The 57,671-nt window shown below is 41.9% G+C and carries 48 protein-coding genes, 1 tRNA gene and 2 rRNA genes (1 of these 51 running past the window's edge); 27 read left to right on the top strand and 24 right to left on the bottom strand.

Going from position 1 to position 57,671, the window contains the following annotated elements; all coding sequences use genetic code 11:
• The 7 genes from B9Y69_RS14805 to B9Y69_RS14775 form a co-directional block, all read left to right on the top strand.
• Nucleotides 1–723, top strand: partial view of an acyl-CoA dehydrogenase family protein gene (locus B9Y69_RS14805; protein WP_085473761.1) — the 3' portion only. The gene continues 972 nt to the left of window position 1, outside the view; only the last 723 of its 1,695 coding nucleotides appear in the window; the start codon falls outside the window, past its left edge; the stop codon is at nucleotides 721–723.
• A gap of 21 nt (nucleotides 724–744) precedes the next feature.
• The gene (locus B9Y69_RS14800; protein ID WP_085473760.1) at nucleotides 745–2,313 is read left to right on the top strand and encodes a class I adenylate-forming enzyme family protein; all 1,569 of its coding nucleotides are present in this window, start codon (nucleotides 745–747) and stop codon (nucleotides 2,311–2,313) included.
• A gap of 26 nt (nucleotides 2,314–2,339) precedes the next feature.
• Nucleotides 2,340–3,548: an acetyl-CoA C-acetyltransferase gene (locus tag B9Y69_RS14795; RefSeq protein ID WP_144036597.1), complete on the top strand. Its 1,209-nt coding sequence runs from the start codon at nucleotides 2,340–2,342 to the stop codon at nucleotides 3,546–3,548.
• Between the two features lie 11 nt (nucleotides 3,549–3,559).
• Nucleotides 3,560–5,710, top strand: coding sequence for a 3-hydroxyacyl-CoA dehydrogenase NAD-binding domain-containing protein (locus B9Y69_RS14790; protein ID WP_159451857.1), 2,151 nt, complete (start codon nucleotides 3,560–3,562; stop codon nucleotides 5,708–5,710).
• 27 nt (nucleotides 5,711–5,737) lie between these two features.
• Nucleotides 5,738–6,892, top strand: a complete 1,155-nt coding sequence (locus B9Y69_RS14785) for an acyl-CoA dehydrogenase family protein (protein WP_085473758.1) — start codon at nucleotides 5,738–5,740, stop codon at nucleotides 6,890–6,892.
• A 112-nt stretch (nucleotides 6,893–7,004) separates the two neighbouring features.
• Nucleotides 7,005–8,558 (top strand): fatty acid--CoA ligase, encoded by a 1,554-nt coding sequence (locus B9Y69_RS14780; RefSeq protein WP_200811820.1) that lies wholly within the window; start codon nucleotides 7,005–7,007, stop codon nucleotides 8,556–8,558.
• A gap of 18 nt (nucleotides 8,559–8,576) precedes the next feature.
• Nucleotides 8,577–9,620, top strand: coding sequence for a CaiB/BaiF CoA transferase family protein (locus tag B9Y69_RS14775; protein WP_085473757.1), 1,044 nt, complete (start codon nucleotides 8,577–8,579; stop codon nucleotides 9,618–9,620).
• Nucleotides 9,621–9,687: 67 nt separating this feature from the next.
• Here B9Y69_RS14775 and B9Y69_RS14770 read toward each other — a convergent pair whose 3' ends face one another.
• The 3 genes from B9Y69_RS14770 to B9Y69_RS14760 form a co-directional block, all read right to left on the bottom strand.
• Nucleotides 9,688–10,626 carry an aspartate carbamoyltransferase catalytic subunit gene (locus B9Y69_RS14770; protein ID WP_085473756.1) on the bottom strand — a complete coding sequence of 313 codons (939 nt, stop codon included), beginning with the start codon at nucleotides 10,624–10,626 and terminating at the stop codon, nucleotides 9,688–9,690.
• A gap of 24 nt (nucleotides 10,627–10,650) precedes the next feature.
• Nucleotides 10,651–11,196: a bifunctional pyr operon transcriptional regulator/uracil phosphoribosyltransferase PyrR gene (gene pyrR, locus B9Y69_RS14765; protein WP_085473755.1), complete on the bottom strand. Its 546-nt coding sequence runs from the start codon at nucleotides 11,194–11,196 to the stop codon at nucleotides 10,651–10,653.
• Nucleotides 11,197–11,307: 111 nt separating this feature from the next.
• The gene (locus B9Y69_RS14760; RefSeq protein ID WP_085473754.1) at nucleotides 11,308–14,337 is read right to left on the bottom strand and encodes a DUF2723 domain-containing protein; all 3,030 of its coding nucleotides are present in this window, start codon (nucleotides 14,335–14,337) and stop codon (nucleotides 11,308–11,310) included.
• Nucleotides 14,338–14,969: 632 nt separating this feature from the next.
• On the opposite strand from B9Y69_RS14760, the gene B9Y69_RS14745 reads away from it, so the two are divergent.
• The 3 genes from B9Y69_RS14745 to pth all read left to right on the top strand — a co-directional run bounded on the left by B9Y69_RS14745 (nucleotide 14,970) and on the right by pth (nucleotide 17,299).
• Nucleotides 14,970–15,926 (top strand): ribose-phosphate pyrophosphokinase, encoded by a 957-nt coding sequence (locus B9Y69_RS14745; protein WP_085473753.1) that lies wholly within the window; start codon nucleotides 14,970–14,972, stop codon nucleotides 15,924–15,926.
• A 122-nt stretch (nucleotides 15,927–16,048) separates the two neighbouring features.
• Entirely contained in the window at nucleotides 16,049–16,645 is a 597-nt protein-coding gene (locus tag B9Y69_RS14740) for a 50S ribosomal protein L25/general stress protein Ctc (protein WP_085473752.1), read from the top strand.
• 90 nt (nucleotides 16,646–16,735) lie between these two features.
• Nucleotides 16,736–17,299 carry an aminoacyl-tRNA hydrolase gene (gene pth, locus B9Y69_RS14735; RefSeq protein ID WP_085473751.1) on the top strand — a complete coding sequence of 188 codons (564 nt, stop codon included), beginning with the start codon at nucleotides 16,736–16,738 and terminating at the stop codon, nucleotides 17,297–17,299.
• A 33-nt stretch (nucleotides 17,300–17,332) separates the two neighbouring features.
• Here the strand turns inward: pth and B9Y69_RS14730 are convergent, their stop codons facing one another.
• From B9Y69_RS14730 to B9Y69_RS14690, 9 genes are all read right to left on the bottom strand, one after another.
• Nucleotides 17,333–18,454, bottom strand: a complete 1,122-nt coding sequence (locus tag B9Y69_RS14730; RefSeq protein ID WP_085473750.1) for a TlpA family protein disulfide reductase — start codon at nucleotides 18,452–18,454, stop codon at nucleotides 17,333–17,335.
• Nucleotides 18,455–18,486: 32 nt separating this feature from the next.
• A complete protein-coding gene (locus B9Y69_RS14725) occupies nucleotides 18,487–19,926 on the bottom strand; it encodes a RagB/SusD family nutrient uptake outer membrane protein (protein WP_085473749.1) in 1,440 nt (479 codons plus the stop codon).
• A 10-nt stretch (nucleotides 19,927–19,936) separates the two neighbouring features.
• Nucleotides 19,937–23,566: a SusC/RagA family TonB-linked outer membrane protein gene (locus tag B9Y69_RS14720; RefSeq protein ID WP_085473748.1), complete on the bottom strand. Its 3,630-nt coding sequence runs from the start codon at nucleotides 23,564–23,566 to the stop codon at nucleotides 19,937–19,939.
• Between the two features lie 20 nt (nucleotides 23,567–23,586).
• Nucleotides 23,587–24,795 carry a FecR family protein gene (locus B9Y69_RS14715; protein WP_085473747.1) on the bottom strand — a complete coding sequence of 403 codons (1,209 nt, stop codon included), beginning with the start codon at nucleotides 24,793–24,795 and terminating at the stop codon, nucleotides 23,587–23,589.
• 97 nt (nucleotides 24,796–24,892) lie between these two features.
• Nucleotides 24,893–25,504 (bottom strand): RNA polymerase sigma factor, encoded by a 612-nt coding sequence (locus B9Y69_RS14710; RefSeq protein ID WP_085473746.1) that lies wholly within the window; start codon nucleotides 25,502–25,504, stop codon nucleotides 24,893–24,895.
• A 179-nt stretch (nucleotides 25,505–25,683) separates the two neighbouring features.
• Nucleotides 25,684–27,780: a S9 family peptidase gene (locus B9Y69_RS14705; RefSeq protein WP_085473745.1), complete on the bottom strand. Its 2,097-nt coding sequence runs from the start codon at nucleotides 27,778–27,780 to the stop codon at nucleotides 25,684–25,686.
• A gap of 153 nt (nucleotides 27,781–27,933) precedes the next feature.
• Nucleotides 27,934–29,415 (bottom strand): cell envelope integrity protein CreD, encoded by a 1,482-nt coding sequence (gene creD, locus B9Y69_RS14700; RefSeq protein WP_085473744.1) that lies wholly within the window; start codon nucleotides 29,413–29,415, stop codon nucleotides 27,934–27,936.
• 62 nt (nucleotides 29,416–29,477) lie between these two features.
• Complete coding sequence (locus B9Y69_RS14695) at nucleotides 29,478–29,774, bottom strand: winged helix-turn-helix domain-containing protein (RefSeq protein ID WP_394346506.1); 297 nt, start codon at nucleotides 29,772–29,774, stop codon at nucleotides 29,478–29,480.
• A 9-nt stretch (nucleotides 29,775–29,783) separates the two neighbouring features.
• Nucleotides 29,784–30,401, bottom strand: a complete 618-nt coding sequence (locus B9Y69_RS14690) for a hypothetical protein (RefSeq protein ID WP_085473742.1) — start codon at nucleotides 30,399–30,401, stop codon at nucleotides 29,784–29,786.
• A gap of 183 nt (nucleotides 30,402–30,584) precedes the next feature.
• Here B9Y69_RS14690 and B9Y69_RS14685 point away from each other — a divergent pair.
• The 3 genes from B9Y69_RS14685 (at nucleotide 30,585) to B9Y69_RS14675 (ending at nucleotide 32,744) form a co-directional block, all read left to right on the top strand.
• Nucleotides 30,585–30,666: transfer RNA gene (locus B9Y69_RS14685), tRNA-Leu, on the top strand.
• Nucleotides 30,667–30,736: 70 nt separating this feature from the next.
• Nucleotides 30,737–32,071 (top strand): trigger factor, encoded by a 1,335-nt coding sequence (locus tag B9Y69_RS14680; RefSeq protein WP_085473741.1) that lies wholly within the window; start codon nucleotides 30,737–30,739, stop codon nucleotides 32,069–32,071.
• Between the two features lie 112 nt (nucleotides 32,072–32,183).
• The gene (locus tag B9Y69_RS14675) at nucleotides 32,184–32,744 is read left to right on the top strand and encodes a GNAT family N-acetyltransferase (RefSeq protein ID WP_085473740.1); all 561 of its coding nucleotides are present in this window, start codon (nucleotides 32,184–32,186) and stop codon (nucleotides 32,742–32,744) included.
• Nucleotides 32,745–32,769: 25 nt separating this feature from the next.
• Here B9Y69_RS14675 and B9Y69_RS14670 read toward each other — a convergent pair whose 3' ends face one another.
• Nucleotides 32,770–34,257: a DUF3943 domain-containing protein gene (locus B9Y69_RS14670; protein WP_085473938.1), complete on the bottom strand. Its 1,488-nt coding sequence runs from the start codon at nucleotides 34,255–34,257 to the stop codon at nucleotides 32,770–32,772.
• A gap of 159 nt (nucleotides 34,258–34,416) precedes the next feature.
• On the opposite strand from B9Y69_RS14670, the gene B9Y69_RS14665 reads away from it, so the two are divergent.
• Nucleotides 34,417–35,109: a hypothetical protein gene (locus B9Y69_RS14665; protein WP_085473739.1), complete on the top strand. Its 693-nt coding sequence runs from the start codon at nucleotides 34,417–34,419 to the stop codon at nucleotides 35,107–35,109.
• Nucleotides 35,110–35,187: 78 nt separating this feature from the next.
• A complete protein-coding gene (locus B9Y69_RS14660; RefSeq protein ID WP_085473738.1) occupies nucleotides 35,188–35,664 on the top strand; it encodes a DinB family protein in 477 nt (158 codons plus the stop codon).
• A 148-nt stretch (nucleotides 35,665–35,812) separates the two neighbouring features.
• Here B9Y69_RS14660 and B9Y69_RS14655 read toward each other — a convergent pair whose 3' ends face one another.
• Genes B9Y69_RS14655 through B9Y69_RS14635 form a run of 5 tightly spaced genes read right to left on the bottom strand, consistent with a single transcriptional unit; the run spans nucleotide 35,813 to nucleotide 39,634 of the window.
• Nucleotides 35,813–36,772, bottom strand: coding sequence for a helix-turn-helix transcriptional regulator (locus B9Y69_RS14655; protein WP_085473737.1), 960 nt, complete (start codon nucleotides 36,770–36,772; stop codon nucleotides 35,813–35,815).
• Between the two features lie 2 nt (nucleotides 36,773–36,774).
• The gene (gene cysM / locus B9Y69_RS14650; RefSeq protein ID WP_085473736.1) at nucleotides 36,775–37,647 is read right to left on the bottom strand and encodes a cysteine synthase CysM; all 873 of its coding nucleotides are present in this window, start codon (nucleotides 37,645–37,647) and stop codon (nucleotides 36,775–36,777) included.
• Entirely contained in the window at nucleotides 37,647–38,456 is an 810-nt protein-coding gene (locus B9Y69_RS14645) for a serine O-acetyltransferase (RefSeq protein ID WP_085473735.1), read from the bottom strand. Before B9Y69_RS14645 ends, cysM begins: the two co-directional genes overlap by 1 nt.
• Before the next feature lie 19 nt (nucleotides 38,457–38,475).
• Entirely contained in the window at nucleotides 38,476–38,859 is a 384-nt protein-coding gene (locus B9Y69_RS14640) for a DUF3037 domain-containing protein (RefSeq protein WP_085473734.1), read from the bottom strand.
• Nucleotides 38,837–39,634: a HipA family kinase gene (locus tag B9Y69_RS14635; protein ID WP_085473733.1), complete on the bottom strand. Its 798-nt coding sequence runs from the start codon at nucleotides 39,632–39,634 to the stop codon at nucleotides 38,837–38,839. The genes B9Y69_RS14640 and B9Y69_RS14635 overlap by 23 nt, the downstream gene beginning before the upstream one ends.
• A 403-nt stretch (nucleotides 39,635–40,037) precedes the next feature.
• Between B9Y69_RS14635 and B9Y69_RS14630 the strand changes: the two genes are divergently transcribed.
• The 7 genes from B9Y69_RS14630 (at nucleotide 40,038) to gldG (ending at nucleotide 47,127) form a co-directional block, all read left to right on the top strand.
• Nucleotides 40,038–40,577, top strand: a complete 540-nt coding sequence (locus B9Y69_RS14630; protein WP_085473732.1) for a DUF1599 domain-containing protein — start codon at nucleotides 40,038–40,040, stop codon at nucleotides 40,575–40,577.
• Between the two features lie 11 nt (nucleotides 40,578–40,588).
• Nucleotides 40,589–41,788: a BT_3928 family protein gene (locus B9Y69_RS14625; protein ID WP_085473731.1), complete on the top strand. Its 1,200-nt coding sequence runs from the start codon at nucleotides 40,589–40,591 to the stop codon at nucleotides 41,786–41,788.
• Nucleotides 41,788–42,303, top strand: a complete 516-nt coding sequence (locus tag B9Y69_RS14620) for a shikimate kinase (protein ID WP_085473730.1) — start codon at nucleotides 41,788–41,790, stop codon at nucleotides 42,301–42,303. Before B9Y69_RS14625 ends, B9Y69_RS14620 begins: the two co-directional genes overlap by 1 nt.
• A gap of 85 nt (nucleotides 42,304–42,388) precedes the next feature.
• Complete coding sequence (locus tag B9Y69_RS14615; RefSeq protein ID WP_200811816.1) at nucleotides 42,389–43,252, top strand: glycerophosphodiester phosphodiesterase family protein; 864 nt, start codon at nucleotides 42,389–42,391, stop codon at nucleotides 43,250–43,252.
• Between the two features lies 1 nt (nucleotide 43,253).
• Nucleotides 43,254–43,961 carry an ABC transporter ATP-binding protein gene (locus B9Y69_RS14610; protein ID WP_085473728.1) on the top strand — a complete coding sequence of 236 codons (708 nt, stop codon included), beginning with the start codon at nucleotides 43,254–43,256 and terminating at the stop codon, nucleotides 43,959–43,961.
• 56 nt (nucleotides 43,962–44,017) lie between these two features.
• Complete coding sequence (locus tag B9Y69_RS14605; RefSeq protein WP_085473937.1) at nucleotides 44,018–44,596, top strand: hypothetical protein; 579 nt, start codon at nucleotides 44,018–44,020, stop codon at nucleotides 44,594–44,596.
• Nucleotides 44,597–44,709: 113 nt separating this feature from the next.
• On the top strand, nucleotides 44,710–47,127 hold the full coding sequence (gene gldG / locus B9Y69_RS14600; RefSeq protein ID WP_085473727.1) for a gliding motility-associated ABC transporter substrate-binding protein GldG: 2,418 nt from the start codon (nucleotides 44,710–44,712) through the stop codon (nucleotides 47,125–47,127).
• A 32-nt stretch (nucleotides 47,128–47,159) separates the two neighbouring features.
• On the opposite strand, the gene B9Y69_RS14595 is transcribed toward gldG, so the two are convergent.
• Nucleotides 47,160–48,650, bottom strand: a complete 1,491-nt coding sequence (locus B9Y69_RS14595) for an acetyl-CoA hydrolase/transferase family protein (RefSeq protein ID WP_085473726.1) — start codon at nucleotides 48,648–48,650, stop codon at nucleotides 47,160–47,162.
• Between the two features lie 332 nt (nucleotides 48,651–48,982).
• Between B9Y69_RS14595 and B9Y69_RS14590 the strand changes: the two genes are divergently transcribed.
• Together B9Y69_RS14590 and B9Y69_RS14585 are read left to right on the top strand one after the other, a co-directional pair.
• Complete coding sequence (locus tag B9Y69_RS14590; RefSeq protein ID WP_085473725.1) at nucleotides 48,983–49,798, top strand: helix-turn-helix transcriptional regulator; 816 nt, start codon at nucleotides 48,983–48,985, stop codon at nucleotides 49,796–49,798.
• 21 nt (nucleotides 49,799–49,819) lie between these two features.
• The gene (locus B9Y69_RS14585; RefSeq protein ID WP_085473724.1) at nucleotides 49,820–50,668 is read left to right on the top strand and encodes a 3-keto-disaccharide hydrolase; all 849 of its coding nucleotides are present in this window, start codon (nucleotides 49,820–49,822) and stop codon (nucleotides 50,666–50,668) included.
• Nucleotides 50,669–50,722: 54 nt separating this feature from the next.
• Here B9Y69_RS14585 and rpsT read toward each other — a convergent pair whose 3' ends face one another.
• Nucleotides 50,723–50,977, bottom strand: coding sequence for a 30S ribosomal protein S20 (rpsT, locus tag B9Y69_RS14580; protein ID WP_085473723.1), 255 nt, complete (start codon nucleotides 50,975–50,977; stop codon nucleotides 50,723–50,725).
• Nucleotides 50,978–51,191: 214 nt separating this feature from the next.
• Here rpsT and B9Y69_RS14575 point away from each other — a divergent pair, with 214 nt between their 5' ends.
• Together B9Y69_RS14575 and sucD are read left to right on the top strand one after the other, a co-directional pair.
• The gene (locus tag B9Y69_RS14575; protein ID WP_085473722.1) at nucleotides 51,192–51,725 is read left to right on the top strand and encodes an RNA methyltransferase; all 534 of its coding nucleotides are present in this window, start codon (nucleotides 51,192–51,194) and stop codon (nucleotides 51,723–51,725) included.
• Nucleotides 51,726–51,843: 118 nt separating this feature from the next.
• Nucleotides 51,844–52,716 (top strand): succinate--CoA ligase subunit alpha, encoded by an 873-nt coding sequence (gene sucD, locus B9Y69_RS14570; RefSeq protein WP_085473721.1) that lies wholly within the window; start codon nucleotides 51,844–51,846, stop codon nucleotides 52,714–52,716.
• Between the two features lie 69 nt (nucleotides 52,717–52,785).
• On the opposite strand, the gene B9Y69_RS14565 is transcribed toward sucD, so the two are convergent.
• The gene (locus tag B9Y69_RS14565; RefSeq protein WP_085473720.1) at nucleotides 52,786–53,286 is read right to left on the bottom strand and encodes a DinB family protein; all 501 of its coding nucleotides are present in this window, start codon (nucleotides 53,284–53,286) and stop codon (nucleotides 52,786–52,788) included.
• 195 nt (nucleotides 53,287–53,481) lie between these two features.
• Here B9Y69_RS14565 and B9Y69_RS14560 point away from each other — a divergent pair, with 195 nt between their 5' ends.
• Nucleotides 53,482–55,347, top strand: coding sequence for a CocE/NonD family hydrolase (locus B9Y69_RS14560; protein WP_085473719.1), 1,866 nt, complete (start codon nucleotides 53,482–53,484; stop codon nucleotides 55,345–55,347).
• 52 nt (nucleotides 55,348–55,399) lie between these two features.
• Here the strand turns inward: B9Y69_RS14560 and B9Y69_RS14555 are convergent, their stop codons facing one another.
• The 3 genes from B9Y69_RS14555 to B9Y69_RS14545 form a co-directional block, all read right to left on the bottom strand.
• Complete coding sequence (locus B9Y69_RS14555) at nucleotides 55,400–56,878, bottom strand: S10 family peptidase (protein WP_085473718.1); 1,479 nt, start codon at nucleotides 56,876–56,878, stop codon at nucleotides 55,400–55,402.
• Between the two features lie 325 nt (nucleotides 56,879–57,203).
• Nucleotides 57,204–57,315, bottom strand: a 5S ribosomal RNA gene (gene rrf / locus B9Y69_RS14550).
• 167 nt (nucleotides 57,316–57,482) lie between these two features.
• A 23S ribosomal RNA gene (locus B9Y69_RS14545) occupies nucleotides 57,483–57,671 on the bottom strand; the annotation flags it as partial.

The raw sequence follows: 57,671 nt of genomic DNA, 5'->3' as shown, positions 1-57,671 counted from the left end.
GCATATACCCGAAAACGACGCGCCTTTGGTAAAAAACTATATGAACAACCGCTTATGCGTAATGTCTTGGTGGACTTTGCTCTCGAGACAGAGGCCGCACAGCATCTAGCCTTAAAGCTAGCGGAGGCCTATGAAGCCGCTGAAACGGATGAATCCGCTAGAGCGTGGAAAAGAATCGTTACGCCTGCCGCTAAATATTGGTGTTGCAAACGATCGGAAAGCCTATCGGCTGAAGCGATGGAAGTCTTCGGTGGAAATGGCTATGTCGAAGATGGTATTATGGCGCGACTCTTCCGGGAAGCTCCGGTCAACTCCATCTGGGAAGGTTCAGGTAACGTCATGTGCTTAGACGTATTACGTGCCATGGATCGGGAGCCCGCACTGGTGCAAACATTATTGACAGAGCTGCAAAAAATGGCTGCCGGAAATGCCGCAATCCAACAGCTTTTGCTGGAAGTGATTGGCATTATGAAAGACAAAGAAAACATAGAGGCCCATGCCCGTTTACTTACCGAAAAGCTGATGTTGGTTATCCAAGCGAGCATAATGAAGGATGTGGCTCCCGACTATATGAGCCATGCTTTTATCACACTCCGTATTGAACAAGCACCGGCCGTCAACTATGGTGCTTTTACCACAACTGCACTGGACCACCACAAGATATTGGAACGTACCTTCACGTCGGAGGCTGTTCATCTTGACGGAAAAATAATCAATAAATAACCCTTTTAAAAACCGACAATAATGAACTTACTTGACATTTTTGATTCCAACGTCCGCAAATATGGAAACAAAGACTTCCTCCGTTACAACAACCAAAGTGAGTCGTATACTGAAGTGTATGAAAAATCACTCCAAGTAGCCTCCTTTTTGCACAAAAATGGAATTAAACCCGATGATAAAGTCGCCTTATTCTGTTATAACACCCCGTCTTTCATCTGGTTTTTATTTGGTGCCTGGCGCTTGGGGGCCACCGTTGTTCCCATAAACCACAAGTTAAAATCTGCAGAACTAGATTATATTCTTCGCGATTCAGACACCAAGCTCCTACTCTTTGATGCAGCTTTAGTCGATATCGTTCAAGAAGTGACCTTTTCTATTCCCATGGTATCCACCCAAGGAAAAGTGAGCGACTTCTTTGAAATCGACACCACGCTAAAGGATTATATGCCCCTACCCCTCTCCGACAGTTTTCCACTGACGCACGACTCCCCGGCACAGATACTCTATACGTCAGGAACGACAGGAGCTCCCAAAGGTTGCGTCATGCCGCATTTCAGTGTATATATGGCTGCTCAGGTTGCCGCCACAACACTGGGATTGTCTCGGGATGAACGCCTCTTACTAGCGATGCCTATCTGGCATTCTTCCCCACTAAACAATTGGTTTGGCGCGACCTTATACCTGGGAGGAACAGTTGTTTTGCTGCGGGAATACAGTCCATTACAGATGTTAGAAACCATTGAACGAGAAAAAATAACACTTTATTTTGGAGCTCCTATTTCATATATCCTTCCCTTACGGACGGTACCCAATTTCGGGAACTACGATTTGAGCAGTGTACGACGCTGGGCTTACGGTGGTGGCCCAATCAGTGAGGATATAAGTCGAAAAATAAGCTTAGCCTACCGCAGCAACAATTTTTATCAGGTATTTGGAATGACGGAAACCGGCCCCACGGGAATTGTCCTTTACCCGGAAGAGCAGCTTCACAAAGCCGGTTCCATTGGTAAATATGCACTTCCATCTGTAAGTATAAAAGTGGTCGACGAACAAGGAAATGAAGTTCCTAACGGAAGTATCGGTGAAATATGGATCAAAGCCTTCAGTTGCATGGCTGGTTATTATAAGAATCCACAAGCTTCTCAAGATGCTTTCACCGACGATGGTTGGTATATTACAGGTGATATCGCCCGCAAAGACAAAGACGGCTACCTCTATATAGTGGATCGAAAAAAAGATATTATCAATACCGGTGGTGAAAATGTCTATTCCAAACAAGTCGAAGATGCGTTATTGCTTCATCCCGATATCGTCGATGCTGCCGTCATTGGCACACCCCATCACGAATGGGGTGAAACGGTAACTGCAATACTGGTAACCAATAAAATAGACCCGATATCCCCCGACAAAATAGCAACGTTTTTAGGGAAACATCTTCCTACTTATCGGATACCGAAGATCTACCACTTTACCGATGCCCTCCCACGTACACCTTCGGGAAAGGTTCAAAAATTCGTAATTAAAGAGCAGTTCATTGCAAAGATGTTTACCAATGGAAGTATGCCAAAAACAGATGTCGGTACACGCTAATTTTTCAATCATTAATGCAAACAATAATGGAAGCATATATATTCGACGCAGTACGCACGGTACGCGGAAAAGGAAATCGCAAAGGTGCATTGATAAGCGTACCTCCCGTACAATTGGGGGCACAGCTCATGAAGCACCTAAGAGATAAACATCAACTCGACACGGAGCAGGTCGAAGAACTTATTATGGGTTGCGTCACTCAGGTGGCTGATCAGGGCGCAAATATCGCCAAAAGCATAGCGCAGGTTTCTACATATGGCGACCACTTAAGCGCCTATACAGTAAATAGATTTTGTGGATCCGGATTGGAGGCCATCAACCAAGCTGCGGCCTACGTTAAGGCGGGGTTTAAGGAGCTGGTATTTGCTGGTGGTGTGGAAAGCATGTCACGCGTTCCTATCGGAAGCGACGGAGGCGCCATGTCCGCTGACCCACGCGTGGCACTTCCGGCTTATTTCGTCCCACAAGGAATATCAGCCGATCTTATCGCGACCAAGTTTGGTTACACGCGAGGAGATCTCGATTTATTTGCAGTTGCCTCCCAAGAGCGAGCGCTCCATGCAGAAAAGAACGGCTACTTCACAAATTCAAGGATTCCCGTCACGGATATAAATGGCTTACCCTTACTGGAACATGATGAAAATATCCGCACCACCTCAATGGATTCATTAAAGGCATTGAATCCTTCTTTTGAAAGCATGGGACAATGGGGAGGTTTTGACGCCGTCGCCATCGATCGATATCCTGAAATCGAGGCCATCAATCATGTCCATCATGCAGGCAATTCCTCCGCCATCGTGGACGGTGCCGCTATCGCTGTGATAGGAAGCAAAAAGGCCGGCGAAAGCTTGGGGATAAAACCTCGCGCACGAATAAAAAGTATGGCGGTCTTTGGTACCGATCCTACTGTCATGCTTACTGGCCCTGTTCCAGCGAGTCAAAAAGCACTCCAAGCCGCCGGCATGCAAGCCAGTGACATCGACCTCTATGAAGTAAATGAAGCTTTTGCTGTGGTCCCCCTTTATTTCATGGACCAACTTGGCGTACCACACGAGAGACTCAATGTAAACGGTGGAGCTATTGCTTTGGGTCACCCGTTAGGTGCCACGGGCGCTATGCTTCTCGGTATACTGCTTGACGAATTAGAACGTCGACAACTACAAACCGGTTTAGTATCTCTTTGCATTGGCGGTGGAATGGGAATTACAACGATAATCGAAAGATGCGAACCCTAACAAAGAACAACATGACTACAGAAAATATTTTTTTTAAAACCGAGATTCTACCACAAGGTATCGCTTGGATAAAAGTAGATATGGCGGGTTACCCAACTAATCTATTCACTTTAGAATTTCAAAAAACATACCTACAGACGGTAAATGCACTCCTTAACCGCGCAGATATCAAAGGGTTGATCTTAACATCAGCTCGCAAAGATTTTATGGCTGGAGCTGATGTTGGGGAGCTTCTGCGTATCCAAAACACACCTAACCTCATCCTAGAACATTTACAAACACTGCACCGCGGCATACTTGCCAATGAAGCGATTCAAAAACCCATGGTTTCTATTATCAGTGGGCATGCGCTAGGTGGTGGATTTGAGCTTGCTCTCACCACGCATCACCGCATTGCCACCGCCGGACGTTATAAGATTGGGCTTCCTGAAGCCTCACTTGGATTATTTCCAGGTGCAGGGGGAACCATCAAACTATCTAAAATGCTAGGCATAGAAAAAGCCGCCCCCATACTACTCAAGGGTACAACTTTTAGTCCTAAAGATGCACTAACAGCCGGCTTGATACATGATTTAGTTGAATATCCAGAAATAGCGTTCGAAGATGCTGTAGCGTGGATTTTAACACATCCAAATGTTATACAACCTTGGAATATGTCCTCCGAAAACAAGGGACTTCGGTCCCCAGCAGAGCATATGACGATGACCGCAAGCATAGGCAACCTGCGAAAAGCTACACATGGAAACTACCCCGGATTAAACTATTGCCTAGCTGCCATTCACGATGGGGTGGATCTGCCGATCGAACGCGCATTGGATATTGAAGCACGTTACTTTATAAAAACCTTACTCTCCAAAGAGGCCAAAAGTATGATCCGGACTAATTTTTTTGGAATCAATCAAGCAAAGAAGGGAAAAAATAGGACCAATGGAACGCTCACAACTCCAATTCAGAAACTCGGTATCCTTGGGGCCGGTATGATGGGAGCCGGAATCGCCTACGTCGCAGCCAAAGCAGGCATCGATGTGATATTAAAGGACATCTCCATAACGCAAGCGGAAAAAGGAAAAGTTTACGCAGAACAAACAACACACCGGGCATTGACACTAGGAAGAACCACACGCGATAAAGCGGATCAATTATTAGATCATATAAAACCGACAGACTCCTACGCCTATTTGGCGGATTGCGACTTGATTATTGAGGCTGTTTTTGAAGACCCTAAGCTCAAAAAGCTGGTAACCCATGAAGCCGAAGTTTTTCTTCATGAAAAAGGATTTTTTGCATCAAATACATCTTCGCTGCCGATAACAAAACTAGCGAAGGCCTCCATCCACCCAGAACGATTTATCGGCATCCACTTCTTCTCTCCGGTAGATAGAATGCCTTTGATTGAAATCATAAAAGGTGAAAAAACAAATCAGGAAACACTTGCACGCGCTGTAGATTTTGCTAATCAGCTTGGGAAAGTTCCCATTGTGGTAAACGATAGTCCAGGCTTTTTCACCTCTCGCATCTTTGGGAAATATAATCTAGAGGCCGTGAACATGTTACTAGAGGGGGTATCTCCGATCGTTCTCGAAAATGTGGCAAAAAGAGCAGGGTTAGCCGTTGGTCCGTTAGCGGTAATGGATGAAATATCCCTTGATCTGATGGCGGATGTGCTCCAACAAAATGAACAAAGAACGCCCGTAGAAGAGCAAATGTTGGAACTCATAGAATGGATGGTTCGAGCAGGACGAAAAGGTAAAAAAGCAGGCAAAGGTTTTTACGACTATCCCGAAGGTCAACGTAAAACAATTTGGCAACATCCCTATAGTTCGGAGATATCAATGGAAATATCTACAGCGGACATCCAAAAGCGCCTTATGCATATCCAGGCTTTGGACAGCTATCGCTGCCTCGAGGAAGGAGTTCTCGAAAGCACCATGGACGGCGATATTGGTTCCGTTCTGGGTTTAGGTTTTGCGCCCCAGACCGGAGGCGTATTCAGTTACATTGACCAGATTGGTCTTCCAGCTTTCATTGCGGATTGTAGACGCTTTCGCCAGTATGGAGAACAATGGGAAGTCCCTAAAAGTCTTCTAAAGCTTGCACAAAGAGGCTTTACCTTTTACACAGGTCTACGAGAGAATGACAGAGATAATAATAAAACAGAGTAATAATAACAGGTAGGAAAAAAGCACAATATGAAATCACCTTATTTTAATGAAGATCATGAGATGTTCAGAGCATCGGTACAACAATTTGTAAAAAAAATAAAACCCCAATTTGAAACATGGGAGGAGAATCATCTTATTCCTAAAACGATCTGGGGCGAAATGGGCGAAATGGGTTATCTCGGTTTGATTTATCCGGAACAATACGGCGGGATGGCCGCAGATTTCTTTACTTCTGTGGTACTCATTGAGGAGATTGCTAAGGGTGGAAACACAGGTTTTGGTACCGCATTGGGCGTCCATGCTTATATGGCGACCAACCACATCAATCATATCGGATCGGAGGATTTAAAACAAAAATACTTAGTCCCCTCCATTAAAGGAGACCTCCTCGGGGCCATCGCCTTCACAGAGCCCAATGCAGGTTCAGATTTAAAAGGCATTAAGACCTATGCGGTACGCGATGGAGATGATTATGTTATCAATGGTTCAAAAACATACATCACAAACGGCTGTATGGCAGATTATTTTGTCACCTTATGTAAAAACGAAGAGGGAAAATTTGACCTTATTGTAATCGAAGGAGACGACAAGGATGGTCTCACGCGCAACAAACTCCATAAGTTAGGTCAATACTCCTCGGACACGGCAGAAATATTTTTTCAAGATGTCCGTGTACCAGCAACAAACCTGATCGGCGAAGCGGGTAAAGGTTTTTACTATGTTATGGAAAGCTTTCAACTAGAGCGGCTAACGGCAGCAATCTCCACCTGTGCTACAATAGAGTTTGCGTTGCAGATAACACTAGACTTCATGCATGAACGAGTAGCCTTTGGAAAAGGGCTCACTGAATTTCAAGCTTTACGCCATCGCATCGCCAATCATTACACAGAACTCGAAGCAACCAAACAGTTGGCATACCATACAGCATGGTTGTTTGAAAATGGCGTGTTTGCCGTGAAAGAAGCTTCCATGGCTAAACTTAAAGCAACAGAGTTAGCGAATTCCATCATTGCGGATTGCCTACAATTACATGGTGGTGCAGGATATATGGAAGATTATCTAATTGCTCGGCTATTCCGCGATGTTAAAGTCGGAACCATCTATGGGGGAACCTCCGAAATTATGCGGGATATCATCGCTAAAATGACAGTTGATGCTGTTCATTTCAAAAAAGTATATTAAAGAACAAGAACTATGAAAAAACTCAATGAAGCTGGTTTTATAGTCGCTGACAATGCCTATAAACATCAGTTATTAATCAAACAATTTTTAGAAAACTCCTTACGCATATCACCTGAAAAATGAAATTGTATATAAAGATAAATTCAGGTATAACTATTATGCATTCAATAAGCGGGTAAACCAACTAGCGAATCTCCTTTATACATTAGACTATAAAGGCAGTGCCACCATCGGTGTATTGGATTATGACAGCCACCGCTTTCTTGAATGTTATTTTGCCATTCCTTGTACAGGAAACGTGTTGCATACCGTAAACTGGAGACTGTCGCCTGAACAGATGATTTATACCATAAATCATGCTGAAGATAAGGTATTGATTGTACACGAAGATTTTCTACCCATTATAGAAAAGGCGATCGACCAACTACCAACCGTCGAAATAATAATCTTAATTAAAGAAGGCGATAAAATGCCGCATACCATGTTGGAGCTTGTAGGGGAATATGAAAACCTCATCAAGGACCAGTCGGATTCATTTGTATACCCTGATTTTTCGGAAGATACCATTGCCACCATTTTTTATACTTCCGGAACTACTGGCAACCCTAAAGGGGCTTACTTTTCACATCGCCAACTTGTATTACATGGTTTAATGGAATTATCTTACCTCGGCACATCAAATGCGATGTTCCGTCTAAATGCGGAAGATGTCTATATGCCTTTGACACCGATGTTCCATGTACACGCTTGGGGTATTCCGTACATAGCGACAGCATTAGGTCTGAAACAAGTATATGTTGGCAAATTCGATCCGGCAATGTTTATACAACTGTTCTTAACCGAACGGCCTACGATTTCTCATTCTGTACCTACAATTCTAAACATGATTTTATCACATCCAGCAACAACGGCAGTTGATTTTTCAGCTTGGAAAATATTAATCGGTGGATCGGCTTTGCCTGTACCATTGGCACGTATGGCCATGGATCGGGGAATTAAAATCGTTACTGGATATGGCTTATCGGAAACAGGCCCTTTGTTGACTGTCTCCAAGTTCAACAATACAGACATAACGCTTGATCAGGAAACTAAAGTCACGATGAGTACATTGACGGGGCGTCCCGTTTTCTTAACGGATATTAAACTGGTGGATGAAGCGGGCAACACCATACCCAAGGATGGGGAAACCGTGGGCGAAGTGGTTGCGCGAACGCCTGCCTTGACCTATGGATACTTCAAGGATAAAACCGCGAGTGAGGAGCTCTGGGTTGGAGGTTACTTACACACAGGAGACTTGGCTACATGGGATGAAAATGAAGATATCAAGATTGTTGATCGTCTAAAGGATGTGATCAAAACCGGAGGAGAATGGATTTCTTCCATCGATTTAGAATCATTAATTCTGGAACATCCACTCGTGACCGAAGTTGCTGTTATCGGTATCCCAGACACACAATGGGGTGAACGCCCTTTAGCGCTTATCGTAACATATGATGGGCAAGATCTCACTAAAGAAGAGGTTACAAAGCACTTGCATCAATATGTTGATGAGGAGCGGATAAACAAATGGGCCATTCCAGAACAAATACATATCGTAGCCGAAATTCCAAAAACTAGTGTTGGGAAGATAGATAAAAAACAAATTCGACAAACATACACACGGTGATGAAAGGAACGAAAAAATATGAAAAAAGCACTTGAAGGAATAAAAATCCTTGATTTATCGCGTCTGGTCCCAGGCCCATTCGCAACGAGGCAATTGATGCAAATGGGAGCCGAGGTTACCAAGGTAGAACATCCACAGAAACCGGAAATCATACGCATGATTCCTCCTTTCGAAAACGGTGTCTCGGCAGCCTATCGCATGATGAACGACGGAAAGGATATCCGCCAAATTGCGTATGACACGGCAATTGGAAAAGATATGGTCTATGAATTGGCTGCTGCTGCCGATGTACTGGTGGAGTCCTTCCGTCCGGGTGTTATGGCTGACCTTGGCTTTAGCTATGAAACCTTAAGGGAACTAAACCCGCAGCTTATCTATATTTCGGCAACGGGTTATGGACAGTCTGGCCCTTATGCACACCAGGCAGGGCATGACTTAAATTTCATGGCTTTAAGTGGCTTATTGCTATTAAATAAAATGCAGCATGAGATTACTATACCCACTTTCCAATTAGCAGACATCTATGGTGGAACGGATCAGATTGTACAGGCTGTTTTGGCGGGCATACTCGAACGCCAGAAGACGCAGACTGGTGCTTGGTACGATATCTCCATTACAGAAGCTACGTTGCCTATGGCGGCTTTAGCTGCTTCCGCGGCTTGGCATAAGACGGAGATAGCGACGGATATGTTGTCCGGAAACCTGCCGAACTATACCGTTTACAAATGCAGAGACAATAGGCACTTGGTCTTCGCAGGACTGGAAGCTAAGTTTTGGCGTATCTTCTGTGAACTCATTGATAAACCAGGCTGGGCTGTCATTGCGAGTACGGAGCTTGCTAATCGACCGGATATCAAAAATGAACTAACGGAATTTTTTAAGACGAAAACTAGAGCCGAATGGTTGTCTTTTTTTGAAGACTATGATATTTGTATTAGTCCGGTTCTGACGGTACAGGAAACATTAGAAGATCCACATTTTAAAGCACGTGGTATTTTTCAGTATGACAAAGACGCAAAAATTCCCGAAGGCTGGCACCTCGGGGTTCGTAAAATCAAGTAACAAAAAAAACGTCATTGCACTATACGAAGGTATTGCAATGACGTTTTTCGCATGGACTTGTTATCGATTATCCGCGCTGTCCCGCTAAGAGATAAAGTACGGCCATACGTACCGCCACACCATTCTCGACCTGGTTCAATATAATCGAGTGCTTGCTATCCGCCACATCCGATGTAATCTCCACACCACGATTGATCGGTCCCGGGTGCATTATGGTAATTTCCTTATCCAAGGAATCCAGAATCTCTTTGTTTAAACCATACAGCATAGAATACTCCCGTAAGGATGGGAAGTACGCAATATCTTGGCGTTCCAATTGAATACGCAACATATTCGCTACATCACACCAATTTAAAGCTTTCATGAGATCATGCTCCACCTTTACCCCCAACGAGGTTATATATTTTGGAATAAGCGTCGTCGGCCCGCATACCATAACCTCAGCGCCTTGTTTCTGTAAACAAAGTATATTGGATAGCGCTACGCGTGAATGCAAGATATCACCAATAATCGCTACTTTACGCCCCGCTACGTCACCGTATCGCTCCCGAATCGAGAACGAATCTAACAAAGCTTGCGTCGGGTGCTCATGTGCACCATCACCGGCATTAACGATCTGAGCATCGATATGACGACTTAAAAACACGCCTGCCCCTGCATAAGGGTGACGCATCACGATCATATCTACCTTCATCGCCAAAATATTATTCACCGTATCAATCAGCGTCTCTCCTTTGCTAACAGAAGAAGAAGATGCTGCAAAATTTACGATATCCGCAGAAAGCCTCTTTTCAGCCAGCTCAAAAGATAAGCGCGTGCGGGTTGAATTTTCAAAAAAAACATTGGCTATCGTGATATCCCGTAAAGAGGGAACCTTCTTAATAGGTCTGTTAAGAACCTCCTTAAAATTTGCTGCCGTATCTAAGATAAGTTGGATATCGTGCTCATTTAAGTCCTTAATTCCTAAAAGATGTCTCGTGCTTAACTGCTCGGTAGTTGTTGACATGTTATTTTTATATTTCTAGCGCTATTATTTAGTTTCTGTGACCAATACAATACTGTCCACTTGATCCACCTCTTCCCAACTGACAATCACACGTTGTGAGTCAATGGAGTCGACTTGTATCCCGATATAATCAGGCTCTATAGGCAGATGACGTGAAAAGCGACGATCTACCAATACCATAAGTTCCATTTTCCCGGGACGACCGAAAGCTTGTATTGCATCCATTGCTGAACGAATCGTGCGCCCTGTCCACAATACATCATCCACCAAAATAACTTCCTTATCGTCGACAAGAAAGTCAATCTCGGTACTATTCGCAGCTAACGGGGAAGTTCCCTTCATCCGGAAATCGTCCCGATAGAACGTAATATCCATGATTCCAAGTTGTACCGTATGCCCGGTCATCTCTTGGATTTCCTTTTGAATACGTTGTGCTAAGTAAGTACCTCTGGGTTGAATTCCGATTAATACGGCATTGGAAAAATCGCCATGGTTCTCGATCAATTGCTGACAAAGACGCTTGATCGTGATCTGAAACTTGGCTCCTTCTAATAAAATCGATTGTTTCATTATGGGGTTATTTTGGCAAAAATACGTTATTTTTTATCATTTTCAATGACTCTTCTGATGAAATAAACAATAACATAAAAAAAGGCAACCCGAGAGTTGCCTTTTTTTATGTTATTGTTCAGGTTGTTCAAAATAATGTCTATAGGTATTGAACAGTGCATCAGCCTCTTTCTTCAAAGCTGGTTGGTTCACCCCATCGAGCAATTGCTTGTAGCGTTGAATCGACGCTAACCCAAATCGCATATTTCGGAACTCTAAGTTAGACTTGGTCTTAGATATTGCTTCATAGTAAGCCATGTTCTCCCGGATAAACTGCAAATTCCGTCCCACAATTTCATTTGCTTTAGCAGTCTCTCCCACTTTATACATAGCATCTACCAACGGTACATAACTCATCACTTCGGACATCAAGTAAGCGCGTTTTGGCATATTCTCATAGGCGTTGATCACTAATTTCTTCGCTTTATCTTTTTCATCCGCCGAGATTAGCTGTCCTGCCGTTTGTCCGTAAATCGTACCGACATACATGCTGATGTAACGATATGAATCCGGATCGATATAAGATGCTTTACCGATGTTACCCCACGTAAACTTGTTCATGATGTTATCATACGTTTGATCCACATTGATAATAGCAGAAGGATCCCCTTCTTTCAAACCAAAATCAACAGGCATCAAGCGAGATGCAAAACCTTCGCTCACTAAGAAACGATCTAAGCCCATGTAGTTTTCTTCTGGCGTAGTCACTGTAAAGTATATCGGACGCTTCCAGTTATTATGCGCTATAATCGCTAACATAGACAACTCCGCACGGCTTACATAGTTCTGGCTATAGGTCCAACGCATCGTGTCTACAATAGCATCTTCCCACTCCTTAGGTACAACTTTATTCGCGATTACAGCTTGTTTATCCACCGCCAATTCCATTTTCTTCGTTGGCAATAGGTTTACAAATTCACCACTCTGTAGCTGCGCTTTATTTTGCGGATTATCCGAAAGCATGACATTCAACAAGTCTTTAACCTGTACATAATTCGGAATATTGTAATCCTGGTAATAGATAACGTCACGTACTCCATCCTTAATCAATTCGGGATTGATATTAATAGGAAGCGCGTCCGCATCGTTCACCTTTTCCATCATCTGCTTCATATACCAATCTGCACTAAGTAAACTCAAGTTCACTACACGTACATCCGTACGGAACCCTTCAACTTCTTGCACATACCATAACGGATAGGTATCATTATCTCCGTAACTGAACAAAATCGCATTTGGTGCACACGATTCCAAGTAGTTACGCGCCATATCACGAGCTAACGTTTTTTCCGAACGATTGTGGTCATCGTAATTGTTAGCAATCAAGATCACTGGACCGCCCAACATACCTACCACTGCTGCGGTGTATCCAGCGACTTTAGCATTCACTTTCTTGGTCAGGAAATCAGCAATTGCCAATACGCCCAATCCAATCCATATACTAAAGGCATAAAATGAACCTGCATAGGCATAATCCCGTTCACGAGGCTGCATTGGCGTTTGATTCAAGTAAAGTACAATGGCTAAACCTGTAAAGAAAAACAATAAACCAACGACACCCGCATCACGTTGCTTACGACCAAAGTGCCAGAATGCGCCTAACAGGCCGATAATCAACGGCAAGAAATAGTATGTATTACGAGAAGGATCCGTTTTAGCAGATGTTGGCAATGCATTTTGCCCCCCCAACATAGCGTTATCTATTGGTGTGATACCACTGATCCAGTTTCCTTCAGTAAAAGAACCATGCCCTTGCTGATCGTTTTGTCTTCCCACAAAATTCCACAAGAAATAACGACCATACATATGACCTATTTGGTATCCGAAGAAGAATTTCAAGTTATCCGCAAAAGTAGGCGCTTCCTCTGGGCCTAAGCCTAAGTAATCACGGTAATATTCAGGATGCCCCCCTTTTTCACTGTAGATACGTGGGAATAAAGTCTCTCTGTCATAGGAATAAACAGGATTACGTTTTGCCACCACATATTTATCTCCATCCTTTCTATAGATCTTTTTCCCGTCTTTTACATCCGTCGGACGGGCGTCAAAAAACTTACCCTTGAACAAAGGCTCGTCTCCATACTGCTCTCTATTGAGGTAACTCAAAAAACTAAATACGTTATCTGGATCACTGTTATTCAAGGTTGGGTTCGCTTTCGCACGAATCATAATCATAGCGAAAGAACTGTATCCCAACAAGATGAAACAGGTACTGATTAGTGCGATATTAAGGAGCGGTTTAGATCTTTTGATGGAATAAATAATACCGTAAACCAAACCTCCAACGAGTAACAATGCAAAAACGGCAACACCGATTCCGAATCCCATCCCTAAAGAGTTAACAAAGAACAAATCGAAATAAGCTGCAATTTTAATCGAATACTGGATAACTCCCCATAGAATAAAGGCCAACACGACAACCCCTAATCCTAGAGCTTTCAGAATACCACTTGTTGTACTTTCTTTTGTTTTACGAAAATAAATCACTAACGCAATCGCTGGGATCACCAATAAATTCAATAAGTGAACCCCAATGGATAGACCCATTACATAGGCAATCAATATCAACCATCGGTCTGCTCCTTTTTCATCTGCTCGAACTTCCCATTTCAGAATAGCCCAAAACACGACTGCTGTACACAGCGAAGACATCGCGTACACTTCGGCCTCAACAGCGGAGAACCAAAAAGTGTCTGTAAAAGCATACGCTAAGGCACCTACTGCCCCTGCAGACATAGTTAAAAACAGTTGCGGAGCGCTGAGCTGCGCTTCTCTGGAAATTCCGACAAAAGCCTTACGAGCTAAAGCAGTAATCGTCCAAAAGAGAAACAAGATGGTTAGACCACTTGATACGGCCGAACCGATATTCATCCAAAACGCAATACGAGTACCATCTCCCATTGCAAAGTTAGAGAACACATTTTCTACCATTAAAAATAGTGGTGCGCCTGGTTGGTGAACGATCTGCATCTTAAACGCAGAAGCAATAAATTCACCACAGTCCCACCAGCTAGCCGTACGCTCAACGGTCGCAACATAAACAATAGTCGCAATCGCCGCACAAATCCACCCCAGTAGATTGTTAATCTTATTGTAATTCATTCGTGTTTTGATAAGGTTATCCTATATATTATGGCTCGAAAATAAGGAATACTAAGCGACAATGAAACTTTATTTGCACATTTTAACGAAAGAACCGACCGAAGGTTGGGCGTTTAGGACGCTCACAGGAAGTGTCGGAACAGTCCTAACAAAAAATATCCGCTTGAAAATCAGCTCAGATAGACTGCAAAGTGAAAAAAGTTTTGGAACTAATAAAAACAGCCGTATATTTGCATCGTCAAAACAAACAAACAATGTTTCTTCTGACAACGATTGTCCCATAGTATAAGGGTAGTACAAGTGATTTTGGTTCATTTAGTCTTGGTTCGAATCCAGGTGGGACAACAAAAAGAGAGTAGCAAAACTACTCTCTTTTTTCGTTTTTAAATCCCTCGTTATTATAAACTTACACACGAAAAAACTATTTTGTTTTCACAAACATTTGGCTAACTTTGCCCCTAATAATTAAAGACGCGCGCTTTAGTGAAGTTTTGTCCCATAGTATAAGGGTAGTACAAGTGATTTTGGTTCATTTAGTCTTGGTTCGAATCCAGGTGGGACAACTTTCTCCGAAGTTTGAGGTGATAATAACGTGAAAGTATTCAGTTAATCCAACATAAAAATTACGCACAATGCCTTTGCAATTTAACACGGTAAAGCTGTTCGCCGGTTCTGGAACAGAAGAGTTAGCAGGAAAAATAGCTAAGTCCTATGGCAAACCTCTTGGCGACAAAACTTTATCCAAGTTTAGTGATGGAGAAATCCAGCCGTTCTACAACGAATCAGTACGCGGGAGCGATGTTTTCTTAATCCAATCCACCAACCAACCATCCGACAATCTTCTCGAATTACTATTGATGATTGATGCTGCGAAGCGTGCTTCTGCGCATTACATTACCGTAGTTGTTCCTTATTTTGGCTACGCTCGCCAAGATAGGAAAGATAAACCGCGTGTGGCTATCGGTGCTAAACTGATCGCGAACTTGATTATGGCTGCCGGTGCGCACCGTATCATGACAATGGATTTACATGCCGCACAAATTCAAGGATTTTTTGACATCCCTGTAGATCACCTTGATGGTTCCATCATCTTCGTCCCTTACATCAAGTCATTAAACCTACCGAACTTGACGATCGCTTCTCCGGATATGGGTGGTTCATACCGTGCTCGTACTTTCGCGAAGTTCTTCAACGCAGAGGTTATTATTTGTGATAAACGCCGTAAACGCGCAAACGAAATTGAGTCGATGTCTATCATTGGAGATGTGAAAGGTCAAGATATCGTGTTAATCGATGATATCTGTGATACAGCAGGAACGTTATCCAAAGCTGCAGCATTAATCATGGAAAATGGCGCTAACTCGGTACGTGCCGTATGTACACATGCTGTACTATCAGGTAAAGCATACGAGACAATCGAAAACTCGGTACTAACGGAGATGATTGTAACGGATACGATTCAGTTGGATCCAGAAAAAGCCGCTGCTTCAACAAAAATCAAAGTATTGTCAACAGCGGAATTATTTGCTAGCGCAATTAAAAACATCAATGAGCATAGCTCGATCTCGGACTTATTCGATATCAAATAAAAAAGCTATCAAAACATAAAACACAAAAAAGAGCCTTAATTAAGGCTCTTTTTTTATGTTAAAATTTCCAATATCAAAAACTTAACATTATCTTTGCACCTCAAAATTTTAATTAATTAAAGATGAAATCAATTGCTATTAGCGGTTCTGTTAGACAGAGCGTAGGGAAAAGAGATGCAAAAGAATTGCGTTACGAAGGAAACATTCCTGCAGTTCTTTATGGTGGTAAAGAGCAAACCCACTTTTCTGTATCCGCAGCTGATTTGAAACCAGTTCTTTATACGGCTGATGTTATATTCGTAGAATTAGACATCGATGGTAAAAAAACAAGAGCTATCGTTCAAGAAGCACAATTCCACCCATTGACAGACGTAGTTACTCACGTTGACTTTTTAGAGTTATTTGATGACAAGGAAGTTTCTGTAAACATCCCTGTTAAATTGACAGGTACTTCTCCAGGTGTTAAAATGGGGGGTAAACTAGTTCAGAAATTACGTAAACTTCGTGTTAAAGCTCTTCCAAACAACCTTCCTCAAGAGATTGCTGTTCCTATGGAGTCTTTAGAAGTTGGTAAATCTTTCCGCGTAGCACAAGTAGCTTTAGAGAATGCCGCAGTTCTTAACAACTCGGACGATACAATCGTATCTGTAATCATGTCTCGTGCTTTACGTCAAGCAGAGCAAGAAGCAGCGAAAGCAGCTAAAGGTGGTAAAAAATAATTTGATACCCCACAGTATCTTTAAAGGCACCGATATATCGGTGCCTTTTTTCGTTTTTTATAATTACATTTTACTTCTTATTTTTGCGCCATGAATTATTTAATTGTTGGACTAGGGAACATCGGGAAAGAATACGAAGACACACGCCATAATATTGGCTTTATGGTGGTCGATGAAGTCGCAAACCAAGTAGGAAGCTCATGGTCTCTTCTAAAACTAGCCTATTATAGCGAGTTTAAACAACGCGGAAGGAATGTTTACATGATAAAGCCTACCACGTTTATGAACTTAAGTGGGAAGGCTGTAAACTACTGGATGCAGCAATTAAAAGTTCCTATCGAAAATGTACTCGTTGTCGTTGACGACCTGGCAATCCCGTTTGGTTCCTTACGCATTAAGCCTAAAGGCTCTGCCGCTGGCCATAACGGACTTCGGTCGATTGAGGCAACATGTGGAGGACAGAACTATCCACGTCTTCGTTTTGGCATTGGCGATAATTATCCCAAAGGCAGACAGGTAGACTACGTATTGGGACCTTTCGATAAAGATGAACAGAAAGAGTTACCAGCACTCGTAGACCATGCCGTAAAGATGATTCAAAGTTTCATCAATATCGGCATTGAACTTACGATGACCAACTTGAATACAAAATAGTAGGGTCTCCCCTACTATTGTTTCACTTGTACTTTATTTTTCGACTTTAGCCATAATTTCGCGTATTGTTTCAGCAATGCGCTCGCCCCGCAGATCTTTACCGACAATAATACCATTGGGATCCAGCAGCACATTCTGCGGAATCGCATTTATCCCGTAACGGAAAGCTATTCCCCCTTTTTTCATACCGACCAAATCACTGACATGAATCCAAGGTAGACCATCCTCTTTTATAGCATTTTTCCACTCTTCCTTATTGGTATCTAAGGAGATAGCATAGATTTCAAACTTATCGCGTGGCAATTCCTCATAAGCGGCTATTAGATTAGGGTTCTCCCCGCGACAAGGGCCGCACCAGGAAGCCCAGAAATCCACCAACACATATTTACCTCGCAGGGTTTTCAGGTCGATTTCCTTATCTGATACACTTTTTAAGGCAACACTATCCATCTTGACACCGCGGTCTAACTTGCGACGCGCCAGCAATCGGCGATATACCTCTTCCCCTTCTTTCGAATGCTTTAATCGGTCATCCAACCCTTCCCATACCCGTAGAAGGCTTTGCGCATCATCAGACAGATGACTTTGTCGGCTCAATATGTCCAACGAAGCATACGAGCGCGGGTGCGCCGCAATAAAAGCATTTTCTAAACCCGGAATCTGCTCTCGGTGCGGCGCAAACTCATCCAAAGCCACGTTTACCTGCGCTCGATCTTCTAAATCATATTTAGGCATGATTGTGGTCTGCCATATATGCTTGATGCTGTCAATTTTTTCCTGTAGCGTTTCAAACTCTGCTTGTGTTGCTCCCGCATACACATAAATCCCCACACCATCGCTCTTCGGCGATACCATAACTTTCTCTTGATCTACATAAAACGTACTGATTACGTCCGGAAAATCATTATCAGGATCACTGATATCCAACACCATCACTTTAACAGGTAATTCGGCCGCCCCTTGGTAGTAAATCTTACCACCTACGGTCGCTACCGTATCATAAACCTGTCGTTGCAACCCATCGTACCCAATGAGCACTTGACGGATACTGATCGGAACTGTCCCCTCCATCAGAAAGGCCTTTTGTGCGACCACCGTAGAGCAGCACATAACTACTGCCATAAGGAGCAGCATAATCTTTTTCTGTACATTCATGATTTCCTCTTTTTATTTCATTTTTTAAATTCTTATGGATTATTCACCATCCCCGGATTCTGACGCATCAATTTCTCCGTAAACCGCAACACCAACCGTTCAGGTTTTAATTCATACGTTTGCATCACCTCCCCATCATCATTTACGACATTATGCGTATATCCAACCGTGTGTTTAAACTCTTCATCCACCGATAATCGACGCATGTCAAACCAACGATCTCCTTGCAAAGCAAACTCTCGTATCCTTTCTTCCAGTATATAGGTTATCAAGGCTATGCGATTATTTGTTATAACAGGGGCAATCGCTTCATGCCCCGGTGGTAGGCGATGTTTCCGGAAATGGACCAAATCTTCCGTCGCCCCCAGCAGATCGTTTAACCTTGCTTTTGTTTCGGCTTGTAGTAAATACAGGTCAGAAACCATCATTCCCATTTGTGCCACTCCCGGCCCAACTCTTCGCAGCATTCCATTAGGATATTCATCCGGAGACCACAGCGGCCCCTTGTCATAAAAATTTAAACGAAAGTCTACCGAATCATACAAGGCTACTGTAGCTTCGGAGATCACCAACTCATACCGCCCAAACGTCCAATCATTGGCTGCTTGCTTAGAAAATATATTTTCATGTACATTGATCGTCGTTGGATACGGCGGACCAAACATTCCTCCACCATCCATTGACCCGCCTGGCGCAAACGTCTCATTGTAATCATAGAGCGCGGCAGGAATTGTTGCCTGCGATAGTCCATGGATAGCCGACTGTAGCAAGGGTAGTGCATCTTGATAACGTCCCATATACATGTAGACTTTACCCAGCAGTCCCTCCGCAAAAGATCTAGACGGTCGGACCCGATCATTAATTTCTGGCATAAGATCTGGAATAGCCTCGAGGAGATCTTGTACGATAAACTCATATACCTCCTTCACACTATTTCGTTCAAACGTATCTTCCATCACATTGGCCACCCGTACAATAGGAAAACCGGGATTGTTTGCAGCCGTCGCTTCCGCATAAGGGAGCCCGTAATAATTGATCATGAGAAAATACGTCCAGGCGCGTCCAGCTTTAGCCTGTGCCATAATCCACCTCTTCTCGCTATCAGACCCTCCAGTTGCCTCCATCACCTCATTAATAACTTTATTATAGAGGTAAATATTAGCCATGGGTTCATTCATCTCGACCGCATCAATATCCTGATCATAAATCACAGGATCCCATCTAAACAAACGTTGGGTACGAAGCGCTGCATTCCGAAAATAGGTCTCTATAGCCGTCAGTTCATCCCCCATTGGAATCTGGGCATCTGTGTTTATTACAATAAGTTTTCTATTGGTGAGTAAACGGCTATAGTCTTCTACGGTTGTAGCAATCAATCTACCCTTTGGAGTAACTTCTAAGAAATCTTCTTTACATCCCCATACAGCGAAGATCAAGAGGATAATAGTATGCTTTATATTTAGTTTAAACATGGTTCTTTATTTAAAAACTGACATTTAAGCCCAAGCTGATGTTGCCGGGTCTAAAAAAATAATTACTAGAGGTGAATAGACTTGACGGCACGCGCATACCTGTAAATGCATCATGAAATTCAGGGTCAATACCGTCAGAATTGGCACGCCACAACATGATATTAGATACTTGCAATTTAAAAGACGCAGCTTCCACGCGAAGCCTTTCTCTGATTACCTGTGGCAAATTATAGGTTAACGTAATATCTCGAAATTTAATAAATGAAGCCTTCAATACATTGATATCACCTCGATCATAATAGTCCATCTCTCGCTGTTCTATGGCCTGCATCCCACCAACTACGTATCCTGGGATATTCGTATGAAGCTCATCACCGGCCGTTCTCCAGCGATTTAAAAACCGAGGATTAAAGTTCCCCGATGTAAATTGAGATCCGCCCATATAATAGTAACTATAATCCACATCGCGTCGCATCACATGCCCTAGATTGTAAACGATATTAGCGGACAAACCAAAATCCTTATAGTAAAAAGAGTTTGTCAGACCTCCACTCCATATAGGCTGATATGTTCCAGCATAGCGTATATCCCCCATCTCGGCAACATTTCTATTTTTTGTTACCGTTCCATCCTGCAAGCGTACTTGTGGATCGCCTAGATTATCCAACCCAGCGAACTCATACGCAAATACGGAGAACGCTGAATATCCTGTAAAATAACGGGATCCAACCTTCTGCGCTGCCGTTGTCATTTGAGTCGGATTGTTTAACTGCGTGATTTTATTTTTGTTGTAAGCGAATACAAAGTTTGTATTCCATCTAAAGTCGGTCTTCCGAATATTTCGACTCATCAAACTCAGCTCTATACCTTGGTTTGTCATGCTCCCGAAATTTCCAACAATAGTATTGTAACCCGTAAAACCATTCACCGTATATTGTCCCAACAAATCGTCTGTATTTCTTTTATAATAATCAAGTGCACCCGTTAATCGACGGTCAAGAATACCAAAATCAATCCCCACATTAATATTCTCCGTACGTTCCCAGACAAGTTTTGGATTAGCAGCTGTCGCGATCTGTAGCCCTCTACCATCTGGTATAAACGGACTCCGGTCTGCTGAAAGGACATCATAGGAAGAGGCGGTTCCTGGTGTTGGTGCGTTTCCGGTAATACCGTAAGTGACCCGCAAAGCAAGGTCGTTCACCCAACTTACAGGCTGTAGAAACGCCTCACTCGAAGCATCCCATTTTACACCAACACTCCAAGTCGGTTTATTCTGTGACGATTTATCCATACCAAAGAGATTACTCTTATCAATACGCCAACTAGCATTCAGATCGTATCGTTGTAAAAAGGAATAGCCTATATTCGCAAAGTATGACTGAAATCGTACTTCAGTTTCCGTCTTTTGAAAAGGCTGTGTCAGTAAATAACTTTGCCATAAACTGTTTGGCATAATAACCCCCGGAAGTCCATTAACGCGTAAACCGTACTCATCAATAGGTTGATAGGTCTGTAAATTTTCATTATATCCCCGGACTAAGGTTTGTGTATTCGTTCCAAACTGACGTTGCGCTTCATGCCCGAATAGCGCCGTCAATAAATGCCTTCCCTCATCCCATCCTTTATCGTAACTTAGGTGATGACGAACCGTCCAATTTTCTTGCATCGTATTTCCTGTACGATAGCGACCTCCTTGCGTAGGAAGATGGTAGACCGGCTGCCCATTGGCATCCAGCGTCGTGAACTGCACAATCTCACTGCGCACTAAATAACTATTCTCCTCGTCAAAGCTCTCTAGTTTATTGTTGCTACGGATATAACCGTATGTACCTTCGGCGCGTAGCCCCTCAAGGATCCGAACGCTCAAGCCACCGGTAAACCGATTTGACATCCCATTGCTTTTAGTATATCCATAATCACGTTCGAGTAAGGGGACAAAATCTAAATTTATCTGGGAGAGATCTTCCATCTCCCGTCGTACCTCTTCACTTAAATAACCGACATAGGGAACAGAAAGCGGATTTCTTTGTTCGTCCTGAAACATTTGATACGGGTAAAATCTATTATCTACAATCTGACTTCGCTTTACGGCACGATCATGTCGGGTAACATCAGTTATCAAATAGGCTGACAACCAGTTATTGAAATTCATATCTTGCCGGATATTTATCTTAAATCCTTGATCCTTTTCACCAGGCAATGGCGTCTTATTATCGTTGTAGGACATCGAACTATAAAATGCGTATTTAGAACCACCTCCAGATAAAGAAAGTGTGTGGTTCATTAAATAAGCGTTACGATAAAATAAATCACGAATTTGATTTCGATTATTCATGCCGCCCAAGCTATCCAGCAAGTGATTCCCAAACGTTTCTGACATCACTCCCCGGTCCATATCATATAGGATTTGTTGGTGCAATGGTATGCCTTGTCCGGCTAAATTTGTATAAGCAGACTCTGCTTCATACGGAAACCCTAAGGGATCAAAAATCTCACGTGCGGTTTGTATAAACTGCCGACTGTTCATTGTTGGAATATATTTCAAATCGGGTTTTCCAAAAACATTCATGAAACTACTATAGTTGAGTTTTATTTTCTCGTCTCTTTTACCGCGCTTGGTACTGATCACGATGACACCATTTGCGGCTCGTGCTCCCCAAATAGAAGATGCTGTCGCATCTTTCAACACCGAAATATCGGCCACATCATTAGGGTTGATGGAAGCGATGTCATCGATGGGGATACCATCCACCACATACAATGGATCTCGGCTCGTTCCTGCTCCATCTATACCTAAGGTAGATAGTCCACGGATAGAGAAGGTTTGTCCCGACCCTGGCGCATTATTAATCGTTAGTCCGGGAATCAAACCATCCAATCGTTGTAAGATATTTAATGTTCCTGTACGATCGGCAAATACCTCATCGGCAGGCTTGGCAAAAGATCCAGCGCTACGCTCCTTACTAATAGTTTGATATCCTGTATTCACCAATACCACTTCCTCAATCTGTTCTACCAACGCTTCGAGTGCAACGCGAATCATTTTATTTTCCTCCACAATCACACGCTGCGCGCGATGTCCGATATAAGTAAAGACCAATGCATCCCCTTGCTCAGCGGCCAACGTAAATTTACCTGCTGCATCGGCCAATACCGCTCGGCCTGACTTTTCATTGAATACACTTGCACCAGCCAGTGCATGACCGTGCGTATCTAACACGACTCCATGTACAAGCTCCTGCATGGCTGAAGTGCGTGTCGCCGTAACAGGAGGGCGTCCGTCTTTAATAGTTGCAATCTGTCCATGCAGTTCGTATTTCAGATTTTTTGTTCCCAGCACCGAGGACATGGCCTGGTCAAATGTTGCTCCATTCAACGCGACGCTTACGGTGCCAGCTCGAGCAACAAGCTGTTGCTCATAAATAAAATCATAACCTGTTTGCTTCTTTAGCTGATTCAAAAACTCGCCTAAGGGAACATTGGTTAGTTTGATATTAACATTTTGTCCATGCACCGTACTATACATGAGGCCGGTACCGAGAAAGAAAAACACCAGTACACAGGTATATCTAATAAAGAAACGACACAACAACAAACGACTGGTCAGTCGCCGTTTACACGCTTGAAAATACTTCATAATTTATATGGTTTTAAAAGTTACTTGGCGTAGATTTTAACGAATCTATCTTTATAGCTAAGCTGTACCGCCCCCGTTGCGGCTAGTGCCTTCAAAACAGTGTACAAGTCTTGATTGCGGCTTACACTACCACCAATTTTTATTGTTTTACATTCATCATTACTAAAGGAGTATTCGATATTATACCAACGCTGTATCTGTTGCATTACATCTTCCAATGAATGGTTACTAAATACAAAATCATTATTTGTCCAGCCTAATACATCGCCATCATCAAATGAGGCGATGGAGATCCGTCTACCATTATTAGCGCTTTGCTTTCCAGGTTGTAAAGGATAGCGCCCTGTTGGAGTTACCACGTCCACCAGTCCCTCCAGCAACGCCGTTTTAGTATTTTTTTCACCACGATAAGCCTTGACATTAAATCGTGTACCATGCACTTCAACAAGCTGTTTATCCGTTACAACGGTAAACTTTTCCAATTCACCTGCCCCGGCACGACGTCGTTTTGACACCTCAAAGAACGCTTCTCCTTCGAGCAAGACGCTCCTGTTACCAGCAGAAAAGTTGGTATTATAAACCAACCGGGACTCCGCATTGAGAGTGACCGCAGAACCGTCTGGCAATTTCATTTTCAAGAGAGCCCCTCGCGGCGCGACAAATTCCACTTCAACCCCTTGTTTTATCGGTAGACTGTTTTGTTTATTGGCCAACAGATTCCCATTAGCGTCGAAAAACACTTCCTCCCCTTGACCAAATGTGTGAAGCACTTCGCCTCCAACAATACGCATATAAGCATGCGTCTCCGGCGCAACAACATCAATAGCTTCATCGATCGATAAGACATCTGCCTTCTCTTCAAGAGCAAGGAAGTCACCACCACCGATAGGTCTAAACAAAAAAAGATACGCCGTGAGCCCTAAGGCAAAACTAACAAGTGCTATGGTAGCTACTTTTAACCAGGGTCGAAGATGAAACTTGTTTTCAGGCACATAGGTAAAACCTGCGATATACTGATCCAACTTCCGAACAACACGCTCTGCGGCAATCATGTTATCGGCCTCTTGTAGCCCCACACATTCCTGATCAAGAATCTTACTGACTCTATCCGCTACAATAGAAGCATCACCCTCCAAAAAATACTGTTGTAAAAAAAGAACATCCTCAGTATTGTATTGGTTGGCGAGATATCGTTTCAATACACGATCAAACTTATTCACATCTTTCACGGCGTACCATTTAATACTAAATACGTCGTGAAAAAAAAATCCAGTGGTTCAGAAATGAAAAAAGTTTATGCTTTTAACTTATAAGGAAGAAACGGTGTTAAAATCCACCAAAAACGCGGTATTGCATATACAACACAAGCAGTAAAAATGTTCGCTTGTTCGACAGTTTGCGAAAGAAAGCATACGCTTTCTTGATATGGTCATTCACGGTATCGATAGAGATATTACGTTCGGTTGCAATCTCCTGATAACTTTTACCTTCCAACTTTGCAGCCACAAAGATCTCTCTCCGCTTGGGTGGCAGCTGCGCAATCAACCCTTGAAGCAGCTCTTGTTCCTCCTTGCGAAATAAATCCTCCTCAACATGTACGTAGTTTTCCGTCGCAAAAGACGTCAGTGCCGAAAAAAGAGTTTTATCCCGCGAAGATCTTCGGAATGTATCGATAATTAAGTTTTTAGAAATCCGAAAAAGATAATTTTGCAGCGGTTTATCTATATCAATCCGATGGCGCTCTGTCCACATTTTAGTAAATAACTCCTGCAAAATATCCTGTGCCAGATCTTCAGACTTCACTAACCGCAGGACATTAGCTGTTAATTTTTCTTTATGGAGATCATAGAGCACCCGAAATGCGTCCGAATCTCCGTTTTTTAAACGCTGCAGTAATTCACGATCACGATGTATGGTTAAATGAATGGTTTTTTCCACGTATCTCTACAAGCTTACATCTAGTTAATAAAGCTTTATCCACAACTCTTTCAGAGTCCGCCTTTCCACAATATACAAAAAAGCTTTTAAAAATCAACGCGTTACAACGTCACATTAATCAAACAAAAAGGCCCACCATTAAATAAATGACGGGCCTTTTCTAAGCATCCATGGCTAAACTATAACGTTTCTTTTAACCAGCCAAAGAATTCACGTTGCCACACCTGCGCGTTGTGTCCCGACAAAACCCAGTGGTTCTCATCTGGCATATACACCAACCGACTTTTAATATTTTTGAGCTGTGCCGCCTGAAAAGCTTCCAAGCCCTGTCCGATAGGCACCCGATAATCTTTTCCACCTTGCATAATCATAATTGGTGTATTCCATTTATCAACATGCTTGATCGGATTAAATTCGTTGTATGTCTTCGCATTTGCTTTATCCCAATATGGTCCACCAAGATCGTGATTCGCAAAAAACAATTCCTCCGTCGTTCCGTACCACGAAGTCATATCGAACAAACCACAGTGAGAGATGAAAGTCTTAAAGCGGTTTTCATGCACACCCGCCAGCATAAACACGGAATAACCACCATAACTAGCACCAATAGCGCCTACACGCGATTTATCAACGTAAGACTCCTTCGAAAAGTCATCAATAGCAGACAAGTAATCGCGAATCGCCTGCCCTCCCCAATCTTTCGAGATATCTTCATTCCATTTTGTTCCCCACCCCGGCATACCTCTTCTGTTCGGCAAAATTACAATATAGCCCTGTGAAGCCATCAATTGGAAATTCCAACGAAACGAATAACCTAGCGTTGTTGCAGATTGAGGTCCACCTTGACAAAACAAAAGCGTTGGATACTTCTTCGTCGGATCAAAGTCCGGTGGGTAAATAACCCATGAAAATAAATCTTGACCATCGGATGCTTTCGTGTAGCGACCTTCTACCTTTGTCTCTGCCAGGCTGTTGTATATCTTATCGTTTACCGTTGTAATAGCGGTACGGGTATTCTTTTTCAAGTCATACAAATACAACTCCGTAGCTCGCGTCATGGTTGTTGAGGTCACCACAAGTCCACCATTCGTCTCGCCTACAATACCACTAATATCAAATTGTCCCTCACTAATTTGTCTTAATTTCGGCAAGGCCCTGTTCTTAAAGTTGACCGGTACCTCCACCTCGAAAAGCTGAACCGTACCTTTTACAGGTGCCGTGAAGTATAATCTTCTATTATCCTTGCTCCAAATAAAACTATTTACAGTTCCATCCCAATGTCCTGTAAGATTTAAGCGTTGTGAGCTAACTTTATCAAAGACAACGATATCTACTTTATCCGCTTCATATCCATCCGTCTTCATACTCAACCAGGAAAGTCGTTGCCCATCGGGGCTGTATGTCGGCGCTGTATCATACCCGTTCATACCCTCCGTCAAGTTGGTGGTGGTACCATTGGCCAGGTCATAGCGATAGATATCCGTATTGGTACTTTGCGCATACTCTTTTCCCACTTTCTTCTTACAAACATACAGTACCGCCTTACTGTCAGGAGACCATGCAAAGTCATCCGCTCCGCCAAACGGCGCTTGTGGACTATAGAACGGCTTATCTTTCAATATATCGAGCGGTTCACCAATTGTACCATTTTCATAACTTGCGACAAAAGGATGGCTAAACCGTCCATCATTAAAAGAATCCCAATGGCGATAGTCCAGATCATCATATATATAAACATTGGACTTCGTTAAATCGCTATACTTATCAACACTATGATTCTTTTGAATCAGTACACTTCGACTGAATAAGATGTGTTTTTTATCTGGCGATAACTTCACATTTTCTAATCCTCCCTCCATATTGGTAAGCTGTCTAGCCGTTCCTCCCTGCAAGGGCTTTTGCCAAAGCTGTCCTTTATACAGATAGATAACTTGTCCGTCGTTGGTTATTTCCACAACCGACTCTCCCCCTTGACCTTCCGTAAACTGCACCGCAGCGCCCCCCGCTACCGGAGCTACAAAGAGGTTCTTTTCGGATTTGTTTTCACCAAAGCTATATTGCGAAACACCATATACAACATACTTACCATCAGCCGATAACCCTTCAGCGGAGACACGACCTATTTCCCACAACTTTTCTGGTGTCATCAAATCTTTGCCTAGATGCTGCATTTTATCTGTTATCAATGATTTATCAATTTTTTTCTCAGGAGCTCGTTGTGCAAATGTGGTCGACGCCAACAAAATAGCAACTGCCAGAACAGAAACCTTATTCATATATTATACGCTTTTTTTCACCGTGCAAGTTAATAAATCTTATCTCTTTAGCGAAATCGACGAGTCCATACGATCTTCCAGACAGTCCAATATGCTTTCAAATAAAAAATCAGGATGTACATAAACGGTTGTTCTTATAAACACATCTCAAATTTAGCTTTTGCGGTCAAACTGATACCAATTGATCCGGGTAGAAACGCGCATCAACACCGCCAGTATAACAAATACGCCAATAGAGCCGACAATAAGGGCGTAGTCCTGCAGTTGCATCAAGAAATACACAAAAGCATAGAACAAGGCCAGCACGCCACTAAAAGCCATGCATATCTTACGATCTTTGGTGATGCCAAAGATAAACGAAGTAATAAGCCCGATTGTCGCCACAGCAGATAACAGATAACTCCAATCAAAACCAAGATGCTCTCCAATAGCCAACAAGAGCGAATAAAAGAGAACCATTGCACAACCAATAAGTACGTACTGAATAAAGTGGATCTTTTTCTTTTTTAAGATCTCGGTAAAGAACAAAGCGGTAAAGGTCAACAAAATAACCAATGCTCCATATTTTGCTACCCGAGTTGTCTTCTGATAGTTATTCACTGCTTCTAAAAAATTCACTTGAACCATATCTTGTTCTGTAGAGACCTGTGCCGAAGGTCCGTTCTCGGGAGCCGCAGTCACAGCTGGCATTGTTTGGTCATACCCTATGTTTTCACCGTCATAATCTGTCAACATATACAGCTCCTTTGATAAACCGACCCACTGCTTCGGAAACTTACGGCTAAAGCTGGGCACCTGCCACGCTGCACGGAACTTACCCTGCGATATTTCTCGTGTAGCAGGCAAAAAACCACCATTGAAACTAGGATCGTTCCATGCGCCGCCCACCGTCACCATGGTTTCGTCCGCCGTAGGAAAAACTGTTAAAGTACGTGAACCTCGTAAATCAAGTTTCATTCTAAATGTACCTTTTGTAGATTTTTCGGATAGACCGATATCTGCTGACATCGTGCGTTCAAACAAAGAAATCGGCTCCGTATGCATCTGTAAGTCACGCGTTGTACCTTTCCAATCTAATTTCGGAACTGCTGTCATCCCCTTCAAATCGCTGAGTCCCAAAAATAGCTTGGCTTCATCCCAATGCAAACTTGCCGGATCAACCGCAACTTTAGACAAATCGATTTCATCAAATTCACCGTCCACTGTTATGGCAGCCTTATAGACCACACTTTGGTAAATCCCCCGTTTCAAATATTCAGGTTCCACATCAGAGGATACGTTCATTTTTTTTGCTGCAAGGAAGATATAATTCTTCTCTTTATAGGTCTCCGTTTTTGGTTTCCCTTTATCATCCGTCACTTTGACCGAATATTGGTAGGTATAGGGAATACCTATGATCGGTCCAGAAATAACTTGCGGACCTCCCCATTTGCTCGCGATTTCATTACTTACACTACGCTCCCGATCTCTTCGTTCGCGAATAAGGTCGTTAATCCACTCCATAGGGATAAGCAGAAATAAGACTAAAATGAGCATGACGCCAAACTTAAAAAGAATGGAGTTAAAGAGACGCTCAAAGAAAGATGGCGCCGGACTGTCGTAAACCTCAGGTTGTTTTTGATTTGAATTTTCCATGACTAAAACATTTATATTATTTTTAAAAGTACTTTGAATTTCAAAGTTATTGGGTAAAAAAATTATTTGTACTGTTGTTTTATTAAATTTTCCAGTGCTTGCAGATGCTCTTCAAAAGCTTTTTGTCCTTTATCTGTTTTCTTATAACGGGTATTAGGTTTCCTATCGACAAAGCTTTTTTCGACGGTAATGTACCCTTCTTTTTCGAGTGTTTTAAGATTTGAAGCAAGGTTACCATCGGTCAGCTCCAGAAGGTCTTTTAGCGAACTAAAGTCATACGCATCATTGGCTAACAGCACACTCATCACCTGAAGACGAATGCGATTTTCAAAAACCTTATTATATAACTTCAGATCCACCCCCACTGCTTATTCGTATTTTTTGTAAACAATAAATCCATAGATAATGTGTAGCAGGCCGAACCCACACACCCAAAACCATAAACCATAACCTGGAAAAAGTAAAGCGGCAAGGCCTAAACAAACTTCCAAAACACCTAACCAGCGTACTTCCTTAAAGGTGAATACACTCCCCGCTGATAATGCTAGCCCGTAAAAAATCAACAACGTGGAAGCGATTAATTCGTAATAGCCTTTCCAAATCAATAAAAGAGCAAAAAGACCACCAGCCATGAGAGGGACCGAAACAGCCTTGAGCATGGCTCTGCTGGTTACATTCCATACCGACTGTTTTATTTTACTGGCTTTGCGCTTCGCCATGACTACCCCCGTAATCAAAGAGGCAAGCAATACCGCCACCGCCACCACCACCAAGTAGCCCACCACACCATCGTCAGTCACATAGTGATCTCTGTAATCGAAGGTACTGCGAAAGCCGAATACTTTAATATAAGCCAGAAAGGCACCTATTAAAGCATACATACCTATCAATACGCCAGAAAGGCCCGAGATCGAAATAAATTTCGATGATTTCTCCATCATGGAGCGAATATGGCCTATTTCCTTTATTAAATCTTGTTGATCCATACAAAGCACTTTGAAATTCAAAGTAACAAAACAGAAAACATAAAAACAATAAAAAAAATAAATTATTTGATTTTAAACACTTTAGGTGTAGATGTGGTATTTTTATCAAAAAAAAAGCAAAAAAGACTTGCAGGATATGGATTCCGTTCCTATCTTTGTGCCACAATAAAAGTCCTAATAACTGCGGAAGTGGCGTAATTGGTAGCCGCACCAGACTTAGGATCTGGCGCCGCAAGGCGTGGGGGTTCGAGTCCCTTCTTCCGCACTTGATGTCCTCCCGAACTTAAGAAACTCGGGAGGATTTTTTTTGTAATGCGTAAAAGCTATAAGAGAGTATGAATATTTCACACCAAAAACTTGACGATGTCAATGCGAACATCACAGTTGAACTAACACCAGAAGACTACAACCCTTCGGTAGATAAAGCGATTAAAGACCAAGCTAAAAAAGCAAAATTACCAGGATTCCGCCCAGGAATGGTACCTGTAGGTCACATCAGACGCACATACGGTAAAGCTATCTTGTTTGATGAAATCAATAGAGTCGTTAACGATAAGATCTCTGAATATATTGGTGAAAACAAACTAGAAGTATTAGGTCAGCCACTTCCATTGGACAGTGATACAGACGAAAAATATAAATGGGATTTCAACGATACATTCTCTTTCAATTACGAAATTGGTATCGCTCCTGCGTTTGAAATTCCTTTCTCTAAAGAGACTTCGTTCACCGCATACGAAATCAAAGCGGATGACGCTACTTTAGCTGAACGTATCAAGAACTTACGTCGTAGCTACGGTAAAATGACAAATCCTGAAGTTTCTGCTGAGGGAGATGTATTATACGCGACATTGAAACAAGAAAAAGAAGAAGGTATCGAAAAGACAACATCTGTACGTACAGATATTATCGAAGATGCAAAAATCAAAAAATCTCTAGCAGGATTAAAGAAAGATGATGTAGCGAAGATCGATGTTAAAAAAGCATTCAAAGTTGCTGACTTAGCGCGCATTCTTGGTATTACAGAAGATGAAGCAGAAGCTTTAGATGTCACTAAATTCGAACTTACGGTAAAAAACATCAACCGTTTGGAAGAGTCTGATTTAGATCAAGAATTTTTTGATAAATTATTCCCTGCTGGTGAAGTTACGACTGAGGAAGAGTTTACTGCAAAAGTAAAAGAAGAAGTAGAAAGCTTGTTCAAACAAAATGCAGATCAAAAGTTACGCAATGATCTTTATACTTTCGGTATGGAGAAAGTTGATGTTAAATTCCCAGAAGAGTTCTTGAAAAGATGGTTAAAAGCAACTAACCCGAACATCACAGACGAAGAATTGGAAGAAGGATTTGCAGATTTCTTAAGCAACTTGAAATGGACGATCATTGAAAACCGTATCGTTACAGCGAACAGCTTAGAAGTGAAATACGATGAGGTTGTTAACTTAGCAAAAGAACGTATCTATGCACAAATCAAGATGTACAACATCAATGATGAGCCTACAGACGAGCAATTAAATCAATTTGCTATGCAATTGCTTCAAGATAGAGAACAAGCAAACCGTTTGTTTGAAGAGGCTAAAGCGCTTAAAGTATTTGATTTCTTGAAAGAGAACATCAAATTGGAAAGCAAAGATATCGACTTCGTAGAATTCGAAAAATTAGATAAATAGTTTTCTTCCTCCTTTGTGGAGGTTTGAATACCCTAACATATTAAATCATCGCACAGATGGAAAGACTACTTTCTATTTATGCGATGATTTTTTTATTGCTTAACTTTGGCCCATGATAACATGTAGACCTGCGAAAGCATCTGATGCAAAAGCCATAGCGCCCATTATGCTGCTGGCCATGGAAGATATAATATATTATTTTATCGATAATTTCGATAAAGAGGAGGCTACTTCCCTCCTGACACATTTTGCTTCCCTCCCCAACAATCAGTATAGTTACCAACATATTATCGTCGCCGAGGAAGAAGGACAGATTTTGGGTCAGCTGTGTTTGTATCCGGGGGGCCAACTAGAGGCACTTCGCAAACCAATATTTGACTATATCAAAGAGAAATATAATCGTGTCCTTCCTTTAGAGAATGAAACGCAAGAAGGTGAGATATACATCGACACCATTGCTGTTTTGCCAGAAGCACAAGGGAAAGGCATTGGCAAGAAATTACTTCAATATGCTATCGAAACCTTCGTCGAACAACAAGGCGAAACGCTAGGCTTATTGGTGGATAAAGAAAATCCATCGGCAAAAAAACTATACCTGAATATGGGCTTTGCTGTTATCAAACAAGTGGATATTTTTGGTAAGGAAATGGATCATCTCCAATACCTTCCTTAGTGGTTGGGAAAAAGAGATTTACTTTTTAGAATCTAGCATTATAGCCTATTGATATATGCCCCGATGGGAATTTACGATTAAAATCGGGGTACTTATCATCTTTGAAATGTCCTTCGAGGGCAAAATAACCTGAGCTCAGTTTTATAGAGAAGTCTTTATACACCCGTAAGTTTGCTTCAAAACTACCAGCATGCAAAATGTAATAGGAATCATTTCCACTGATGGTGTAAAAAATTGAACCATTATAATCCCCCATGAGTCGAAGCCTACGCAGCACACTTAACTCCGCACGGTAACGGTAGCTGGCGCCTGATCCATAATTATAATTTCGACTGGCACCATACAACAAATAAGGATCCGGAACGGCTGCAAGCAGTAACGCTCCTACAGCGAGGCTCATATTCAACTTATTCTCCTTTTTATAACTAAAGGTCGAATTCCAGCTGTAACTTAAACTTTGTGCGCCATAGAAAAAGGCATCGTTATTATAGAAATCATAACTTGCACTCAATATACCGTAGTGCCGTCCTTTTTTGGTACTAAAGAATTCATTCCCATAAAGAAGTGCGTGTACATTCACCGCGTTAATAAATGTACTATCTCCTTTTCCAAACTCCAAATTCACATAAAATTGATCAAAAGGACGCTTGATATCTTGTGGGCCATTGCTGTACCAGAGCTGTAAGCGTGCGTATGATCCATTCTTTCCACGGTGTATGATATCTCCTTCACGCGCATCAAAACGACGCACCCCAATATTCACTTCGGTCCATATGGAAGAGGAATCGATTGTATTATACGGATCTGCCTTTCCCCACTTCCCATCCAACAAACGGTTTAAGCCATTCACTGGGTTGATAAAAAAAGCACCAATCTCATTCGAGACACGAGAACCGGGGTTCCGATGCCCACGTCCTAGAATGTTACGCGAAATACGATGGGTAATTTCACCTAACAAAATACCGCCATAGGTGGTATTAACTAAATCGTTAATGGATGGTGCTTGCGTCTCCCCTGCAGTTTCCCAAATGTAACTTCCCGCAAATGTTGCGATGCTGGACTGGTAAAAATTATAGCCATTACTTCTAAAAGCATTAAAATATAATTGTCCGTGGTAGGGGTGATCCAAGTGATTGGTTGTAAATTGGTTATCATCCCAATCCCAAGCCGAAAAACGTTGATGATCAATAAAGTTCTTGAAGGTAATATAGGAGTATGGATCTTTGGTGATAAATCGATTGAACAGTGCCGGAAAGGCCTGTGCCAGAAACCACTCTGTTCCTGCACGCCAAAACTTTTTTTCCCGCTTTACATCCTCCGGATCTTGAAATTCCTCTAACGCAATTTCTTTCGGTTTGTACTGGTTTAATTTTCGATACGAAAGGGTATCGAGGGGTAAAAAGTTAGTGTCTAAGGAAGAGGCAAAATAAACACTTTGCGCTTTTAAATCAGAACACAACAAAAGTCCGGTCAATAGAAATAAAGAATAAATAAGGAGTCGTACAATGTGCATATAAAAACTATAACCTGTTAAAGCCTTCTTACTGAACAAAGATACTTGTACGGTCTACAAATTGGCTGGTTTCTATCCAAAAGTTCCTAACAAGCATACATTTTATGTATATTTATTTGATTTTCAAATCAGTTAATAACGAATGCTAATATAAATATTATGAAAAAAACACTTCTTATTTTGATTATCTGTACTATCGGAGTACATACATTGGTAGCACAAAATAAATCGACTTTACGCGGTGCATTTCTTCATACTATAGATAACAAGAATGTACTCTGGTTGTTTGTTGATGATTATTTTTCTGCTATTAATTTTGAGAACAACCGGTACATCAGCACCACAGGCGGACCATTCACATACGATGGGAAGACCATACACGTTTCTGTGGAATACAATGACGCCAACCCCGAGCAGATAGGCTCTACGATAGATATGCCAGTACAGGTACAGAATCAGCACCTACGGAGCAACAATATGCAATATAACCGACAGCCAGCAAAAGCACAGGATTTAGATGGCTTATGGCGTATTACCGGGCGTAAACAGGGCAACGAATTATCGACCATAACACGCGGAGATCGTAAAACAATCAAGCTTTTAGTGGATGGATATTTTCAATGGATTGCCATCAACCCCGCAGTAAAAGGTTTCTACGGCACCGGTGGAGGTACCTATGTTTTTACGGATGGAAAATACACGGAACATATTCTATATTTCTCACGAGACAATTCTCGTGTTGGAGCTGACCTTTCATTCGAGGGCAAAATCGAAGCAAACCAATGGCATCATAGTGGACTTAGTTCCAAAGGAGATCCCATCTTTGAAATCTGGAGTCGCGATAATCAATAACACTACTGACATACTGCTGTCATTACCACGTCTTACCTTTGATTTAACAAAGAAAAAGACATTTAAAAAAAATAAATCATGAACAACAGCACAATCATCAGTAAGGAAGAGTTATTAATACATTGGCAAGGACACCGCGCCCTTACTCGTCGCGTTATCGAAAAATTCCCGGAGAAGGAATTGTTTACATTTGCGATCGGCAATATGCGCTCTTTTGCCGATATGGTTAAAGAATTATTATCTATTGCGGTCCCTGGTTTGGATGGCATTGTAAATGGAAAAACGGATGCATATAATCACGACCTAAAGTTAGATACGAAAGAAGCATTACTCAACGCTTGGGATGAATCAACTCCAAAAATCACTGCGTTATACAATCAGATTCCCGTGGAACGCTTCCATGAAGACCACAATCTTTTTGGGGAGTATAATTTCCCAATCTATCAAAACTTGTTGTATTTCGTTGATAACGAAGTTCATCACCGTGCGCAAGGGTACACGTACCTGCGTGCTCTAGCTATTGAACCGCCTTTCTTCTGGGAAAGAACGCTATAGTAAAAAGATTGTCGCTGGCACGAGCCGGCCTCTGTTTCACCTTGATATTTTTCTGCGGTTTAGCCTTCCGAAAGCGGCTTTCTGAGGGACCGCAGTCACATCTCTTCGAGGGCGCGGGCTTTTAGCTCGTGCCTTTTCTTGCTCCCCGCTACTGCACCCGCGCCAACTGCGCTTGCAACAGCTCCCGCACCCGATCCCGCAAAAACTCCGGCTCTACAATCGTCGTCTGATCGCCAAACATCAGTACCCAACGCGCGAAACCATGTAATACCTCGCGGCATTGAAACGTCATCTCTATATAATCCTCCATCTCCCGTTCCCCTACAAAACCATAGTAGTTTCTGTCCCACTGCATATAGGCAGCAAATTTCTTCGATACCTGAATTACGACTCTAACAGTAGCCTCTGGATCGTTATCTTTCTTCAAATAATAAGCCAGCTCTTCATGCTGTTTTGTAAAGCGTTGGTTGGCGATCAGCTTAATCTCTTGAATGCGATCTAACCTAAACTGGCGATAGTCATTTCGCAATAAACAATAGGCCATAAGATACCAAAAGCCATGCTCATGAAACAAGCCAATAGGCTCAAGGTTACGTTCATCCACGGTAGCAGATCCTGATTTCTGGTAATCTACGACAACTTGTACCTTTTGTGCAATACTTTTTAGTAAAATGGAAAGCGCAGCTGGTACCTTTTGATTGAAGACATGTTCTTTCGGTTTTAAAAAAACCTTTTCTTCAACGGTTGCTATATCTTCCTTATCCGCTGTGCGTAAGATAGATTTCATCTTATTCATCGCGGTCGAGAAGTGCAGATACAAATCTTTGTCAAAGTAATTGGCAATCAGTTTTTCTGCTGCTGCAAAACTCAATGCCTCTTCTCGCGTAAAACTCGTGGGCGGAATTTTATAGCCTTGCACCAACGCATAGCCAATGCCGGCTTCTCCATAAATGGGAACACCAGCACCTTGAAGCGCTTGGATATCTCGGTAGATCGTCCGTAAACTTACCTCAAACCGAACCGCCAGGTCTTGCGCCCGAACCAAGGGCTTTGCCTGTAACAGCATGTATATATTTAAAATTCGGTCGAACCGCTTTTGAATATCCATTTTTACCCAAAAAGATCGGAGCTCAAATAACGATCTCCACGATCGCAGGCTATAAAGACAATTACCCCTTCTTCTATTTCATTCGCGACTTGCAAGGCTGCATGAAATGCGCCTCCTGTACTCATTCCTGCAAACACACCTTCCTGACGCACCAAAGCCCGAGCCTTCGCTGTCGCATCTTGCTGAGAGATATCGATAACACGATCTACATGCGTAGGATTAAATATTTTCGGCAGATATTCTTGTGGCCATCGACGAATTCCTGGAATCGAGGCCTCCTCCGTCGGCTGGCATCCCACAATTTGTATATTTGGATTCTGTTCTTTCAAATACATAGAACATCCCATAATGGTACCTGTTGTTCCCATAGCGCTCACAAAGTGCGTTATCTGGCCTTCTGTATCACGCCAGATTTCCGGCCCTGTACTTTTGATATGCGCTTTATAGTTATCTGGGTTAGCAAATTGATTTAGAATAAAATAATCCCCACTTGCTCCCTTTTCCTCCGCATAATCACGACAGATCTCCATGGTTTCCAAAAGAGTCACCTTTGCACCATACGCTTCCATGGTGAGTGTTCGCTCCCGTGTGGAGGTAATGGGCATAACAAGCTCTAACGAAAGTCCATACATACACGCAATCATCGCTAAAGCAATCCCTGTATTACCCGAAGTCGCCTCAATAAGCTTTGTGTCTTTATCGATTTCTCCGCGTTCCATCGCAGAACGAATCATGTTCAATGCGGCTCTATCTTTCACAGATCCAGCCGGATTATTTCCTTCCATCTTCGCATAAATCTTCACTTTCGGATTGGTATGAAAGGAACGAATTTCCACCAGTGGTGTATTACCGATAGTTTGTATTATATTTCCCATTAGATAACAGGTTTAGAGTCAATAAATTTTGAATTAGGCTGATGATACACCGTTGTATACGGCTCAATACTAGCCGTCAACCAAACGTTACCACCGATTACGGAATGATGGCCAATGATCGTTTCTCCCCCTAATATAGTGGCGCCCGCATAGATGATAACATGATCTTCAATGATAGGATGACGCTGTGTATTGGCCATATTCTTGGCGACACTTAAAGCCCCCAAGGTCACCCCCTGATACAGTTTCACGTGGTTACCAATAATACAGGTCTCGCCAATAACCAGCCCCGTTCCATGATCAATATGTAAATGGTCACCGATGGACGCACCGGGATGGATATCAATCCCAGTTTTGGAATGTGCATACTCCGTTAAAATACGTGGTATCAAAGGAATGCCAGAACGCCATAACTGATTGGCTATACGATAAATACAGATTGCTGTAAACCCCGGATACGTACGAATCACTTCCCGCAGACTCTGCGCTGCAGGATCCCCTTCCATAATCGCTTGTGCATCGGTCAACATCACGTGGTATACGCCTGGTAGATCTTGATAGAATAGATGTGAAATACGCGTATTATCACAATCGGAACAAGCCTTCGTTTTCACGAGCAGCTCCAATAATACTTTCTCGGAAGCGGCAAAAGCCGCCCGCACCGCATCCACATCTTTCAAGCTTGCCGAACTACGGTCAGGAAACAAAAGATGCAGCAAACTCGTTGCCCATGCCGCAATTCGTTTATTGCTAGGCATGTCTTGTACTTCGCGTTGCTTTTGGTAAATATGGTTGTAAAAATCTTCCATAAACACAAATCTACTATTTCTATAGAACTAATTTTTTAAAAAGTTCATCTAATGTTTCTGCCGCAGACACACAAGTCCCCGGATGGGTTACCGAACATTGAACCATCGTGCTCCTTTTGGCCGTCAGCCAACGGAACCTTTCCGGTTGCTCCAGCTCAGCAAGTCGTCCACCAGACTTGTCTCCCACACATATCCGTTGAAAAGAATCTAAGTGCTTTTTGATTATCTCCAAATCCACAGTAGGATCCAACGCTTTGCATTTTGCTTCGTCTACATAAATTTTCACCTGTGCGAATTTTTGCTTTCGACAATATAATGCGACCCCTACATTCACGAACTCATCGCGCTCCACACGTGGCACCACCCGCACCACGGCATACTCATATACGGTTCTTTCGCTCATGTTCAATCTGGTTTAAAAAAATAGTTGCATGGGCCAGTCGCTTCACTAAAAAAGATACATACACTTCCCGTACCTCATCTGCCGTTAGATCACGTCCCTCTTCCTCAAGCCATTCATCCGGTATTATGGCTAATACATTGCGTAGGATTTCCGCTGTAAATAAAGGGCTGTACGTGGCGTGCACTTGTTCGACTTCACTTGCATATTTTAATAATACATGATCTTTAATCTGAATAAATGGCTTTACGGCCTGCTCTTCCCAATTGTCCCAGCTATGATGAAAATACAATGCTGCACCGTGATCGATAAGCCAAAGGTCTCTGTTCCAAACCAACATATTAGTATTGCGTACCGTCCGGTCCACATTCATCAACAGCGCATCAAGCCATACAATTTTTGAGGCTTCAAGCTCCGTCACGGCATCCACATTAGCATCAAAAGTCAATGCGCCACTTAAAAAGTGAACCCCTAAATTCTGACCTACTGAAAAACGTAATAAATCCTGTATCTCTTCATCAGGTTCCATACGTGCAAACGACTCGTCCAAGTCTGCAAAAACCATCTCCGGCATCCGCAGTCCCATAAACCGAGCCAACTCACCACCGATCAACTCCGCAACCAGCGCCTTTTTCCCTTGTCCTGCGCCACGAAATTTTATGACATAACTGAACCCATCATCAGCATCCACCAAACCCGGGAGTGATCCTCCCTCCCGGAATGGTTGTACATAGCGCGTAATATTAACGCTGCGTATTTCCGGCTTAAATACCTTCATTTTTTATCTATTTTAAACAACCAATAAATCGATCTCCATTTAAAGCGCACAGCCCCGCTATACCTAACAACTTCCCAAAGGCATGTTGTGTTTTAACTTTATCATAGCTTGTGGAAGTGCTGCCACCCGGTATCTTCTTACCTCCGGCATACCTTTTGAAGCGCCATTTCCAAATCTAATCATAGTTCCATTCTCTACAATCAAACTTATATATTTTTATAATACAATAAGACATTAATCTGACGCGCCCAAAACGGTGTTCACAGGAAGGAAATACAACTGTCCGACACGACTGCTTCTGGTTCACTGTTTTTTGATGTTTCAGCAGGTCTTGCATATTGCTTATGCAGGCGAATTTATCTAGATTTGTATATCTTCTTGATTTCAGAGACCAACAACATACATGGATACAACGGCAGAATACAATAGCGTTATCTCGCATTGCAAAGATTTATTCTTAAAAAAGACAAAAGACTACGGCACCGCATGGCGAATAATGCGTCCGGCATCAATCACCGACCAAATTTATATTAAGGCACAACGTATCCGTACATTGGAAGTCAAAAAAGTATCAAAAGTCGGCGAGGGAATTACAGAAGAGTATATCGGTATTGTTAACTATTGCGTCATTGCGATGATGCAGCTGGAGATTCCGGAAGAGGAAGGTGAAAACTTGGCTTACGAAACTGTAAGCAAACAATATTCGGAAAAAGTGGATGAAACACGCGATCTTATGCTAGCCAAGAATCATGATTATGGGGAAGCATGGAGGGACATGCGTATATCTTCTTTGACGGATCTTATCCTGATGAAATTACATCGGGTCAAACAAATTGAAGATAATAATGGAGCAACCTTAGTATCCGAAGGCTTGAAAGCCAATTATCAGGATATGCTGAACTACGCCGTATTTGCACTGATCAAACTGGGACTCGCACAATAATAAACAGACACATGGAAACGAACTTTACCCCTACACAGAACAAAAAGATTAATTTTATTGATATTCTACTCGGATTTAGTCGATTTTTTGTCGGTCTTTTATTCATCTTTTCCGGCTTTATTAAAGCGAATGACCCTACCGGGTTTGGTTATAAACTACAAGAGTATTTCCATGTCTTTCACATGGATTTTCTCAACGATTATAGCACTTGGATTGCCGTAATCATTTGTGGCTTTGAAATTATTATGGGTGTTTTTCTTCTGCTTGGTCTGTATCGTAAAACTGTTGCATGGGGACTTTTGCTACTCATTATTTTCTTCACTTTTCTAACGTTCTATTCTGCTTTCTTTGAAGTTGTTACCTCTTGTGGTTGCTTTGGCGATGCCATTCCACTAACTCCTTGGCAGTCGTTCATCAAAGATTTGGTTTTACTGGTCTTTATCCTCGTTATTTTCAAATACCACGAACGCATAAAACCAGTAATCAGCTCGAGCGGCAAGCGCAGCTTCGCAGCGACAGCAACCGTATTGATTTCTTTCGGAATAGGCATTTACACCGCTTTATTTTTACCATTCATCGACTTCTTGCCATACAAAGTAGGGAATAAGATTCCGGACCTAATGGTTCTACCGGAAGGAAAAGAAGGAGATGTTTTTGAGTACATCTATGAAATAAAAAATAAGGCTACAGGTGAAACGAAAAAGGTGACTGACAAAGAATACATGGATGGAATCTGGGAGGATGATAATTGGGAAGTGATTGGCGAACCTACCTCTCGACTGATTAAGAAAGGATACCAAATTCCCATTCCTGACCTTCTCATTTCGGATGCCGAAGGTAATGAAGTAACACAAGAAATTATTACATCGCCATTTTATAATTTCATTGTTGTGAGCACGTATATCGATAAATTATCTACGGCAGATGTTATTGCGTTGGATCGGATTAACACCATAATCCGTGATCTGTCGACGCAAGAAAATCTACGCGCTGTATTGCTTACAGCAAGCTCCTCCGATGTGGCTTCTAAACTAAACACAGATATGGATCTAGTACTTGAAACTTTCTATGCTGATGCTGTTCCTCTTAAAAGCATGGTACGCTCTAACCCTGGCGTACTCTTAATGCAGAATGGCGTAGTGTTAAAGAAATGGTCTAAGCTAAACTTCCCTTCGAAGGAAGAGTTGGAAAAAACATACCTACAAAAATAATGGATAAACCTATTTTTTTAATTGGTTTTATGGGGAGTGGAAAAACCACCTGGGGCAAGAAATTGGCAAACCGTTTAAACAAAAAATTTGTAGACCTGGATCATGTACTGGTTGAAAAAGTAGGTATGTCAATACCGACTTACTTTCAAATATACGGGGAGCAGAAATTTAGGGAACTGGAAAGTCAGACACTAAAAGAACAGATTGCACCAGATACCGTTATTTCTACCGGTGGCGGTAGCCCTTGTTATTATGATAATATGGCTTGGATCAATGAGAATGGGCTTTCACTTTATCTTTATCTAAGCCCAAAAGCGTTGCATGGTCGATTATCTCAATCCAACATCGAAAGTCGACCGGCCTTAAAAGGGTTACAAGGTGAGGATCTGCTTGCTTTCATTGACGAAAAATTAACGGAAAGGGCTCCTTTTTATACGCAAGCTCATATCCAAATTGATCAAATCAATGCTTCATTGGACACCATTTGCCAGCAAATAGAAAACTATGTTAAATAGGAAGAAACCTATATTATCCACAATCCTACTTCTAACAACAGTTTTACTGTTTGCAAGTTGTTTTCGAAATAATAACGCTTCGGATATGGTGCATGTTAGCAATCATAATCAGGTGTTTAATTTCGAAACCGTAGATGACTTATACCGTTTCCTGACCTATTCTGAAAAGAGAGTACCTCTGATTAGTGCACACCGCGGAGGACCTGCGGCTGACTATCCGGAGAATGCAATAGAAACATTCCAACGTATAGCCTATAAAACACCAGCCATTATCGAGTGTGATATCGCCTTAACCAAAGATTCTGCCTTAGTGCTTATGCACGATGAAACATTACAACGCACGACAACAGGAAAAGGGCGCGTAGGTCGACATACTTTAGAAGAACTACAAGAGCTAAATCTAAAGGATGTGGATGGAAAGGTAACGAAATACAAAATACCAACGCTAGAGGAAACCCTGCTTTGGGGTGTAGGAAAGGTCATTTTCACGCTAGATGTTAAACGTAACGTCCCTTACCGACTTGTGATCGATGCCATTCGTAAAGCGAAGGCAGAAGCCTACGTTGTGGTTATTACCTACAGTGCTGATCAAGCGGCTGTCGTACACAACTTGGCACCGGAACTTATGATTTCAGCATCAATACGTAGTGCCGAAGATCTTATCCGATTAAATGATCGCGATGTGCCAGACACCCGTATCGTTGCTTTTGTTGGTACATCTCCTATTGATAAGAAGGTTACGGACTTGCTTCATCAACATGGCATTTTGTGCATTCTTGGTACCATTGGTAACTTAGACCGTCAAGCCATGCAACGCGGGGAACAGGTGTACGCAGAATTTATAGAAAATGGCGCTGACATATTGAGCACAGATAGACCGCTGGAAGCAGCAAAATCACTAGATTACTACATTCGAAAAAGAGGATTATCCTCTCCCTATATCAATTAATATGTCTGTAAAAGTTGAACGTCTCACCAAAATATACGGGACACAAACAGCACTCAATGATCTAAGCTTCACGATTGGCACAAACCGAATTGTAGGATTCTTAGGACCCAATGGGGCTGGAAAATCAACAACCATGAAAATCCTTGCTGGTGTACTCGCTCCTACCAGTGGAAACGGTGAAGTTCAAGGGATCCAGATAGGACAACATTCTTTCGCCGCGAAAAAAAAACTGGGGTACCTTCCGGAAAACAACCCACTCTATTTGGATATGTACGTTCGAGAAATATTGAACTACGAAGCTGAAACACATCAGATAAAAAATAAACAACAACGGATAGACGAGGTAATACACCTTACAGGTTTACAAGAGGAGCAACACAAAAAAATCCAGCAATTATCCAAAGGGTATAAGCAACGCGTAGGCCTAGCGCTTTGTATCATCCACAATCCTCCCGTTCTGATCTTAGATGAACCGACGTCGGGATTGGACCCCAATCAAATATTGGAAATCCGTAGTTTGATCAAGGAACTGGGGCGTGAAAAAACAGTGTTGATATCCACGCACCTGATGCAGGAAGTGGAAGCTATCTGCGATGAAGTAATGGTAATTCATAAAGGCATTCTTCGGGAGCACGCGTCCATTACAGACTTAAAAAGAAAGTATCCGAACCAATCTATAGAGGAAATTTTTGTACAATTAACGAAATAATCTAAACATTTTAGCGCGATATGTGTTATTATCTAAACTTAACACACAGAATGTTTATGAGAAAATCTTTATTATCAGCGGCTTTTTTAAGCATTTTTGCTTTGGGCGTTCATGCTCAAAAGATTGAGACACGTCCTCAACATAGTGCCAACGTGGGCTTAACACCGATAAAACAGGGCAACTGGATGGTTGGAGGTTCACTAGCAAATATTGGATATAGCTTTGAAGGCAAAGCTTTTAATATCAATCTACAGCCTAGAGCAGGATATTTTGTGTCCAACGGTATTGCAATTGGTGCACAAGCGAACTTAGGCTTTACTGCGGTAAAGGGGACCGATAACGAATGGAACTATGGTATCGCTCCATTCCTACGTTATTACTTACCACAAGGCGCTTCCTCTACAGGTCGATTCTTTGCCCAAGGAGATATTGGTATTGCCGGAAGTTCAGTCGGTAAAGATGTGTCTCTAGCATTAGGTGCAAATCTTGGTTATGCACACTTCATTACACAAACTGTAGCATTAGAGGTAACAGCCGGTTACAATTACACAAAATCCAATGTCAATTTAGGCGATAAGGCCTCGGGGCTAGGTGTGGGATTAGGTTTCCAGATCTATTTACCGGGTAAAAAATAAATGTCGCATTATTTACAACTTTTTAATCTAGAAAGCACTATCCGCGAGGGACGGTGCTTTCTTGTTTTAGAGCAATCATTTTCCTAAATTCGAAGCAACAAATCAGACTACAATTGCGCAGTATATACATAAAAGAAGTTGCTTCTTACTTCAATTCCTTGATTGGCTACTTAGCCATTGCTTTTTTCCTTCTGATAACGGGTCTTGTTGTTTGGGTCTTTCCAGATACTTCGATCCTCTCCTCAGGATATGCCTCCCTATCAGGGTTTTTCACGATCGCCCCGTATTTATTTATGTTTCTTATACCGGCGATCAGCATGCGCTCCATTGCGGGGGAAAAAGTGGATGGAACCTTTGATCTCTTGCGGAGCAGGCCGCATACTTTTTTCGACATTGTTTTGGGCAAATACCTCGGTATTATCACCATAGGTCTACTCGCTATACTACCAACACTCCTTTATGCAGCATCGGTATACCTCCTTGCCTTTCCTTCAGGAAATATTGATATCGGAAGTATTATCGCCTCTTATTTGGGACTATTCTTTCTTATGAGTAGCTACGGTGCGATTAGTATCTTCTGCTCCAGTATCAGCAATAATCCGATCGTGGCCTTCTTACTTGCCGTCTTTGCGTGCTTTATCGCGTTTTACGGTTTCACAGCAATCAGTGATCTTCCTACCTTAGGTAACACCACGAGTTTTATTCGAAACTTAGGTATCCAAGAGCATTACGACAACATTAGCCGAGGTGTTTTAACACTGTCTGATTTTGTATATTTTCTGTCGCTAAGTGCGCTGTTTATTCTCTTTACCCGTGGGCATTTAGGGAGGTCGTTCACACCACGTAAACGTACATTGACTGCATATACAATTGCTATTGTTGTTTTTTTTACACTAAACAGCACCGCACTGCTTCCTGCAGCAGGGCGTATAGACTTCACCACTGATAAACGTTTTACACTAACTGAAACAAGTAAAGATATATTAGCGAACCTTCAAGAAGATGTAAGCATTACGGTTTTCTTAACCGGCAAAATGCCGAGTGGTTTTGAACGGTTACAGACCGCGACAACAGATCTCTTGACAGACCTTAAATCATATGCTAAGGGACGTCTACATTTCAATGTCATAGACCCATTGAGTGGAAATCAACAAGAACAACAAGCCTTTATCCAAGCATTGCAGGAACGTGGTATCACGCCGACCAATATTAGTGTAAAAACTGATGCCGGATTTAGTCAACAACTGGTGTTCCCTAGTGCCGTTGTTGCTACAGCCGAACAAGAAATTACGGTCAATTTATTGCAACAGAAGAATGCTGCAAAACCAGAAGAAGCCTTAAACAATTCAATAGAAAACCTGGAGTATGCTTTTTTGTCTGCCATTCATAATGCGACACAATCAACGCCCAACTTCATTGGTTTTACGGAAGGACACGGGGAACCTTCGGACCTGGAATTGCAAGATGCGATGCAAAGTTTAATGCCGGCTAACCAGGTCGGTCGTGTACACCTCAATGAGGTCACCTATGCTTCCCTTCAGCAGCTGAAAGTAATCTTTATTGTTAAACCCACCACTCCTTTCTCCGAAGCCGATAAATATAAACTCGATTATTTTATCCGTCAAGGTGGACGTGTCATCTGGGCAATAGATCAGATCGATGCCAGCTTAGATTACCTACGAAAGACGGGAAGCCAACCTGTAATCGGACGCACATTAAACTTGGATGATCAACTTTTCTTATATGGAGCTCGCCTAAATTACAATCTGTTGGCAGATCTAAACTGTAGCCAAATTCCGCTGTCCATGGGAAGCGTGGCAGGACAATCACAGATCCAGCTCGCTCCGTGGTATTTTTATCCGATCTTAATGCCGACCTCAACGAATCCTATTCTCAGGAATCTCGATGGGATACGTACAGAGTTTATTGGAACGGTGGATACGTTGGAAACAAATGGAATAAAGAAAGAGATTTTGCTCAGCAGCTCTCCTTTCGCACGAACCATCACAACCCCGGCTCCTATCTCGCTCCAGATGGTGGAAGAAGCACCGGATCCCGTGAAATTTAGAACTAAACCGATGCCGGTAGCTGTTCTATTGACCGGTAAATTTCCGCATCTGTTTGAAAACAGACCCACACCTGCAGGTATTACAGAAACAGCACCTCCCTTGGAAACCAAGGATACGAAGATGGTCGTTATCGCCGATGGTGATTGGCTTATCAATCAGACAAACAATAAAGATCAATCTCCTTATCCGCTTGGTTGGGATCGCTACACGGAACAACAATTTGCGAACAAATCGTTTATGTTAAATATGGTAGACTATCTATTAAACGATGAACGCTTTATTAATTTAAGAAACAGAGAAGTCAAGCTACAGTTACTAGACCAAGCGAAGGTAAAAGCAGAGAAAACAACCTGGCAAGTTATCAATGTCGTAGCTCCGGTGCTCCTTCTATCAATCATTGCACTATGTCAACAGTTATGGCGACGCAAGAAATATGGTCAAATAAAAAGGGTGCAACAGTAAATTGCACCCTTTTTATTTGGACAGGTCGAAACCTATTTTTTCATTGAGCCTGTTTCTGTCAGGCGTATATGCCAGCTAAAAGCCTCTTCTAACAAATGTGGGGTATGTCCGCCACGCGCGCAAGCACGATCAAAATACGACTGTAGCTCTTCTTTAAAATCTGGGTGCACACAGTTATCGATTATTTTTTGCGCTCGCTCACGCGGAGCCAAACCACGTAAATCAGCCAAACCTATATCGGTTACCAGAATATCTACATCATGCTCGGTATGGTCCACGTGCGATACCATCGGCAAGACATGCGAGATCGTATCATTTTTGGAAGCGGCCTGCGTAACGAAGATACTAAGGTATGCGTTTCGGGCAAAATCTCCAGAACCACCAATGCCGTTCATGATCTTCGTTCCTGTAATATGCGTAGAGTTTACATTACCATATATATCAAACTCAATTGCCGTATTGATTGCAATAATTCCTAATCGCCGAATTAAACCTGGCGTATTTGATATATTCTGCGGACGTAAAACGATCTTATCGCGATACTTCTGTAGGTTTCCAAAAACTCGTTCGTAGCATGCAGCAGATACCGTAATAGAGGAAGCTGATGCAAAGGATAATTTACCGGAATCAATCAAATCAAAAGTACTGTCCTGTAATACCTCAGAGAACATCGTTAAATCATAAAAATTACTCTCTTTGAAGCCTGTCAATACCGCATTTGCTACTTTTCCGATACCAGCTTGCAAGGGTAACAAACGGTCTGTTAGATGACCCAACTGAACCTCATTTTCGAAAAATTTGAGAATATGATCTGCAATAGCCGTTGTTTTATCATCTGGCTCAGCAATATCAGCAGGACTATCTTTTAAATCTGTAAAGACAATCCCTACGATTTTATCAGGATTGATGGGGATAGAGCGTCGACCTATTTTATTCCATGGCGCAACGATAGGAATAACGTTACGATGTGGATAATCTTCTGCTTGATAAATATCATGAATTCCATACACATCCGTTGGAATTGCGGTATTAATTTCAATAATCACTTTATCTGCAAGCTCCGCGAAAGTAGCGGAATTACCAACAGAGGTTGTAGGCACTAAGCTACCATCACGATCTATGTACGCAACTTCGATAACAGCAATATCCACTGGTGGCAGATTTTTATTATGTAGCAACTCCGCGCTCTCACTCAAGTGTTGATCTATAAAAAGAACTTCTCCAGCATTGATCTTATTTCGCAGAACACGGTCTACCTGAAAGGGCATTCTTTTTTTTAGTGCCCCTGCCTCAGCAAGCTTTCCGTCGGTATCATGCCCCAGTGAGGCTCCTGTCATCAGGGTAATCTTTAATTCCTCATGCTTAGCGCGTTCAGCAAGTGCCGCAAGAACAACCTTACTATCTCCAGCTTTCGTGAAACCACTAGAACCAACCACCATATCGTTTTCGAAGAATTTGACAGCATCTTCGGCAGACATAACTTTGTCTTTCAGTCTTTCTAACTTAATTCTATCGTAGGACATATTGAAAATTTAAAAACATCTATCTATATAAAAGTCGTATAGAGACGACAATTATAAGCATATTTTGATTGCACATTTTATTATTTATAGCCAGTTAATTATCGCTGCCTCGCATAAATTTACAAAATATTATAGTTCAATAGATTACATCTTTAAGACACAAAGAACACAAAACAGCAAACATCTGTATAACAGTTGTTTAAATAAATAATTTACTAAGTAAGCGCTGACTCGCCCTATTATAAAGCGATAAACATGAGGTAAGCGAACACTCACCTTTTTGGTTATCTCATTAAAAAACAGGAAATTTACAGCGGTGAGAAATAAATAATATGGACAATAAGCAATATGTTGATAAATACTACATGACGGAGGTTGATTCCTTTGAAGACAGTATCTATTGCCATCACGCAATGATGGGTGAAAATTTCATTGCAGAACACAAACATAATAAAGATCAATTCTTATACACAGAGGGTGGTATCGTATTTCTGAAGACCGAAGAGAAATCATACTTTCTTCCAGCGCGTCACTATATATGGATTCCGGCAGGCACTAAGCATAGTATACACCCGAGCAGTCCAGAGGTTGTGATGCGTAATTTATATTTTCCACGCTTCGATACCGATACGGCTTTTTACAAGAAGGTAAACATCTATCCAGTGAATGACCTCTTGATTGAGTTTATTATGTTTACAAACAGATGGACAGGAAACATATTCCCCGTGGAAGAGCCAAAATACTCCATTGCAAAAGCTTTTAAACTTATTTTACCAGAAATATCAAGAACAGAACTCCCCTTAGCATTGCCTTATCCGAAACATGACAAACTAAAGGATATCGTTAAATACCTGGAGGAAAAGATTGATGAGAATGTCGGTTTCAAAACGATTGCTAAAGAGTTTGATGTTAGTGAACGGACTTTGGCGCGTCTTTTTCAAAAAGAACTGAACATGTCTTTCATACAGTATTATACAATCTTACGCATGCTAACAGCATTGAAGCTCCTTTTGGATGAAAAAATGAGTGTCAATGAAGTTGCAATGCGTGTTGGATACAGTAGTTTACCTACTTTCAGTAACACCTTCAATAAAATTATCGGAGTTCGACCTAGCGAGTACGTAAAGAATAAAAATCTACTACTTTAAATATAACTTAAACCAACTTATATGAAACTCAATTTATTTAGTGCACTTGCGGCAAGTGCACTCTTACTGGGTTGTGCCACGAGCTCAAACTCTGTAACAAACAACAAGCTGCCTAAACCGATCCAGCTATTCAACGGAAAAGATATTAAAGATTGGACGCCAAAGATTAGATTACACGAGGTCGGTGAAAACTATGCCAATACCTTTCGTGTTGAAGATGGTTTATTAAAGGTAAGATACGATGGCTATGATGATTTCAAACAACAATATGGCCATTTAGCCTACAATAAAGCATTTGGCTATTACCTACTCAAGGTAGAGTATCGTTTCGTGAACGAGCAGGTAAAAGGTGGAGAAGGCTGGGCTTGGCGTAATAGCGGAGCGATGTTACATGGTCAAGATCCTAAGACAATGCTTAAAGACCAAGATTTCCCGATTTCTATCGAAGGTCAATTTTTAGGGGGGAATGGTAAGGATGCCCGTACCACGTCAAACTTATGTACACCGGGGACTAATGTTGTTATGAAAGAGAAACTTTTCACACCACATTGCATCAGCTCTACTTCAAACACATATCACGGTGACCAATGGGTAACCGCCGAGTTTCTCGTTCTGGGTGATTCCGTTATCAAGCATATCTTAGATAAACAAGTTGTTTTGGAATATCAAAAACCACAAATCGGAGGCGGTAATGTGGATAAGTATGATCCCGCTCAAAAACAAGATGGTAAATTATTGGATAAAGGTTTTATTTACCTACAAAGCGAAAGTCACCCCATCGATTTTAGGAAGGTTGAGCTATATGACCTTAGCCCCTATAAAAACAACAAGGCTAAACTAGACCAAGTGGTTGAGTTGCTAACGAAATAACAAGAAAAGGGGATGTAAAATATACATCCCCATATTTTTTTTTCAAACAATAAATTATGCTAACTTATTAACGAATTTCGTTAATTTAGATTTATTGTTAGATGCTTTTTTCTTGTGGATAACATTTTTCTTAGCCAAACGATCAAGCATAGAAACAACTCTAGGCAACAATACTTTTGCTTCAGTAGCATCAGTAGTATTACGAAGTTTTTTAATTGCGTTACGTGTAGTTTTTGCTTGGTAACGGTTTCTTAAGCGTTTCGCTGCGTTCGCTCTAATTCTTTTAATCGCTGATTTATGATTTGCCATTTCTCTTAGCTAATTTTATTTTCTTACTTATACTAATTTCGGAATGCAAAAATAATCAGATTAAACCAATATTCAAAATCTATTTTCAGTTTTGTGCATAATATTATACAAACGGCTCCCCTACTGTAAATGGACGAGCTAAATTGGTCGAAAACAGTTACTAGGTATCCAGCATTCATGGCTTGTATTCACAAATAACTTCTTATTTTTGTACATGCAAAAATTATCTATGGATCAGTTGAACCGTCCTGATGTGGACGCCTTCAAGAACCTACAGAAAACCCCTATTATTGTTGTACTTGACAATGTCCGCAGTCTACACAATGTTGGATCTGCATTCCGTACTGGCGACGGCTTTGCCATTGAAAAGATAATGCTGTGCGGAATTACCGGCACTCCGCCACACCGTGAGATTGAAAAGACAGCGCTTGGCGCCACCCAGTCTATCACATGGAGTTACCATAAAGATGTGGCCGAAGCCATCCAACAGGCGCAAGCCGAAGGGGCCAAAATAGTAGCCATCGAACAGGCCGAAGGAAGTATCCCTCTCCAAGAGTTTACCATCTCGGAAGGTGAAAAATACGCACTTTTTTTTGGCAATGAAGTTCATGGCGTTTCCGAGGAAGTCATGGAACAGGCAGACGCTTGTATTGAGATACCACAGTTTGGCACAAAGCATTCCTTAAATGTATCAGTTACCATAGGTATAGTGTTGTGGGACCTAGTCGGTAAGATGAAACTCGTATAAAAAGATTAACTTTAACCTGCGAATATCTACTCTTTCAAAAAAATGGCTGAATTGCGTAAGCTTAATTTTTAGAAGTCGTTGCAAAATAGTAGATTTGCTTTGCAAAAAAACAGAAAAAATGAGTGTACTAGTAAATAAAGATTCAAAAGTAATCGTACAAGGCTTTACTGGGAACGAAGGCACGTACCACGCTTCCCAAATGATTGAATATGGAACGAATGTAGTAGGTGGTGTAACACCAGGAAAAGGTGGACAAACCCACTTAGATCGTCCAGTATTCAACACTGTACAAGATGCAGTAGATAAAGCTGGTGCTAACGTTTCTATTATTTTCGTTCCCCCTGCATTTGCTGCAGATGCTATCATGGAAGCTGCTGCTGCTGGGATTGAAGTTATCGTTTGTATTACAGAGGGTATCCCTACGAAAGATATGATTCAAGTAAAATCTTACTTGAGTGACAAAAACTCACGCTTGATCGGTCCTAACTGTCCAGGTATCATCACAGCTGAAGAAGCTAAAATTGGTATTATGCCTGGTTTTATCTTCAAAAAAGGTAAAGTAGGTATCGTTTCTAAATCAGGTACGTTAACATACGAAGCAGTTGACCAAACAGTAAAAGCTGGTTTAGGTATCACAACAGCAATCGGTATTGGTGGTGACCCAATTATCGGTACAACAACAAAAGAAGCTGTTGAGTTATTAATGAATGACCCAGAAACAGAAGGTATCATCATGATCGGTGAGATCGGTGGTGGTATGGAAGCTGAAGCTGCAAACTGGATTAAAGAACATGGTACTAAACCTGTTGTTGGCTTTATCGCTGGACAAACAGCGCCTCCAGGACGCCGTATGGGTCACGCTGGTGCGATTGTAGGTGGTGCTGACGATACAGCTGCTGCTAAAATGAAAATTATGCGCGAGTGTGGTATCCGTGTGGTAGAATCACCTGCAGAAATCGGTGCAGCAATTGCAGAAGAATTAGCAAAATAGTTGTACGACATCTATAGATAAAAAAGGTTAGCAATTTGAATTGCTAACCTTTTTTTATGTTATATAACATTAGCCTTGATTTTCATCGGCTGATGGTCCATATAAACCCGGTACAGGAATGTCCAGCATTCGTAAATAAACCGTTAACTGGCCACGGTGATGGATCAAATGGTTGTTTACCACATAGCGCATAGCACCGGCTCTCGGCATCTTTGCAATCACATACTCCGGTCCGGCCTGCATTGTCCAATCTTCCCCCCAGCTTTCGTCCGTTGCATTTTCTATTGCCGCCTTGTTCAACGCATACCCTTCATCCAACATCTGACGTAACTCCGCGATAGAAGATACCGGCTTTGGATTAAAATCTGTCTTGAAGTCGAACACAGTCATCGGAATAACAGTAGCTACCCAATTGTGCAGCCCAACAATATGGTAAGCCAAATCTTTAACAGACATGGATTTCTCATGCGGTCTCCAATCCAAATGTTCATCTGTAAGCCGCTCTAAAATACGTCTCGTGCTTTGCGTCTCGCGCTCTAACTCTATTAATAAACTCCTCTTTAGTCCCATAAGATTTAATTTTACTGTTAAATTAATCAAAAAAGGGGAAACAAAAAATCCTTAAAACATATGCGAATTATTTTATCCATTATCTAATGTTTATATAATAGTCGCATTGTACAGTCGTAATGACAGAAAGGACAACCTGTATATGTAAGCATTTTTTATTAATTTCAATGCCAATTAGAAAGATCCAAATTTATCATGATGTTTAAATACATACTAACAGTTGCTTGCTGCGTTTTAATTTTCTACTGTACGGGGCAAGAGGTTAATGAACAGTATATTCGAGACCACTATGACAAGCGTGAGGAATACATTACGATGCGTGATGGCAAACGCTTATTCACCGCCATTTACACCCCTAAGGACAAGAGTGAGTCATATCCTATTTTACTAAACCGGACCCCTTACACAGTTGCTCCATATGGTATAGACAAATACAAAGCTTATTTGGGAAATTTTCCAGAAATGTCAAAAAAGGGATACATTTTTGTTTACCAAGATGTACGCGGCAAATGGATGAGCGAAGGCGTTTTTGAAGATATCAGACCCACCGCGACACCACAGAATGGATATAAGATCGACGAGAGTACCGATACCTATGACACGATTGACTGGTTAGTAAAAAACATCCCAAATAACAATAAAAAAGTAGGTATGTACGGCATCTCCTATCCTGGCTTTTACGCCACCGTTGGATTGGTGAAGAGTCACCCAGCCTTAAAAGCCGTATCACCACAGGCGCCCGTTACAGATTGGTTTATTGGAGATGATTTTCACCACGGTGGTGCCTTATTTCTTATGGATGCCTTTCGCTTTATGTATACTTTTGATGCTCCACGTCCTCAGCCTATTACGAATCTTCACGGGCCAAAGGGATTTCAACTACCGGGCAAGGATTATACGAAATTCTTTATGGCACACCCCACCCTACGTGAATTAAAATCAAAATACCTAAGTCATACCGTTAAATTCTGGGATGATTTAGCTAAACATGACACACGGGACACATTTTGGGTTAGTCGTACGATAACCGAACATCTTACGGGCGTAAAGCCAGCTGTTATGGTCGTGGGAGGTTTATTTGATGCCGAAGACACCTATGGTGCATTCGAAACCTATCGTCAAATAGAACAGCGCAATCCAAAAAGTAACAATACACTGGTGATGGGACCATGGTATCATGGTGGTTGGTCACGCGCAACAGGTGAATCATTAGGAGATATCAAATTTGACCAGCATACCAGTACGTACTATCAAGAAGAGATCGAACTCCCATTTTTTGACTTTTACCTGAAAGGAAAAGGTACATTTAACCCCGCCGAGGCGACAATCTATGTAACAGGAAGTAATACATGGAAGAAATTCACACAATGGCCACCTAGAGAAACAACGGATCTCACCCTGTACCTCCGTGCTAATGGTGAAATAAGTATGCATAAAGCAAATGCAGCAGAAAAGGCAATTCAATATATGAGTGACCCTGCAAAACCCGTACCCTTTCAAGAAGGTATAATTACGGAACGAACACGTGAATATATGCTGGCAGATCAACGTTTTGTAACAAATAGACCTGATGTCCTTGTCTTTCAAACCGCTCCACTTGAGGAAGATATGACACTAACAGGGCCAGTACTGGCGGATCTTCAAGTGGCTATGACGGGGACGGATGCTGATTTCATTGTAAAACTGATTGATGTATATCCAGACACAACAACGGCTGTTTCACCTCGTAACGATAAGACCGTAATGCAAGGCTACCAAATGCTGGTTCGTGGGGAAGTTTTACGAGGTAAATTTAGATCCGATTTTGCCAAACCTATCCCCTTTACACCGAACACAAAGACGACGGTTAATGTGAATCTTCCTGATATAGCTCATACCTTCAAAAAAGGCCATCGTATTATGATTCAAGTTCAACATACCTGGTTTCCGTTGGTGGATAGAAACCCGAACAAGTTCATGAATATTTATGAAGCAAAAGCAGAAGATTTTATACCTAACACGCATACCTTATATGTTGATGGCGATAAGTCCAGTAGTATAAAAGTTAAGGTTTTAAAATAAAACCAATACAAACAAAAGCTCCTAGCATCTGAATATGCTAGGAGCTTTTTACTTAATATTTAGCAGGTTGTCCTTCTTTCGGCGTGGACGCCCGAATAAAGTCACGTATATCTTTTGTTGCTTGCATTAAATCATCCTTTCGAAGGTACATCATATGCCCACTTCTATAGCCTTTAAATGACATGCGATTGGCAAGCTTACCCGAAGGATCCATTTGCCACATATTATATTTCGCATTAAAATAATCTGTTGCTCCATCATAATAGCCTGCTTGCACCATCACATGCAAGTAAGGATTTGCGGCCATCGCTTGTCGTAAACTAGCTCCGGTATTGTCGTTACTACGATCCCATGGATGAACCGAACCAAACATATTATATTTCACGTCGGTCTTATACCCCAGTTCATTCATCATATAATAGTTAATAGCGGGCGTAAAGGAATGTAACCATGACGTAAGCTCCGCATTGTAGTCGGGGCGCTCTCCACCATCTTTGAGGTCTAAACCCAGATATCGCGAATCTAACCTACCCACGGTGAAACCTTCACTACGCATCAATTCTTTCCAAAAGAAAGAGGTAGATATATCCAAGTTATGTTGCGCAATAACTGTGGTTGATAAAGAAGTGTAAGCAGACATTTTTTCAATAATTGCAGCTTTCTCTCCCGGATTAATACTATACCCTCTAGCAATGGCGGGGAGTACCTTATCTAGGGTAAATGCTTCCACTTCCGTTAATAAATCCTCGAGATCTCTGCCTTGTAATTGTGGACTAAGTTGCTGATGATACCAAGCTGCCGCGGTAAAGTAAGGTAACCGCAGTGCTTTTTCGATGGCTCCCTCTCGCTTAATGCCAAGGTCGGTAGGCGAAACAAGGATAACACCGTTCAGATACATCCATTGTGCATTTTGAAGCTCTAAGGCTAAGCCGGAAACCCGTGTCGTACCATAGCTTTCTCCAATAAGATACTTTGGAGATGTCCAACGATTGTGCCGCGTTACAAAAGTATTTAGCCACTCCGCAAGATAGCGGATATCAGCGTTGGTACCAAAAAAGAGCGTACGATCGGCCTTGTCATCCAAAATCCGGGAATAGCCAGTGTTCACAGGATTTACATATATAATATCTGCAACATCTAATATCGTGTAAGGATTTTCTTTGAAACCGTAAGGTTGTACAGGATATCCCTCATCATCAATATTTAATAAACGAGGGCCTGTATAGGCCAACTGCATCCATACCGAAGCGGATCCAGGTCCACCATTAAACGATATAACCAAGGGTCGCTTACCCAAATCACGCACATCATCACGTGTATAGTAGGTATAATTTACCGCGGCCAATACCTTTCCTTTGTCATCCCATACCGGCTGTGTACCCGTCTTTGCTGTGTAAGCAAAACGTTGTCCCCCACTACTAACCTGATGTTTGGTGGTAACGGCACTATCAGCCTCTGGAACACGTTGTGCCATAGACACGGTACCATAGCCCGACAATACCAAAAACATAAATAAAAAACGGAATTTCATAATCTTTACGCTTAGTTAGAAAACAAGTACAAGAAAAGACTTTTAATCTAAGCGAACAACTTTTCACAAGAATATTACGATAGTGTAGTTGGTAGTTGATAGTTCTTAGATCATAGTTGGGGATAGTTCGTTGTTGATAGTTGTTGGATCTTAGATCGTAGTTTATGGTTGATTGTTTACAGACTATACTGCTATGAACTACGAACTACTTTCCGTAAACTAAAGCCTAAGAACTACTATCTATGAACTACTTTCTACAATCTACGATCTACCCACTAGCAACCAAAAAAGCCCCTCCAGTTTCCTGAAGGGGCTTTCGTATAAAATTAGGCGCCGACCTACTCTCCCACCTGTTACGGCAATACCATCGGCTCTGGCGGGCTTGACTTCTCTGTTCGGAATGGGAAGAGGTAGACACCGCCGATATAGGCACCTGAATGTTTTGTGCGCAGTCCATCGCGGACCTTGCCGATACCTGGCTCCCGAAGGGATGCTAGGCACCTGAATATCTTTATGTGCTTGCTATAAAATTTAAACAAACAACTAAATAACATATTAGGAAGAAAGAAGGGAAACAAGTAAGAAAACAACAGTGTTTCTATCGCTGTAGAAAGCTTCGGGCTATTAGTACTACTCGGCTTTGGTCTCTCAACCTTTACACCTATAGCCTATCAACGTTGTCATCTCCAACGACCCTATAAGGAAGTCTCATCTCGTGGCTAGTTTCGCACTTAGATGCTTTCAGCGCTTATCTATTCCAGACGTAGCTACCCTGCCGTACACCTGGCGGCAT

Source organism: Sphingobacterium psychroaquaticum (assembly GCF_900177625.1).
Lineage (GTDB): Bacteria > Bacteroidota > Bacteroidia > Sphingobacteriales > Sphingobacteriaceae > Sphingobacterium > Sphingobacterium psychroaquaticum.
Note: the sequence above shows the minus strand (reverse complement) of the source record. Positions and strands in the feature narration are given on the sequence as shown.

Excerpts from the sequence above, each read along its gene's own strand:
- B9Y69_RS14800 (WP_085473760.1), top strand. The coding sequence starts at position 745 with ATGAACTTACTTGACATTTTTGATTCCAACGTCCGCAAATATGGAAAC.
- B9Y69_RS14795 (WP_144036597.1), top strand. The coding sequence starts at position 2,340 with ATGGAAGCATATATATTCGACGCAGTACGCACGGTACGCGGAAAAGGA.
- B9Y69_RS14790 (WP_159451857.1), top strand. The coding sequence starts at position 3,560 with ATGACTACAGAAAATATTTTTTTTAAAACCGAGATTCTACCACAAGGT.
- B9Y69_RS14785 (WP_085473758.1), top strand. The coding sequence starts at position 5,738 with ATGAAATCACCTTATTTTAATGAAGATCATGAGATGTTCAGAGCATCG.
- B9Y69_RS14775 (WP_085473757.1), top strand. The coding sequence starts at position 8,577 with ATGAAAAAAGCACTTGAAGGAATAAAAATCCTTGATTTATCGCGTCTG.
- B9Y69_RS14770 (WP_085473756.1), bottom strand. The coding sequence starts at position 10,626 with ATGTCAACAACTACCGAGCAGTTAAGCACGAGACATCTTTTAGGAATT.
- pyrR (WP_085473755.1), bottom strand. The coding sequence starts at position 11,196 with ATGAAACAATCGATTTTATTAGAAGGAGCCAAGTTTCAGATCACGATC.
- B9Y69_RS14760 (WP_085473754.1), bottom strand. The coding sequence starts at position 14,337 with ATGAATTACAATAAGATTAACAATCTACTGGGGTGGATTTGTGCGGCG.
- B9Y69_RS14745 (WP_085473753.1), top strand. The coding sequence starts at position 14,970 with ATGCCTTTGCAATTTAACACGGTAAAGCTGTTCGCCGGTTCTGGAACA.
- B9Y69_RS14740 (WP_085473752.1), top strand. The coding sequence starts at position 16,049 with ATGAAATCAATTGCTATTAGCGGTTCTGTTAGACAGAGCGTAGGGAAA.
- pth (WP_085473751.1), top strand. The coding sequence starts at position 16,736 with ATGAATTATTTAATTGTTGGACTAGGGAACATCGGGAAAGAATACGAA.
- B9Y69_RS14730 (WP_085473750.1), bottom strand. The coding sequence starts at position 18,454 with ATGAATGTACAGAAAAAGATTATGCTGCTCCTTATGGCAGTAGTTATG.
- B9Y69_RS14725 (WP_085473749.1), bottom strand. The coding sequence starts at position 19,926 with ATGTTTAAACTAAATATAAAGCATACTATTATCCTCTTGATCTTCGCT.
- B9Y69_RS14720 (WP_085473748.1), bottom strand. The coding sequence starts at position 23,566 with ATGAAGTATTTTCAAGCGTGTAAACGGCGACTGACCAGTCGTTTGTTG.
- B9Y69_RS14705 (WP_085473745.1), bottom strand. The coding sequence starts at position 27,780 with ATGAATAAGGTTTCTGTTCTGGCAGTTGCTATTTTGTTGGCGTCGACC.
- creD (WP_085473744.1), bottom strand. The coding sequence starts at position 29,415 with ATGGAAAATTCAAATCAAAAACAACCTGAGGTTTACGACAGTCCGGCG.
- B9Y69_RS14690 (WP_085473742.1), bottom strand. The coding sequence starts at position 30,401 with ATGGATCAACAAGATTTAATAAAGGAAATAGGCCATATTCGCTCCATG.
- B9Y69_RS14680 (WP_085473741.1), top strand. The coding sequence starts at position 30,737 with ATGAATATTTCACACCAAAAACTTGACGATGTCAATGCGAACATCACA.
- B9Y69_RS14675 (WP_085473740.1), top strand. The coding sequence starts at position 32,184 with ATGATAACATGTAGACCTGCGAAAGCATCTGATGCAAAAGCCATAGCG.
- B9Y69_RS14670 (WP_085473938.1), bottom strand. The coding sequence starts at position 34,257 with ATGCACATTGTACGACTCCTTATTTATTCTTTATTTCTATTGACCGGA.
- B9Y69_RS14665 (WP_085473739.1), top strand. The coding sequence starts at position 34,417 with ATGAAAAAAACACTTCTTATTTTGATTATCTGTACTATCGGAGTACAT.
- B9Y69_RS14660 (WP_085473738.1), top strand. The coding sequence starts at position 35,188 with ATGAACAACAGCACAATCATCAGTAAGGAAGAGTTATTAATACATTGG.
- B9Y69_RS14655 (WP_085473737.1), bottom strand. The coding sequence starts at position 36,772 with ATGGATATTCAAAAGCGGTTCGACCGAATTTTAAATATATACATGCTG.
- cysM (WP_085473736.1), bottom strand. The coding sequence starts at position 37,647 with ATGGGAAATATAATACAAACTATCGGTAATACACCACTGGTGGAAATT.
- B9Y69_RS14645 (WP_085473735.1), bottom strand. The coding sequence starts at position 38,456 with ATGGAAGATTTTTACAACCATATTTACCAAAAGCAACGCGAAGTACAA.
- B9Y69_RS14640 (WP_085473734.1), bottom strand. The coding sequence starts at position 38,859 with ATGAGCGAAAGAACCGTATATGAGTATGCCGTGGTGCGGGTGGTGCCA.
- B9Y69_RS14635 (WP_085473733.1), bottom strand. The coding sequence starts at position 39,634 with ATGAAGGTATTTAAGCCGGAAATACGCAGCGTTAATATTACGCGCTAT.
- B9Y69_RS14630 (WP_085473732.1), top strand. The coding sequence starts at position 40,038 with ATGGATACAACGGCAGAATACAATAGCGTTATCTCGCATTGCAAAGAT.
- B9Y69_RS14625 (WP_085473731.1), top strand. The coding sequence starts at position 40,589 with ATGGAAACGAACTTTACCCCTACACAGAACAAAAAGATTAATTTTATT.
- B9Y69_RS14620 (WP_085473730.1), top strand. The coding sequence starts at position 41,788 with ATGGATAAACCTATTTTTTTAATTGGTTTTATGGGGAGTGGAAAAACC.
- B9Y69_RS14615 (WP_200811816.1), top strand. The coding sequence starts at position 42,389 with ATGGTGCATGTTAGCAATCATAATCAGGTGTTTAATTTCGAAACCGTA.
- B9Y69_RS14610 (WP_085473728.1), top strand. The coding sequence starts at position 43,254 with ATGTCTGTAAAAGTTGAACGTCTCACCAAAATATACGGGACACAAACA.
- B9Y69_RS14605 (WP_085473937.1), top strand. The coding sequence starts at position 44,018 with ATGAGAAAATCTTTATTATCAGCGGCTTTTTTAAGCATTTTTGCTTTG.
- B9Y69_RS14595 (WP_085473726.1), bottom strand. The coding sequence starts at position 48,650 with ATGTCCTACGATAGAATTAAGTTAGAAAGACTGAAAGACAAAGTTATG.
- B9Y69_RS14590 (WP_085473725.1), top strand. The coding sequence starts at position 48,983 with ATGGACAATAAGCAATATGTTGATAAATACTACATGACGGAGGTTGAT.
- B9Y69_RS14585 (WP_085473724.1), top strand. The coding sequence starts at position 49,820 with ATGAAACTCAATTTATTTAGTGCACTTGCGGCAAGTGCACTCTTACTG.
- rpsT (WP_085473723.1), bottom strand. The coding sequence starts at position 50,977 with ATGGCAAATCATAAATCAGCGATTAAAAGAATTAGAGCGAACGCAGCG.
- B9Y69_RS14575 (WP_085473722.1), top strand. The coding sequence starts at position 51,192 with ATGCAAAAATTATCTATGGATCAGTTGAACCGTCCTGATGTGGACGCC.
- sucD (WP_085473721.1), top strand. The coding sequence starts at position 51,844 with ATGAGTGTACTAGTAAATAAAGATTCAAAAGTAATCGTACAAGGCTTT.
- B9Y69_RS14565 (WP_085473720.1), bottom strand. The coding sequence starts at position 53,286 with ATGGGACTAAAGAGGAGTTTATTAATAGAGTTAGAGCGCGAGACGCAA.
- B9Y69_RS14560 (WP_085473719.1), top strand. The coding sequence starts at position 53,482 with ATGATGTTTAAATACATACTAACAGTTGCTTGCTGCGTTTTAATTTTC.
- B9Y69_RS14555 (WP_085473718.1), bottom strand. The coding sequence starts at position 56,878 with ATGAAATTCCGTTTTTTATTTATGTTTTTGGTATTGTCGGGCTATGGT.